Annotated in this window: 58 protein-coding genes (2 of these 58 only partly in view); 10 read left to right on the top strand and 48 right to left on the bottom strand. The window is 61.2% G+C overall.

All coding sequences use genetic code 11. The annotated features are described in order from the left end of the window. From BM70_RS0100550 to BM70_RS0100540, 3 genes are all read left to right on the top strand, one after another. Positions 1–117, top strand: partial view of a crotonase/enoyl-CoA hydratase family protein gene (locus BM70_RS0100550; RefSeq protein ID WP_025854191.1) — the 3' end only. 576 nt of this gene lie to the left of the window's left edge; 117 of the gene's 693 nt are visible here — the last part of the coding sequence; its start codon lies beyond the left edge, outside the window; the stop codon is at positions 115–117. Between the two features lie 212 nt (positions 118–329). Next, on the top strand, positions 330–1,070 hold the full coding sequence (locus BM70_RS0100545; RefSeq protein ID WP_025854190.1) for a 1-acyl-sn-glycerol-3-phosphate acyltransferase: 741 nt from the start codon (positions 330–332) through the stop codon (positions 1,068–1,070). A 137-nt stretch (positions 1,071–1,207) separates the two neighbouring features. Next, positions 1,208–2,179 (top strand): magnesium and cobalt transport protein CorA, encoded by a 972-nt coding sequence (locus BM70_RS0100540; protein ID WP_025854189.1) that lies wholly within the window; start codon positions 1,208–1,210, stop codon positions 2,177–2,179. Between the two features lie 25 nt (positions 2,180–2,204). Here the strand turns inward: BM70_RS0100540 and BM70_RS0100535 are convergent, their stop codons facing one another. From BM70_RS0100535 to BM70_RS0100525, 3 genes are all read right to left on the bottom strand, one after another. Then, the gene (locus BM70_RS0100535) at positions 2,205–2,927 is read right to left on the bottom strand and encodes an amidotransferase (protein WP_025854188.1); all 723 of its coding nucleotides are present in this window, start codon (positions 2,925–2,927) and stop codon (positions 2,205–2,207) included. 115 nt (positions 2,928–3,042) lie between these two features. After that, a complete protein-coding gene (locus BM70_RS0100530) occupies positions 3,043–5,190 on the bottom strand; it encodes a 3-hydroxyacyl-CoA dehydrogenase NAD-binding domain-containing protein (protein ID WP_025854187.1) in 2,148 nt (715 codons plus the stop codon). A gap of 16 nt (positions 5,191–5,206) precedes the next feature. Further along, positions 5,207–6,412 carry an acetyl-CoA C-acetyltransferase gene (locus BM70_RS0100525; RefSeq protein WP_025854186.1) on the bottom strand — a complete coding sequence of 402 codons (1,206 nt, stop codon included), beginning with the start codon at positions 6,410–6,412 and terminating at the stop codon, positions 5,207–5,209. Positions 6,413–7,060: 648 nt separating this feature from the next. On the opposite strand from BM70_RS0100525, the gene BM70_RS0100515 reads away from it, so the two are divergent. Continuing rightward, entirely contained in the window at positions 7,061–7,867 is an 807-nt protein-coding gene (locus BM70_RS0100515) for a cytochrome c (protein ID WP_025854185.1), read from the top strand. A gap of 119 nt (positions 7,868–7,986) precedes the next feature. Here BM70_RS0100515 and BM70_RS0100510 read toward each other — a convergent pair whose 3' ends face one another. The 14 genes from BM70_RS0100510 to BM70_RS0100445 all read right to left on the bottom strand — a co-directional run bounded on the left by BM70_RS0100510 (position 7,987) and on the right by BM70_RS0100445 (position 19,531). Then, a complete protein-coding gene (locus BM70_RS0100510; RefSeq protein ID WP_025854184.1) occupies positions 7,987–8,790 on the bottom strand; it encodes a transglutaminase family protein in 804 nt (267 codons plus the stop codon). Beyond that, entirely contained in the window at positions 8,787–9,737 is a 951-nt protein-coding gene (locus BM70_RS0100505; protein ID WP_025854183.1) for an alpha-E domain-containing protein, read from the bottom strand. The genes BM70_RS0100510 and BM70_RS0100505 overlap by 4 nt, the downstream gene beginning before the upstream one ends. 4 nt (positions 9,738–9,741) lie before the next feature. Beyond that, positions 9,742–11,151: a circularly permuted type 2 ATP-grasp protein gene (locus tag BM70_RS0100500; RefSeq protein WP_025854182.1), complete on the bottom strand. Its 1,410-nt coding sequence runs from the start codon at positions 11,149–11,151 to the stop codon at positions 9,742–9,744. Between the two features lie 407 nt (positions 11,152–11,558). Beyond that, a complete protein-coding gene (locus BM70_RS0100495; protein WP_025854181.1) occupies positions 11,559–11,900 on the bottom strand; it encodes a ribonuclease E inhibitor RraB in 342 nt (113 codons plus the stop codon). A gap of 213 nt (positions 11,901–12,113) precedes the next feature. Beyond that, a complete protein-coding gene (locus BM70_RS0100490; RefSeq protein WP_025854180.1) occupies positions 12,114–12,350 on the bottom strand; it encodes a hypothetical protein in 237 nt (78 codons plus the stop codon). Between the two features lie 103 nt (positions 12,351–12,453). Next, the gene (locus tag BM70_RS0100485) at positions 12,454–13,059 is read right to left on the bottom strand and encodes an START domain-containing protein (RefSeq protein ID WP_025854179.1); all 606 of its coding nucleotides are present in this window, start codon (positions 13,057–13,059) and stop codon (positions 12,454–12,456) included. Between the two features lie 41 nt (positions 13,060–13,100). After that, entirely contained in the window at positions 13,101–13,355 is a 255-nt protein-coding gene (locus BM70_RS0100480; RefSeq protein ID WP_025854178.1) for a YkgJ family cysteine cluster protein, read from the bottom strand. A 161-nt stretch (positions 13,356–13,516) separates the two neighbouring features. After that, positions 13,517–13,987, bottom strand: a complete 471-nt coding sequence (locus tag BM70_RS0100475) for a hypothetical protein (protein ID WP_025854177.1) — start codon at positions 13,985–13,987, stop codon at positions 13,517–13,519. A gap of 104 nt (positions 13,988–14,091) precedes the next feature. Further along, entirely contained in the window at positions 14,092–15,534 is a 1,443-nt protein-coding gene (locus tag BM70_RS0100470) for a PLP-dependent aminotransferase family protein (RefSeq protein WP_025854176.1), read from the bottom strand. Positions 15,535–15,785: 251 nt separating this feature from the next. Next, positions 15,786–16,601: an OmpA family protein gene (locus BM70_RS0100465; protein ID WP_025854175.1), complete on the bottom strand. Its 816-nt coding sequence runs from the start codon at positions 16,599–16,601 to the stop codon at positions 15,786–15,788. Beyond that, entirely contained in the window at positions 16,598–16,960 is a 363-nt protein-coding gene (locus BM70_RS0100460; RefSeq protein WP_025854174.1) for a DUF4398 domain-containing protein, read from the bottom strand. The genes BM70_RS0100465 and BM70_RS0100460 overlap by 4 nt, the downstream gene beginning before the upstream one ends. A 9-nt stretch (positions 16,961–16,969) precedes the next feature. After that, entirely contained in the window at positions 16,970–17,785 is an 816-nt protein-coding gene (locus BM70_RS0100455) for an ABC transporter substrate-binding protein (protein WP_025854173.1), read from the bottom strand. A gap of 70 nt (positions 17,786–17,855) precedes the next feature. After that, on the bottom strand, positions 17,856–18,779 hold the full coding sequence (locus BM70_RS0100450; protein ID WP_025854172.1) for an electron transfer flavoprotein subunit alpha/FixB family protein: 924 nt from the start codon (positions 18,777–18,779) through the stop codon (positions 17,856–17,858). Between the two features lie 2 nt (positions 18,780–18,781). Continuing rightward, complete coding sequence (locus tag BM70_RS0100445) at positions 18,782–19,531, bottom strand: electron transfer flavoprotein subunit beta/FixA family protein (RefSeq protein WP_025854171.1); 750 nt, start codon at positions 19,529–19,531, stop codon at positions 18,782–18,784. 523 nt (positions 19,532–20,054) lie between these two features. Here BM70_RS0100445 and BM70_RS0100440 point away from each other — a divergent pair. Further along, the gene (locus tag BM70_RS0100440) at positions 20,055–21,719 is read left to right on the top strand and encodes an electron transfer flavoprotein-ubiquinone oxidoreductase (RefSeq protein ID WP_025854170.1); all 1,665 of its coding nucleotides are present in this window, start codon (positions 20,055–20,057) and stop codon (positions 21,717–21,719) included. Positions 21,720–21,882: 163 nt separating this feature from the next. Here the strand turns inward: BM70_RS0100440 and BM70_RS0100435 are convergent, their stop codons facing one another. Next, the gene (locus BM70_RS0100435) at positions 21,883–22,776 is read right to left on the bottom strand and encodes an AraC family transcriptional regulator (RefSeq protein ID WP_025854169.1); all 894 of its coding nucleotides are present in this window, start codon (positions 22,774–22,776) and stop codon (positions 21,883–21,885) included. A 182-nt stretch (positions 22,777–22,958) separates the two neighbouring features. Here BM70_RS0100435 and BM70_RS0100430 point away from each other — a divergent pair, with 182 nt between their 5' ends. Continuing rightward, complete coding sequence (locus tag BM70_RS0100430) at positions 22,959–24,011, top strand: NAD(P)-dependent alcohol dehydrogenase (protein WP_025854168.1); 1,053 nt, start codon at positions 22,959–22,961, stop codon at positions 24,009–24,011. Here BM70_RS0100430 and BM70_RS0100425 read toward each other — a convergent pair whose 3' ends face one another. The 6 genes from BM70_RS0100425 to BM70_RS0100400 all read right to left on the bottom strand — a co-directional run bounded on the left by BM70_RS0100425 (position 24,012) and on the right by BM70_RS0100400 (position 29,942). Continuing rightward, positions 24,012–24,815, bottom strand: a complete 804-nt coding sequence (locus tag BM70_RS0100425; protein WP_025854167.1) for an IclR family transcriptional regulator — start codon at positions 24,813–24,815, stop codon at positions 24,012–24,014. A 155-nt stretch (positions 24,816–24,970) separates the two neighbouring features. Further along, complete coding sequence (gene araH / locus BM70_RS0100420) at positions 24,971–25,936, bottom strand: L-arabinose ABC transporter permease AraH (RefSeq protein WP_025854166.1); 966 nt, start codon at positions 25,934–25,936, stop codon at positions 24,971–24,973. Between the two features lie 19 nt (positions 25,937–25,955). Further along, positions 25,956–27,455 (bottom strand): L-arabinose ABC transporter ATP-binding protein AraG, encoded by a 1,500-nt coding sequence (araG, locus tag BM70_RS0100415; protein WP_025854165.1) that lies wholly within the window; start codon positions 27,453–27,455, stop codon positions 25,956–25,958. After that, positions 27,452–28,432: a substrate-binding domain-containing protein gene (locus BM70_RS0100410; RefSeq protein WP_025854164.1), complete on the bottom strand. Its 981-nt coding sequence runs from the start codon at positions 28,430–28,432 to the stop codon at positions 27,452–27,454. The genes araG and BM70_RS0100410 overlap by 4 nt, the downstream gene beginning before the upstream one ends. A gap of 32 nt (positions 28,433–28,464) precedes the next feature. Beyond that, a complete protein-coding gene (locus BM70_RS0100405) occupies positions 28,465–29,286 on the bottom strand; it encodes an SDR family oxidoreductase (RefSeq protein ID WP_025854163.1) in 822 nt (273 codons plus the stop codon). Positions 29,287–29,462: 176 nt separating this feature from the next. Next, positions 29,463–29,942 (bottom strand): GNAT family N-acetyltransferase, encoded by a 480-nt coding sequence (locus BM70_RS0100400; RefSeq protein ID WP_010208407.1) that lies wholly within the window; start codon positions 29,940–29,942, stop codon positions 29,463–29,465. Positions 29,943–30,132: 190 nt separating this feature from the next. On the opposite strand from BM70_RS0100400, the gene BM70_RS0100395 reads away from it, so the two are divergent. Together BM70_RS0100395 and BM70_RS0100390 are read left to right on the top strand one after the other, a co-directional pair. Further along, entirely contained in the window at positions 30,133–30,465 is a 333-nt protein-coding gene (locus BM70_RS0100395) for a hypothetical protein (RefSeq protein ID WP_015885416.1), read from the top strand. 51 nt (positions 30,466–30,516) lie between these two features. Further along, entirely contained in the window at positions 30,517–30,780 is a 264-nt protein-coding gene (locus BM70_RS0100390; protein ID WP_025854162.1) for a hypothetical protein, read from the top strand. A 125-nt stretch (positions 30,781–30,905) separates the two neighbouring features. Here the strand turns inward: BM70_RS0100390 and BM70_RS0100385 are convergent, their stop codons facing one another. The 20 genes from BM70_RS0100385 to BM70_RS0100290 all read right to left on the bottom strand — a co-directional run bounded on the left by BM70_RS0100385 (position 30,906) and on the right by BM70_RS0100290 (position 48,563). Continuing rightward, on the bottom strand, positions 30,906–31,823 hold the full coding sequence (locus BM70_RS0100385) for a PfkB family carbohydrate kinase (protein ID WP_025854161.1): 918 nt from the start codon (positions 31,821–31,823) through the stop codon (positions 30,906–30,908). Further along, a complete protein-coding gene (locus BM70_RS0100380) occupies positions 31,816–33,282 on the bottom strand; it encodes a cytosine permease (RefSeq protein ID WP_025854160.1) in 1,467 nt (488 codons plus the stop codon). Before BM70_RS0100380 ends, BM70_RS0100385 begins: the two co-directional genes overlap by 8 nt. Before the next feature lie 177 nt (positions 33,283–33,459). Further along, a complete protein-coding gene (locus BM70_RS0100375) occupies positions 33,460–34,461 on the bottom strand; it encodes an ADP-ribosylglycohydrolase family protein (protein WP_025854159.1) in 1,002 nt (333 codons plus the stop codon). Then, a complete protein-coding gene (locus tag BM70_RS0100370; protein WP_025854158.1) occupies positions 34,458–35,171 on the bottom strand; it encodes a GntR family transcriptional regulator in 714 nt (237 codons plus the stop codon). The genes BM70_RS0100375 and BM70_RS0100370 overlap by 4 nt, the downstream gene beginning before the upstream one ends. A 70-nt stretch (positions 35,172–35,241) precedes the next feature. Next, complete coding sequence (locus BM70_RS0100365; RefSeq protein WP_025854157.1) at positions 35,242–35,802, bottom strand: DUF1285 domain-containing protein; 561 nt, start codon at positions 35,800–35,802, stop codon at positions 35,242–35,244. A 16-nt stretch (positions 35,803–35,818) separates the two neighbouring features. Then, positions 35,819–36,424 carry a DUF4823 domain-containing protein gene (locus tag BM70_RS0100360; protein ID WP_025854156.1) on the bottom strand — a complete coding sequence of 202 codons (606 nt, stop codon included), beginning with the start codon at positions 36,422–36,424 and terminating at the stop codon, positions 35,819–35,821. A gap of 119 nt (positions 36,425–36,543) precedes the next feature. Beyond that, positions 36,544–37,512 carry a GTP 3',8-cyclase MoaA gene (locus BM70_RS0100355; protein ID WP_025854155.1) on the bottom strand — a complete coding sequence of 323 codons (969 nt, stop codon included), beginning with the start codon at positions 37,510–37,512 and terminating at the stop codon, positions 36,544–36,546. Positions 37,513–37,627: 115 nt separating this feature from the next. Next, positions 37,628–38,296 carry a TetR/AcrR family transcriptional regulator gene (locus BM70_RS0100350; RefSeq protein ID WP_025854154.1) on the bottom strand — a complete coding sequence of 223 codons (669 nt, stop codon included), beginning with the start codon at positions 38,294–38,296 and terminating at the stop codon, positions 37,628–37,630. 446 nt (positions 38,297–38,742) lie between these two features. After that, positions 38,743–39,528, bottom strand: a complete 786-nt coding sequence (locus BM70_RS0100345; RefSeq protein ID WP_025854153.1) for a TatD family hydrolase — start codon at positions 39,526–39,528, stop codon at positions 38,743–38,745. A gap of 63 nt (positions 39,529–39,591) precedes the next feature. Then, positions 39,592–40,581 carry a DNA polymerase III subunit delta' gene (locus tag BM70_RS0100340; RefSeq protein WP_025854152.1) on the bottom strand — a complete coding sequence of 330 codons (990 nt, stop codon included), beginning with the start codon at positions 40,579–40,581 and terminating at the stop codon, positions 39,592–39,594. Next, positions 40,574–41,206 carry a dTMP kinase gene (tmk, locus tag BM70_RS0100335; RefSeq protein ID WP_025854151.1) on the bottom strand — a complete coding sequence of 211 codons (633 nt, stop codon included), beginning with the start codon at positions 41,204–41,206 and terminating at the stop codon, positions 40,574–40,576. Before tmk ends, BM70_RS0100340 begins: the two co-directional genes overlap by 8 nt. A 19-nt stretch (positions 41,207–41,225) precedes the next feature. Continuing rightward, a complete protein-coding gene (mltG, locus tag BM70_RS0100330; protein ID WP_025854150.1) occupies positions 41,226–42,371 on the bottom strand; it encodes an endolytic transglycosylase MltG in 1,146 nt (381 codons plus the stop codon). Between the two features lies 1 nt (position 42,372). Further along, complete coding sequence (pabC, locus tag BM70_RS0100325; RefSeq protein ID WP_025854149.1) at positions 42,373–43,188, bottom strand: aminodeoxychorismate lyase; 816 nt, start codon at positions 43,186–43,188, stop codon at positions 42,373–42,375. Then, positions 43,188–44,432: a beta-ketoacyl-ACP synthase II gene (gene fabF, locus BM70_RS0100320; protein ID WP_025854148.1), complete on the bottom strand. Its 1,245-nt coding sequence runs from the start codon at positions 44,430–44,432 to the stop codon at positions 43,188–43,190. Before fabF ends, pabC begins: the two co-directional genes overlap by 1 nt. Positions 44,433–44,560: 128 nt before the next feature. Continuing rightward, positions 44,561–44,797 (bottom strand): acyl carrier protein, encoded by a 237-nt coding sequence (acpP, locus tag BM70_RS0100315; RefSeq protein ID WP_003175607.1) that lies wholly within the window; start codon positions 44,795–44,797, stop codon positions 44,561–44,563. 191 nt (positions 44,798–44,988) lie between these two features. After that, positions 44,989–45,732, bottom strand: coding sequence for a 3-oxoacyl-ACP reductase FabG (gene fabG, locus BM70_RS0100310; RefSeq protein WP_005790544.1), 744 nt, complete (start codon positions 45,730–45,732; stop codon positions 44,989–44,991). A gap of 24 nt (positions 45,733–45,756) precedes the next feature. Beyond that, on the bottom strand, positions 45,757–46,695 hold the full coding sequence (fabD, locus tag BM70_RS0100305; protein ID WP_025854147.1) for an ACP S-malonyltransferase: 939 nt from the start codon (positions 46,693–46,695) through the stop codon (positions 45,757–45,759). Positions 46,696–46,821: 126 nt separating this feature from the next. After that, entirely contained in the window at positions 46,822–47,832 is a 1,011-nt protein-coding gene (plsX, locus tag BM70_RS0100300; protein ID WP_081782018.1) for a phosphate acyltransferase PlsX, read from the bottom strand. A 4-nt stretch (positions 47,833–47,836) separates the two neighbouring features. Continuing rightward, a complete protein-coding gene (rpmF, locus tag BM70_RS0100295) occupies positions 47,837–48,019 on the bottom strand; it encodes a 50S ribosomal protein L32 (RefSeq protein ID WP_003179396.1) in 183 nt (60 codons plus the stop codon). Between the two features lie 13 nt (positions 48,020–48,032). Beyond that, complete coding sequence (locus BM70_RS0100290; RefSeq protein WP_010566563.1) at positions 48,033–48,563, bottom strand: YceD family protein; 531 nt, start codon at positions 48,561–48,563, stop codon at positions 48,033–48,035. A 105-nt stretch (positions 48,564–48,668) separates the two neighbouring features. On the opposite strand from BM70_RS0100290, the gene BM70_RS0100285 reads away from it, so the two are divergent. Next, the gene (locus BM70_RS0100285; protein WP_025854145.1) at positions 48,669–49,247 is read left to right on the top strand and encodes a nucleoside triphosphate pyrophosphatase; all 579 of its coding nucleotides are present in this window, start codon (positions 48,669–48,671) and stop codon (positions 49,245–49,247) included. A 125-nt stretch (positions 49,248–49,372) separates the two neighbouring features. On the opposite strand, the gene BM70_RS0100280 is transcribed toward BM70_RS0100285, so the two are convergent. From BM70_RS0100280 to rluC, 3 genes are read right to left on the bottom strand one after another with little or no spacing between them, the layout of a single operon-like run. Further along, a complete protein-coding gene (locus BM70_RS0100280) occupies positions 49,373–50,356 on the bottom strand; it encodes a S49 family peptidase (RefSeq protein WP_025854144.1) in 984 nt (327 codons plus the stop codon). A gap of 21 nt (positions 50,357–50,377) precedes the next feature. Further along, positions 50,378–51,040, bottom strand: a complete 663-nt coding sequence (locus BM70_RS0100275; protein WP_025854143.1) for an HAD-IA family hydrolase — start codon at positions 51,038–51,040, stop codon at positions 50,378–50,380. After that, complete coding sequence (rluC, locus tag BM70_RS0100270; RefSeq protein WP_025854142.1) at positions 51,027–51,986, bottom strand: 23S rRNA pseudouridine(955/2504/2580) synthase RluC; 960 nt, start codon at positions 51,984–51,986, stop codon at positions 51,027–51,029. Before rluC ends, BM70_RS0100275 begins: the two co-directional genes overlap by 14 nt. A 759-nt stretch (positions 51,987–52,745) precedes the next feature. Here rluC and rne point away from each other — a divergent pair. Beyond that, positions 52,746–55,910 (top strand): ribonuclease E, encoded by a 3,165-nt coding sequence (gene rne / locus BM70_RS0100265; RefSeq protein ID WP_218187285.1) that lies wholly within the window; start codon positions 52,746–52,748, stop codon positions 55,908–55,910. Between the two features lie 164 nt (positions 55,911–56,074). Here the strand turns inward: rne and BM70_RS0100260 are convergent, their stop codons facing one another. Further along, positions 56,075–56,581, bottom strand: the 3' portion of a protein-coding gene (locus tag BM70_RS0100260; RefSeq protein WP_025854140.1) for an NTP transferase domain-containing protein. It continues 84 nt past the right edge of the window; 507 of the gene's 591 nt are visible here — the last part of the coding sequence; its start codon lies off the right edge, out of view; it ends in the stop codon at positions 56,075–56,077.

The following is a 56,581-nucleotide window of genomic DNA, read 5'->3' as shown; positions in this document are numbered from 1 at the left end:
CAGTTGAAGAAGCTCAATATGAACGCTCACAAACACACCAAGTTGAAGGTGCGCAAGGAGCTGTTGGAGGCCTTGGATGAGGCCATCATTCAGGACCAAGGGCATATCCTGAGTTAAGTCCTGCTTCTGATACGCCAGAGCCCGACCTTGAGTCGGGCTTTTTCTTACACAGGATTCCGAATCTTCTTCAGCCGCTCTAGCTTGCCGGTGCCGGCAGATGTTGAAACATGCTCTTAAACATCGCCTATCTCCTACCTCTACCGGGGTAATTGCCGAATACAGTGCACAACCGTACACTGCGCCACCTTTTGTCCCGGTGGGCCGTGTCGATGCTTTTTCTGTTGCGTATGTTGTTGATGGGCCTGCACTTTATGCTCGCCGGTGTGCTGGGCGTGCTGGTCGGTCTCTGCCGGCCGTTCAACCCGGACAACAGCCGCCTGTGTGCTCGGCTCTACGCGCTGCCGGCCATGTGGATGCTGCGGCTGAACGTAAAGGCCGACGTGGACTCGCTGCGCAACAAGCCCGGCACCTGCGTGATCATCGCCAACCACCAGTCCAACTATGACCTGTTTGTGTTCGGCACCGTGGTGCCACATCGCACGGTGTGCATCGCCAAGAAAAGCCTGAAATGGGTGCCGCTGTTCGGCCAGTTGTTCTGGCTGGCGGGGAATGTGCTGATTGACCGTGGCAATGCGCACAAGGCACGCCGCGCGATGCTGACCACCACCCACACGTTGCAGCATGAGGACACGTCGATCTGGGTGTTCCCGGAAGGCACGCGCAACCTGGGCAAAGGATTGCTGCCGTTCAAGAAAGGCGCGTTCCATATGGCGATTGCGGCCGGTGTGCCCATTGTGCAGGTGTGTGTCAGCAATTACGTCACGCACATGCAGCTCAATCGCTGGAACAGTGGGGATGTGCTGATACGGTCGTTGCCGCCGATTCCTACGGTTGGCCTGACTTCGGATGACATCCCGGCGTTGATGCAGGCTTGCCATGCGCAGATGGAGGCGTGCATCGAAGAGATGGATCGCGCGTTGCAAACTGCGTGGGCGCCGGCCTCTCTCTGACAGTTTGGGGGCGCTTCGCACCCAGCGCGAGCAAGCTCGCTCACTACAAAAAGCCTGGCGCAACGACGGCTACAAGGGAACGCCATTCAGGCTAAGCTGCCCAACACCTGTCCTCCCAATAAGAAGCGATCAGCACCATGGGTAGAGTTGTTGCGGCCGCCGTCTACAGCGCCGGTAAGAAAGTCACTGATATCACCCTTGATGAAGGCGCGGCCTGGGCCGCCAAACCCGACCACTTTGTATGGATCGGCCTGGAAGAACCCAACGCCCAGGAGCTGGCCAACTTGCAGCGCCAGTTCAACCTGCATGAGTTGGCCATCGAAGACGCGCTGGAAAAACACAGCCGCCCCAAGCTGGAAACCTTCGGCGACGCACTGTTTATCGTCACCTACTCACCGGTGCGCGAGAACGGCAAGCTGGAGTTTATCGAGACCCATATCTTTGCCGGCAATGGCTACATCATCACCGCTCGTAACGGTCACTCAGCGTCCTACGGCTTTGTGCGCCAGCGTTGTGAGGCGCGGCCGTTGTTGCTGGAGCATGGGGAAGATTTCGTACTCTATGCGCTGCTGGATTTCGTCACCGAGAACTACCAGCCGGTGAGCGAAGCGATCCACGCCGAGATCGATGAGCTGGAGCGCAACGTGCTCTGCAGCTCGCTGAGCGAGCGCGATATCCAGAACCTTCACGGCCTGCGTCGCGATGTGCTGCGGCTCAAGCGATATGTGGCGCCGATGGTGGAGATCAGCCAGGAGCTGCAGAAGCTCAGCTTCCCGTTTATCGACAAGAACATGCGCCCGTATTTCCGTGATGTGCAGATCCACGTGACACGGCAGATGGAAGACCTCACCACCCTGCGCGATATCGCCAGCCAGACCATCGAGATCGGTGTGTTACTGGAGGCTTCGCGCCAGAGCGTGGTGCAGCGCAAGTTCGCCGCGTGGGCGGCGATCCTCGCGTTCCCCACCGCGGTGGCGGGGATTTATGGGATGAACTTCCAGAACATGCCCGAGCTGCAATGGCACTACGGCTATTTTGCAGTGCTCGGGTTTATTGCGGTGGGTTGCACGGGTTTGTGGGCGAGCTTCAAGCGTTCGGGTTGGTTATAGACCGCTTTCGCCGGCACGCCGGCTCCTACGCGGCCTCGGGCTTGTGCGCCACAAAGCGCATCATCCATTCCGCCACGGTGACGCCGTGGTGGTCGCGCTCCAGGCTGGCCACGCCGTTGGTGTAGACCTTTTCACCCAGGGTCGTCTGAAGAATCTCCAGCAACTCGCGGGAATAATCGTGGATAAATTCCGGGTGCCCCTGGAAGCACAGCACCTGGTCACCAATGTGGTACGCCGCGAACGGGCAAAACGCGCTGGAGGCGATGACCGTGGCATTTTCCGGCAGTGTGGTCACCTGGTCCTGGTGGCTGATCAACAGCGTCAGTTCTTCCACTTCCGGGCTCATCCACGGCGCCTTGGCATCGAGCTTGTAGTCATGGATGCCCATGCCCCAGCCCTGTCCGGCGCGTTCGGTCTTGCCGCCCAGCAGCAGCGCCAGCAACTGATGGCCAAAGCAGATGCCAAGCAGCTTGTCGCCGCGCTCGTAACGGTCGAGCAGATAAGTCTTGAGGGTCTGGATCCACGGGTCGCTGCCGAAGGAGTCGGCCTTGCTGCCGGTCACCAGGTACGCGTCGAACACTTCGTCGTCGGACGGGTATTCACCGTTCACCACGTTGTAGACGACGAACTCGGCAGGAATCGGCTGCTTGGAGAACAGGCGCTTGAACATCTGCCCGTACCCTTGGTATTGATCGATCAAGCCTGGACGCAGGATATCGGTTTCCAGGATACAGACGCGTAGCGACATAAAAAATACCTGACACGGTGATGGGAATATTGCACACCCCAGAGCCTGCCTTGAAATACCCCTTCAAGGCAAGCCCCCTCCCCTTGATCACCGGGACATCGTCACCGGAACCTGGTCACCGGAACACGTCACCCTGCGCCGCCTTCTGCAGCAACAAGGCCGGCGGTGTGAAGCGCTCGCCATATTGCTCGGCCAGGTAACGGGCGCGGGCGACGAAGTCGTTCAAACCGTACTGGTTGATGAACTGCAACGCACCGCCGCTCCACGCCGCGAAGCCAATGCCAAAGATTGAGCCCACGTTGGCGTCCGCCGTGGACATCAACACCCCCTCCTCCACACAGCGCACGGTCTCGATGGCCTGGATGAACAGCAGGCGGTCGCGCACATCCTGTGGCGAGATACGTTGATCGGGCCGTTCAAAGCGACTTTTCAGCTCCGGCCACAGATACTTCTGCCCGCCGCTGGGGTATTCGTAGAAACCGCCCCCCGCCGCCTTGCCCACGCGCTTGTATTCGTTGACCAACAGATCGATCACCGCCGTCGCCGGGTGTGTCGGCACGCCCTTGCCTTCCGCCTGCAGATCCTTGGCCGTCTGCTGTCGGATATGGCTCATCAGGCTGAGGGAAACTTCATCCGACACCGCCAACGGCCCCACCGGCATGCCGGCCTTGCGCGCTTCGGTCTCGATCATCGGCGCAGCCACACCTTCGCCGAGCATGGCGATGCCTTCATTGGTGAAGGTGCCGAACACCCGCGAGGTGAAGAAACCACGACTGTCGTTGACCACAATCGGGGTTTTCTTGATTTGCAGGACGAAATCGAAACCGCGAGCCAGGGTTTCGTCGCTGGTGCGCGCGCCCTTGATGATTTCCACCAGGGGCATCTTGTCCACCGGGCTGAAGAAGTGCAGGCCGATGAACTTGGCTTGGTCCGGCACCGCCGTGGCCAGGCCGCTGATCGGTAAAGTGGAGGTGTTGGAGGCGATCACGGCATCGGCGCCGACCACGCTCTGCGCAGCGGCCGAGACCTTGGCCTTGAGTTCACGGTCTTCGAACACCGCCTCGATGATCAGGTCGCAACCCGTCAGATCGGCGTCGGAGGCCGTAGGATAGATGCGCGCCAAGATGGTTTCACGCTGCTCGGCAGTCATTTGCCCACGGCTGACCTTTTTGTCCAGCAGCGCCGCCGAATGCGCCTTGCCCTTCTCGGCGGCCGCCAGGTTGATGTCCTTGAGCACCACGTCGATGCCCGCGCTGGCGCTGACATAGGCGATGCCCGCCCCCATCATCCCCGCGCCCAGTACGCCGACTTTGCGCGTGACGTAGGGTGCAACCCCTTGCGGCCGCGAGCTGCCGGCGTTGATCTCGTTGAGTTGGAACCAGAAGGTGCCGATCATGTTTTTCGCCACCTGCCCCGTCACCAGCTCAGTGAAGTAACGGGTCTCGATCAGGTGCGCGATGTCGAAGTCCACCTGGGCGCCTTCGACGGCCGCGCAAAGGATCTTCTCGGGGGCCGGGAAACAGCCGTTGGTTTTACTGCGCAAAATCGACGGCGCGATCGCGAGCATCTGCGCAACTTTCGGGCTCGCCGGTGTACCGCCGGGGATCTGGTACGCCTTGTTGTCCCATGGCTGCTTGGCGTCCGGGTTGGCCAGGATCCAGGCGCGGGACTTGGCCAGCAATTCATCGCGATCCGCCGCCAGCTCGTGGATCAAGCCAGCTTGCAGCGCCTGCTGCGGCCGAACTTTCTTGCCTTCCAGCAAATACGGCAAGGCCTTTTCCAGCCCCAGCATGCGCACCATGCGCACCACTCCGCCGCCGCCCGGCAGCAGGCCCAAGGTGACTTCCGGCAGGCCAAGTTGCACCGACTTGTCGTCCAGCGCGACACGGTAATGACAGGCCAGGCAAATCTCCCAGCCGCCACCCAAGGCCGCGCCATTGATGGCGGCTACCACGGGCTTGCCGAGGGTTTCCAGACGACGCAGCTGTGCTTTCAACACCCGCACGTTGTCGTAAAACGCCTTGGCGTGGGCCTTGTCGACCTTGATCAGTTCATTGAGGTCGCCACCGGCAAAAAACGTTTTCTTCGCCGAGGTAATCACCACCCCGGCAAGGCTGTCTTTTTCCGCCTCCAGGCGCTCGACCGTGGCCGCCATAGCCTCGCGGTACACGCCGTTCATGGTGTTGGCGCTCTGGCCGGGCATGTCGAGGGTCAGCACGACGATGCCGTCCTGGCCTTTTTCGTAACGAATGGCTTGGGTCATGACAGATTCCTTGGGCTCAGAGGCGTTCGATAATGGTCGCGATGCCCATGCCACCGCCGACACACAAGGTGGCCAGGCCATAGCGTTGCTGGCGCACTTCCAGCTCGTCGAGCAGGGTGCCGAGGATCGCGCAGCCGGTGGCGCCCAGCGGATGCCCCATGGCGATGGAGCCGCCGTTCACATTGACCCGCGCCGCGTCGATGCCCATGTCCTTGATAAACTTGAGCACCACCGAGGCAAACGCTTCGTTGACCTCGAACAGATCGATGTCTTCGACACGCAGGCCGGCCTTGGCCAGGGCCTTGCGCGTGGCGGGCGCGGGGCCGGTGAGCATGATGGTCGGGTCGGTACTGGTGACCGCCGTGGCGACAATACGCGCCCGGGGCTGCAGGCCCAGTTCGCGGCCCTTGGCCTCGGAGCCGATCAACATCAACGCGGCCCCATCGACGATGCCGGAGCTGTTGCCCGGTGTGTGTACGTGATTGATGCGCTCCACATGGCTGTAGACCCGCAACGCGGTGGCATCGAAGCCCATCTGCCCCATCATTTCGAAGCTGGGCTTGAGCTTGCCAAGGCCTTCTAGGGTGGAGTCGCCACGGATGAATTCGTCATGGTCCAGCAGCACGATGCCGTTCTGGTCCTGCACCGCGATCAGCGACTTGTTGAAGGAGCCGTCAGCTCGGGCCCTCGCCGCTTTCTGCTGCGAATGCAGGGCAAAGGCGTCGACGTCCTCGCGGGTGAAACCTTCCAGCGTGGCGATCAGGTCTGCGCCAATGCCCTGTGGGGTGAAGTGGCTGTGCATGTTGGTCTGCGGGTCGAGCACCCAGGCGCCACCGTCGCTGCCCATGGGCACGCGGGACATGGACTCGACGCCACCGACCACCACCAGGTCTTCGAAGCCGGAGCGCACTTTCATCGCGCCTAGGTTGACCGCCTCCAGGCCCGAAGCACAGAAGCGGTTGACCTGTACGCCGGCGACGCTGATGTCCCAGTCCGCTACCAGTGCGGCCGTCTTGGCAATGTCGGCGCCCTGGTCACCCACCGGGGTCACGCAGCCGAGCACGATGTCGTCGACTTGATGGGTGTCGAGGTCGCTGCGTCGGGCCAGGGCGGTGAGCAACCCCGCCACCAGGTTCACCGGCTTGACGCTGTGCAAGGCACCGTCGGCCTTGCCTTTGCCACGGGGCGTGCGTATCGCATCAAAGATCAAAGCTTGGGTCATGACGTCCTCGAACCGCTGTGCATGTGTGCCTCTACCTTAGGCCCGATTGACACGGTTTCAATGACGGATGCGCTCATTGCTTTTGACCCTCACGCTCGGACGAACGGTAGCCTCCTAAGGTAATTGCCTGATTAATCGTTTTAGCTGTCTAGCCGAGGCATTGGCGCCAAGATGGCTATATGCCTCATGCCTTTTTAAGCTCAAAAATTGATTAGCTGATATGAAATGAGTCTAAGCCACGAAGAACGAGGGCTCTAAGGTTGAATCAGTAGGAAGTTGCTGCCGGGTTTTGCTGGAGCAGCTGTAAGAAAAGCGACACGTCATCTCGCCATACTGAAATAAAAACCGGCACGCATTTGACGCTCAGGAATAACAACAAAAGGCAGTCAGCCATGTTCAAGCATTCGAAAGTACGTCAGGCGGGACTCATTCTGTTCGCCACCACACTGATTCTGATCTTGCCCAACTTGACCAAGGTCATTGGGTGACCACCCCACGCCCACATTCCGTGCATTCACAGCACCGGGTTTGCAGCTTTTGGCAGCACCTGCCGGGACATTGCGCATAGCGGTCCTGCAGGGGCTGTCTTTTTGCGCGCCAATTTCCGGTATCGTGAGCCCAATCGCCACTTTGAGTCGGGCCTGCGTCTTGAAATCCATCCTCGTCCTCTTCGCCTTGCTGATCGGCCTTCCCGCTTCGGCGGCGCAATTGACCGTCGAACTCGACCACAGCACCAAGACCTGGCAGACCGCTGACTTGCTCAAGCACCCGCAGGCGCAAACTGTGCAGATCACCGAAGACGTGTCCTACAAGCGCACCATGACCTATCGCGCAGTCCCGCTGGCCGCGCTCCTATCGGGCTTGAAACCGGAGAGCCACGTGCAGGCCGTTGCCCTCGATGGTTTCGCCGCCGAACTCACGGCTGCGCCACTGCTGGAAAACCACGGTGCCCGCGCCTGGCTGGCGGTGGAAGACCCCACGCAGCCATGGCCTGCGCTGGCCGACGGTAAACCGAGTGCCGGGCCGTTCTACCTGGTGTGGACCGACCCGCAAGCCGGGCACATCAGCCCGGAACAGTGGCCGTTCCAGATTTCCGCGATCAAGCAATTGAAGACCGTAGCGGAACGCTTTCCGGCGCTGCTGCCCGACCCGAAACTGGCGGCCAATAACCCGATCAACCAAGGCTTTGCGCTGTTCCAGAAAAACTGCCTGGCGTGTCACCGTCTCAATGGCGCCGGTGATGCCCAGGTGGGGCCGGACCTGAATATTCCCTACAACCCCACCGAATATTTTGGCGGTGATTTCCTCAAGCGCTATATCCGTGACCCGCAGAGTTTGCGGCATTGGCCACAGGCGAAGATGCCTGCGTTTGCGGCCAGTGTGTTGCCGGACAGTGAGCTGGATTTATTGGTGGGGTATTTGAAGCATATGGCCGGGCGCAAGCAACACCCCTGATCTTGACGTTGCCCCTGTAGGAGCCGGCTTGCCGGCAATAGAGGCAGGTCAGTCACCCATGTAGTCACTGAACGACGCTATCGCCGGCAAGCCGGCTCCTACAGTTGATCAGTGGTGAATTATTGCTGCTGGACGGAAATCACTGGTGTCGGTGCCACGAACACCTTGGCATGCATCTGCTCATGCCCGCCACCACGGCGCATGCCGCGTACCGGGCAGGCATCGAGATAGTCCAGCCCCACCGCCAGTTTCAAATGCCGCTCCGGGCGGGCGAGCTGGTTGGTCACGTCAAAGCTGTACCAGGCATCATCCAGCCAGGCTTCGGCCCAGGCGTGGCTGGCCAGGTGCGTGCTGTCTTCTGTGTACAAATACCCCGACACATACCGCGCAGGAATGCCCAGGCTGCGCGCGCAGGCCAGGAACGCATGAGTATGGTCCTGGCACACGCCCGCACGGCCGGCAAAAGCCTGGGCGGCGCAGGTGTCGACTTCGGTCGCGCCAGGCGTGTAGACCATCGCCTGGTTCAGTGCGTGCATCAGGTCGATCAACGCCGTGCGGTCGCGACGTTGATGGCAATGCTGGTCGGCAAAGCCGCGCAAGGCTTCATCGGGCTCGGTCAGGCGGGTGCAGCGCAGGAACGGGAACGCCGATTGGCTCTCGTGTTCGGCCTCGCGCAATTCGTCGATGTCCACTTGGCCACGGGCGCCGATGATGATGGCATCGTGGGGTTCATCCAGGGTCAGCACATGCAGGATGTTGCCGAACGGATCCACCTGGGCACGCACCGGACGCGGCAGGTCGAGTTGCCAACTGAGCACATGCTGGCGCTCGCTGTCGTGGGGCGTGAGGCGCAGGTACTGGATGCTGGCGCGCACCTGGTCTTCGTAGTGGTAGGTGGTTTCGTGGCTGATGGAGAGTCTCATGCGGCCTCCAGGTAGGAACTGTAGATGGCGTCGCCCAACTGGCGGACCAAGGGGATAAAGTCGGTCAGCCAGGCGTGCAGGCCTTCCTCGAGAATTTCATCGATCGCGGTAAAGCGCAGGCGCGCATCCATCTCGGCGGCCAGGCGCTGGGCCGGGCGGCCGTTGATGCCAGGCAGGCTGGCCAGGATCTGGTCGATCTCTTCGCTGCAGGCACGCAGTGAGCGCGGCACATCGGCGCGCAACAGCAACAACTCGGCGACTTGCCGCGCGCCGGGCGCATCGCGATAGATCTCGGTGTAGGCCTCGAACGACGACAATGCGCGCAACAAGGCGCTCCATTGATAGTAGGCGTGGGCCGTGCCGTCGGTGACCGCTTCGGCACGATCACCAGCCATTTCATAGCGAGCGTCCAGCAGGCGCAACGTGTTGTCGGCACGTTCAATAAAGGTGCCCAGGCGAATGAACCGGAAGGCATCGTTGCGCATGATGGTGCCGTAGGTGGCGCCGCGAAACAGGTGGGAGCGCTCCTTGACCCATTCACAGAACCGGCTCATGCCATAGCGGCTCAGGCCCTGCTGGGCGATGTCGCGAATATCCAGCCAGGTCGCGTTGATGTTTTCCCACATGTCGGCGGTAATCCGCCCACGCACCGCATGGGCACTGGCCCGCGCCGCGCCGAGACAGCTGTAGATGCTGGCCGGGTTGGCCGCATCCAGGGCAAAGAAGTGCAACAGGCGTTCGGCGTGCAATTCGCCGTGACGTTCGCGGTAATCGTCCAGGGTGCCGGTGATCAACAGCGGCATGGCCAGTTCATGCAGGCCATCACCGCGTCCGTCCTGCGGCATCAGCGACAGCGAATAGCTGACATCGAGCATGCGCGCGAGGTTTTCCGCGCGTTCCAGGTAGCGCGACATCCAGTACAGATCCGAGGCAGTTCTACTCAGCATGGCATCAGTCCTCCACCACCCAAGTGTCTTTGGTACCGCCACCCTGGGACGAGTTGACCACCAGCGAACCTTCGCGCAATGCCACGCGGGTCAAGCCACCGGGGACCACACGGGTTTCCTTGCCGGACAGCACGAACGGGCGCAGGTCGATATGGCGGGGCGCAATGCCGTTTTCGACAAAGGTCGGGCAGGTGGATAAACACAGGGTCGGCTGAGCGATATAGGCGTGGGGCTTGGCCTTGATACGGGCGCGGAAGGCTTCGATTTCCGCCGCGGTGGACGCCGGGCCGACCAGCATGCCGTAGCCGCCGGAGCCTTGGGTTTCCTTGACGACCAGGTCCGGCAGGTTCGCCAATACGTGGGACAGTTCGTCGGGCTTGCGGCACTGAAACGTCGGGACATTCTGCAAGATGGGTTCTTCGTCCAGGTAAAAACGGATCATCTCGGTGACGAAGGGGTACACCGACTTGTCATCCGCTACCCCGGTGCCGATGGCATTGGCCAGTACCACATTGCCCGAGCGATAGGCCGCAAGCAGGCCGGGCACGCCAAGCATCGAATCAGGATTGAAGGCCAATGGGTCGAGGAACGCGTCGTCCAGGCGGCGGTAGATAACGTCCACGGCCTTGGGGCCATCGGTGGTGCGCATGAAGACGCGGTCATCGCGCACGAACAGGTCCGCGCCTTCCACCAGTTCCACGCCCATTTCGCGGGCCAGGAAGGCATGCTCGAAGAACGCGCTGTTGAAGCGGCCCGGGGTCAGTACGACCACGCTGGGGTTGTCCAGGGGGCTCGCGCTTTTCAGGGTGTCCAGCAGCAGGTTGGGGTAGTGATCGATGGGCGCGATGCGTTGGGCGGCGAACAGTTCGGGGAACAGGCGCATCATCATCTTGCGGTCTTCGAGCATGTAGCTGACGCCGCTGGGCGTGCGCAGGTTGTCTTCCAGCACGTAGTACGTGCCGTCGCCATCGCGTACGAGGTCGACCCCGGAGATGTGGGAATACAGGTCGCGGTGCAGGTCAAGGCCCTGCATCGCCAACTGGTATTGCTCGTTGGCCAGCACCTGTTCGGCGGGAATGATGCCGGCCTTGATGATGCGTTGTTCGTGGTACAGGTCGGCGAGAAACATGTTCAGCGCCTTGACCCGCTGGATACAGCCGCGCTCGACAATCCGCCATTCGCTGGCAGGGATGCTGCGTGGGATGGTGTCGAAGGGAATCAGACGCTCGGTGCCTTGCTCGTCACCATAGAGCGTGAAGGTGATCCCGGCGCGGTGAAACAGCAAATCGGCTTCGCGCCGGCGTTGAGCCAGCAGTTCAGCAGGGGTTTCAGCCAACCAGCGGGCGAACTCGCGGTAATGAGGCCGGACCTGCCCTGCCCCATCGTACATTTCATCGTAATAAGTGCGGATCATGCCGAACTCCTTGTCACCCGGGCGCAAGAACCATCGCAAGGCCCGTGCCAGCGGCATAAACACTTAGAAATCAGTGAGTTGAATTACCACGGCAAACTGGCCGCACCGTCCTGGTGCGCAGAATGCACGGCGCATGGCCGCACGCTTCATCGCAATGCGGGCTTTGCCTATCAACAGCATAGTCAGAGTTGATTTCACTGCCCGGCCAAGCATGCGGATAATTGGCCCCATCTGCTGAACAGGATGCGTCCTGACGCTTCAGCGAACCGCTCTTCCCTTTAAGCCACCCTCTTGGGTGGTTTTTTTTTGCGCGGTGCATTGGGTGGTGGCGATGTCGGGGCGCGGCACAAACAAAATCGGCCGACCCAAAAGGTCAGCCGATACGCTGTGTTGCTCATAAATTGCCGCTACATGGGTAACCCACGCACCTCCTGCTTGACGCCCCATCCTTCGATGATCCCGCCCAGCGGCTCGACCACCGCCCCGAAGTCTTGCTCGAAGTCTCCTATGCCGTCGTAGGTGGCGAACATGATTTTGCTCAGTTCCAGGTACCAGGCGCCATCGTCGCGCGCACTGACCTGGGCATTCAGGGATTCCCCACGAAACTCACCCGCTGCCCTGCGCGCCCGTTCCTCATCCGGGAATATGGCGTAGAACTCGATGGGGTGAAAACGCGAGAAGTCGAAGCCGCCTTCTTTCATGCGGCGCAGAACGTTGGTGCTGATGTCTTCTTGATAGGCTGTGCTCATGAAAAGTGCTCCTCGAATTGATGGATAGACTTTCCGTGCTTCCCGAAGCCCACGCCGTACTGGCGTGGGGGCTACGGCAATGACATCACCGCTGGAAAACAAGCATGTAGCTGACAAGACCAGACCTTAGCGATTCATTCGCTGATCTCACTTGCAGAGTAGCGCGAAGCTATCACCTCCACCAGAGGTGCTTGGAAGGTGTACAGGGAATGTTCAGGCGGCGGGAGAGATGTCGAGGATCTGGATACTGTTCTGGTCTTTGAGGATCTTGACCGTAGGCTCGGGTTTGCGGCCCTCCAGGTCATTGAGGTCCAGTTCGGCGGCGACGGGCACCAGCTTGTTGCGAATCATGTGTGCCGCATCTTCGAGGCTGGGCTTCTGGTCGCAGGTGAACTGCTCGACGGACTTCACGCCGTGATCATCAACGAAGGTAATCTGCCACTTTTGCATCGGTGCCTCCTCGATAAAACCCGTGTGTGGGCTTACCACTATCTGGACCTTGAGGGGTCGCCAAACGTTCCACTCGAGTCAGGAGGCACCGGATCAACTGCGCTTATTTTTCAGCGTGTTCTTTCAAGGCTTTCAAGGTGTTGAACGGCGCGTCCACCACGAACTTGTTGGCCAGCCACGAAGGCACGCTGCCACCTGGCTCGGTGTGCACCTGATAGGTCACTTCGGTCTGGTTGTCGCCTTTTGGCACGAGTTTCCAGAAGCCGTTGACCTGGGCAACCCGGACGTAGCCTTTTTCTTCAGGCTTGTAGGTCGGTACACCTTCGAGCTTGCGGGTCAGCGTGCCGTCGGCCGCCTTGGTCGTGGTGATATGCAGGTAGGAATCGCGGTCCGTCACGGGGAACGGGGCTTTGAATTGGGTGTAGGTCCAGCTCTCATCACCTTTCTTGTCCACCAGCTTCTGGGACTTGCACTCGTGGATCCAGGCACAGGCACCGGCCACGTCTTCCTGCAGGGCGACGATTTTTGACACAGGCGCGTTGATCACGGTCACACCGCGATACGCCTTGTACTTGGAACCGGCAATTTCGCTCAGGGACACCTTGATACCGCCTTCGTCCTTGGCGACTTGCCAATCCTCAGCCTGGGCAGTGGCAGCAAACAACACCGTAAAACCGCACAACACAGCCATTCGTTTCAGCGAACCCATTGTTGTATTCCTTATTGTTGAAGTTCCGATAGTAAAGCCCATCAAGCCGCCGTCATGTGCTCCCACCAGCCGATCAAGCGGATCGCATCGGCCTGGTCGGTGCCGCAGACCTCGATATCCGCCTTGAAATCACTGCACACCGCCGGGCGCTCCGGTTGCCCGAACAGCAGGCATAGCTGTTCGACCGACAGGTGCAGGCAGCGTTCGCCGGCCGGTTTGCCCTGTGGCATTCCCGGTAATGGCGAACTGATGGAGGGGGCAATGCAGCAGGCGCCACAGCCTTCACGGCAATTCATGACCAGCAGGTCCTCGACGACTCAATGTGGATGGCCGGGCTAGAGTACGCCCTAAAACAGCTGTTTTAAAATGGCCTAACAGGGGTTTTTCGCAGAAAACAAAAGTGGCTGACCAGTCTGCGACAGATGGTCGGAGGGCAACGTCACGTTTGTGGAAAAGTTTACTGCTTGAATTCGAAATCCAGCGCGGCGCCTTCTACATCGCGCCGTTCTTCGTTGCGCAACTGCAGCCTCATCTCATTGCTGAGCAGGCGGCCGTTGATCTGGAACGCACTGTTGTCAGTGGGTTTTTCACCAAACATCGGCGGCAGCAGCGGCACGCTCTTGGGCTTGGGCATGGTGCCAATCGGCTGCAAGTGCCTGACCATGTCAGAAGGCAGCGACAGGTCCAACTGTGCTGGTGGCAATTGTGTCTGCGCGACTTCACGGGATGACTTGGACTTGCTCGCCGCACGTTTCTTGACCGGGGCGGCTTTTTTCTTGACCACGGGCGCCGTTTTTTTCGCGGGGGTCTTTTGCTCGGCGCTGGCAGCAGGCTTGGTTTCACTCACAGGGGCTGCCGCCAGCACTGTGCTGACGTTACACAGGCTTAACAGGCCAATCACCAAAACAGCGCGAACAATAGAGGTCATATTGCCTACAGCATTAACGGCAGAGGGCCATATGCTCGCTTGTTGTGCACGGCATGACAAGCGCGGTGATTAGCCCGCTATCGGATTTCCCCCTGAGACACGTCTCAAAAGCCAGCCGCCGCGGTCTCCTGGCACAACTGGCTGGCCAGCATCCCCAGCGTCATCAGCGCCCGCTCTGCCTCGCGGTTCCACGGCGTACCGCAGTTGAGGCGAATGCAGTGGTTGAACTGTTCGGTGTTGCTGAAGATCAGCCCCGGCGCAATGCTGATGCCCTGTTGCAGGGCACGCACGTGCAGTTCCTGCGTATTGACCCGCCCCGGCAAACTGACCCACAGGATGAAGCCGCCGGTCGGGCGGGTCATCTGCGTGCCCTCCGGGAAATACTGCTGCACTGCCAGCTGGAAGGCGCTGAGGTTCTTGCGGTATTCCTGGCGGATGTAGCGCAGGTGCCGGTCATATCCGCCGTTCTCCAGGTATGCCGCGACGCCCATCTGCGTGACACTGCACGCGGAGTGGGTGCTGAACATCTGCAGGCGCTGGATTTCCTGCTGGTACTTGCCAGCGATCATCCAGCCGATGCGCACGCCGGGGGACAGCGTCTTGGAAAAACTCGAGCAATAGATCACTCGGTCAAGGCGGTCGTAGGCTTTCAAGGCCTTGCTGCGGCCCAGTTCGAACATCAGTTCGCCGTAGATATCGTCTTCGACAATCTGGATATCGAAATCCGACGCCAGGCGCAGCAACTGTTTCTGCCGCTCCTCAGGCATGGTGCCGCCCAGGGGATTGCTCAGGCGTGTGGTCAGCACCAGTGCCTTGATCGACCATTGGTTGGCCGCCAGCTGCAGGGCTTCCAGGCTCATCCCGGTAGATGGGTCGCTGGGGATCTCGATGACCTTGAGACCCAGCAGGTCGGCCAGTTGCAGCAAACCATAATAGGTCGGTGATTCAGCGGCAATCAGGTCGCCAGGCCGCGTCAGCACCCGCAGCGACATCTGCAATGCGTCCACGCAACCGTGGGTGATCACCACTTCGGAAGGGTCCACCACCACGCCCGCATCACGCATGCGGATCGCCACCTGGCGGCGCAGCGGTTCGAAACCGGGGCTGAACATGTAGCTGAAGGCCCGTGGGCTCTGGAAGCGCGTGACCTTGGCCAGTTGCTGGTGCAGCGCGCGCACCGGCAAGTAATCCACGCTCGGCACGGCGGCGCCCAGCGGGAACACACCTTCGCGGCGCGACTCGCCCAACACTTGCTGGATGATGCTGCTGCGGGTGACCAGCCCCGGGCGCTCCACCCGGGCGATGTCCGGCGTTGGCGCCGTGAGCGCGGGCGTCTGGTGCACGTAATAGCCGGACTGCGGCCGCGCCCGGATCAGCCCCTGGTCTTCCAGGTTGGCGTAGGCCTGCAACACCGTCGCGTGGCTTACGTTCAACTGCGAGCTCATCTTGCGCACCGAAGGCACGCGCTCGCCCGGTTGATAGACACCGCGCCGGATATCCTCAGCCAGTTGCTGGGCGATACGTTGGTAAAGCAACAGATTGGTCATGACGCAGCACTCGATTTCACGGGTATTTTATTTTTGTGTGAAACATACCGGCACAGTTTAGAAGTGTACGGGGACAGTTGCCACAATAGTCGAGCACGGGCGGGAGTGACAGTAAAAACTGTAAGGGTCTACACCAAACAATTGTGGGAGCGGGCTTGCTCGCGAAGGCGGTGTGCCAGCCCATGAAGTACTGACTGGTACACCGCCTTCGCGAGCAAGCCCGCTCCCACAGTTTGATCTGTGTCAGGCGCTTAGCGCGCGGCGCCGAGTTGGCCTTTCTCGTCAGAGAACACGATTTCCACCCGACGGTTCTGCGCCCTGCCCCGCTCGGAGGCGTTGGCTTCGACGGGATACTGGTCGCCGTAGCCTTCGACCTGGATGCGTTTTTCGTCGATCCCCAGGTCCACCAGCACGTCCGCCACCGACTGCGCACGGTCGCGGGACAGTCTGAGGTTTTCCTGCTCGCCGCCCGTGCTGTCGGTGTAGCCCTCGATACGCACCACGCGCTTGGGGTTCAGTTGCAGGAACTGCACGATTTTCAGCACCGTGCGATTGGCCGAGTTTTTCAACTCCGCTTCACCGGTGTCGAACAGCACGTCGCCCAAGGTCATCACCAGGCCGCGATCGGTCTGGGTGGTGGCCAGGCTGGCGATCTGTTCTTCGAGCCATTTGCCCTGCTGCTGCACGCTGATCAGCTTGCTTTCACGCAGGGCCAATTGCAGGCGCTGGCGTTCCAGTTCGAGCTTGGCGCCGCGCTCTTGGTTGAGCGCCTGCTCGGTGTGTTCGCGGGCGATGGCGCTGTAGCGCTGGCTCAGGTAAGCGTAATGCACCACGTCGGCGCCGCTGCCCCAGTAGCTGGACAAACGGTCGGCGCGCGCCAGGGATTCACCGGCGCGGATCACGTCCTTGGGCGCAAAGCGCAGCACGTTGGCGTCTTCCTTGACCTGCTGGAAGTCGTTACCCGCCTGCTGCAAGGCCTGTTCACTGTCGGGATGGCTGGCGCAACCGCCCAACACGGCGGTGCCCAACAGTACCGCACAGCTCAAACCGCGGATCATCGGACTCATTGGGCTTCTCCCAACTGCAGTTGCTTGCGCAGGCGGGTGATGCGGGTGTTGAGCACGTTCAACTGCTCCTGGCTCTTGCGGGTCAGTACCTGGGCTTCAGCCAGGCGCGCATCCAGTTCGGCTTGCTCGAAACGCATACGTGCGTTTTTGTAGGATTGGTCGGCCATGCTCGACTTGGCCCGGGCGAACTTGGCTTCGGCCAGTTTCAATTCAGGCGATTCATCCGCGTTGGCCCCCACGGCACTGGCTTGCTCCAAGGCTTGCTGGGTGAGGCGCATTTGTTCATTCGGCGCAGGATCGGCTGCACATCCCGCCAGAGCGACAACGGCGAGGGCCGCGAAAAGAGGTCGAAGAGTCACTGAAAATCCCTACTTTGTTGGGGTGCCGACGGGTTGCTGCAATTGCGCCTTCCAGCGCTCCAGATTGCTCTGCAACGCAGCTTGCGCCACACCGGACGCGGGCAATTCTGTCATCTTTTTGGCGAGCTGTCCGCGCAACCACGGATCATTGCAGGCCGAGTTATGGGAAATCGCCAGGTACAGGCCGGGCTGGTCGATGGGCACGTCGCGGGCGACCAGGTCATTGCTCATGCCCAGGGTCTGCGCCATGGCCATACCGGAATAACGCCCGGCGAGCACGTAGTCCACTTCACCCAGCAGCAGTTTCTGGAACGCCGGCGTCAGCGACGGCAGGCGTTGCAGGCTCAGTTGCTCACCGGCAAAGGTTTCGAAAGCAGCACTCAAACGCGCACGTTCCGACACTGCGCCTTTGTGCCCGTGCAGGTCGGCGGCCGTGGCATAGGCCAGCGTCGAGTCCTTGCGCGTCCACACCAGGTAGTCGAGCTGCACCAGCGCCGGATGGATGTAGTCGAGGGTTTCCAGCTCACCCAGGTTCAGCGGCGCGTCGGCGAGGATATCCATGCGCCCGCTGCGCACTTCTTCCAGGGCCAGGGAGCGTTTGCCGCCGTAGAGCAGGTCGATTTTCAACCCGAGGTCCTTGCCCACTTGCTGCAACACATCGGCGGTCGCGCCGATCAGGTGCGTGGGGTCTTGCGGGTCGCGCCAGAGCAACGGCGGTGCGTCCGGGCTGCCGGTGATCACCAGGCGATCGCATTTGCCGGCGGCCAGCGACAGCGTCGGCAGCAATGTGAGGCCCAGCAGTACCGCCCAAGGGCGCAATTCCATGGCGTGTGTCTCCAAGTCAAAAAAAAGCCCGGTCACAAGGACCGGGCTCTTTATAAGTGAAGCGACTGGATTAGACCAGCTTCTCCAACTCAGGGACGGCTTCGAACAAGTCCGCCACCAGGCCGTAATCAGCCACCTGGAAGATCGGGGCTTCTTCGTCCTTGTTGATCGCGACGATCACTTTGGAGTCTTTCATACCGGCCAAGTGCTGGATCGCGCCGGAGATACCGACGGCGATGTACAGCTGTGGCGCAACGATCTTGCCGGTCTGGCCGACCTGCATGTCGTTGGGTACAAAACCTGCGTCAACGGCCGCGCGGGAGGCGCCGACCGCAGCGCCCAGCTTGTCGGCCAGGGCGTACAGGTGCTTGAAGTTGTCACCGTTCTGCATGCCACGCCCGCCGGAAACGACGATCTTGGCAGCGGTCAGCTCAGGACGATCCGACTTGGCCAGCTCTTCGCCTACGAAGCTGGAAGTGCCCGCGTCGTGGGCAGCCGCAACGGCTTCAACGGCAGCCGAACCACCTTCGGCGGCAACCGGGTCGAAACCGGTAGCACGCACGGTGATGACTTTGACCGAAGCGTTGGACTGTACGGTAGCGATGGCGTTACCGGCGTAGATCGGGCGCTTGAAGGTGTCGGCGCTTTCAACCGAGATGATCTCGGAGATCTGGTCAACGTCCAGCTGCGCGGCAACGCGTGGCAGGATGTTTTTGCCGTTGGAGGTGGCGGCAGCCAGGATGTGGCTGTAGCCAGCGCCCAGCTCTGCGACCAGCGGAGCGACGTTTTCCGGCAGCTGATGCGCGTAGGCGGCATTGTCAGCGTTCAGGACTTTGCTCACGCCCGCAATTTTCGCAGCGGCTTCAGCCACGGCGCCCTGGCCGGCAACCAGTACGTGAATGTCGCCACCGATTTTAGCAGCGGCAGCCACGGTGTTCAGGGTGGCCGGGGCCAGCACCTTGTTATCGTGTTCGGCGATTACGAGGATAGTCATGATCAGATCACCTTCGCTTCGTTTTTCAGTTTCTCGACCAGTTCAGCCACCGACTTGACCTTGATGCCCGCGCTGCGTGCAGCCGGTGCTTCAACCTTGACGGTCTTGTTGGTGGAGGCGGTGGAAACGCCCAAAGCTTCAGGAGTGACCGACTCAAGCGGCTTCTTCTTGGCTTTCATGATGTTTGGCAGGGACGCGTAGCGCGGCTCGTTCAAACGCAGGTCGGTGGTGACGATGGCCGGCAGTTTCAGGGAAACGGTCTGCGCGCCGCCGTCGATTTCACGGGTCACCGCTACGTTGTCGCCGCTCACTTCGACTTTGGAAGCGAAGGTGCCCTGGCCGTAACCGGTCAGCGCAGCCAGCATCTGGCCAGTCTGGTTGTTGTCGCTGTCGATCGCCTGTTTGCCGAGGATCACCAGCTGAGGCTGTTCCTTGTCGACAACGGCTTTGAGCAGCTTGGCAACGGCCAGGGAGGTCAGCTCTTCAGCGGACTCGACCAGGATAGCGCGGTCGGCGCCCAGTGCCAGGGCAGTACGCAGCTGCTCTTGAGCAGTGGCAGGGCCGATGGAAACCACGACGATTTCAGTCGCCACGCCTTTCTCTTTCAGGCGTACGGCTTCTTCCACGGCGATTTCGCAGAAAGGGTTCATCGACATCTTGACGTTAGCGAGGTCGACGCCGGAATTGTCCGCCTTGACGCGAACTTTCACGTTGTAATCGACAACGCGTTTGACAGCTACAAGAACCTTCATGGATTCCTCGTTACTCTCCGGTGAAAAGAAAGTCGCCTAGGCGAACCTGGCGGTTGATGCTCATCGGCACACAAGGGCACCTCCAAAAACGTCGGCGGATGACCTTGCTCACGGGAAATGATGACCGTTCGTCAGTGGTGACTGAGAGGTCATTCTTTATCGCAGCGTGTAAACTGCGCGCCATCGTTCGGGCTCGCGTCACCTGTCTTGCTTTTGGACGTGCTCTTGAAACCTGCTGTCTGCCTACGGTAAGCGCAAAACCGACCGTATATTGACCGGAACACCTATTCTGGTCAATACGGCAAAATAGCCAGTCATAAGCCGCGCCTCTTTGATTTACCTAGCCTGCGGGCAATTCAAACAAACGTTTGTATTGGACGCTGACAGTGGTGTAGATATAATGCGCCACCTAGAGAGAAAGGTGGGTCATCCCCTGCCATTTGGCACCGTGATGATGGTTACGACACCGAACCTCCACCCATTAGAAAAAAAAGCCTGTTGAGCCTTGAGTAGGAGATAGCCTGTGGAACGCGAATACATGGAATTCGACGTGGTCATCGTCGGCGCTGGCCCGGCGGGACTGTCTGCCGCCTGCCGACTGAAGCAGAAGGCCGCCGAAGCCGGTAAGGAAATCAGCGTCTGCGTGGTCGAGAAAGGCTCCGAAGTCGGCGCGCATATTCTCTCCGGTGCCGTGTTCGAACCACGCGCCCTGAACGAACTGTTCCCGGACTGGAAAGAACTCGGCGCCCCGCTCAACACTCCCGTGGTGCGCGATGACATCTATGTACTGCGCAGCCCCGAAGCCTCCACCAAGGTGCCTGACTTCTTTGTGCCCAAGACCATGCACAACGAAGGCAACTACATCATCTCCCTGGGCAACCTGTGCCGCTGGCTGGCCCAGCAGGCCGAGAACCTCGGCGTGGAAGTCTACCCAGGCTTCGCCGCCCAGGAAGCGCTGTTCGACGAAAACGGCGTGGTGCGCGGGATCATCACCGGCGACCTCGGCGTCGACCGCGAAGGCCACCCAAAAGAAGGCGTCTACACCCCCGGCATGGAACTGCGTGGCAAGTACACGCTGTTCGCCGAAGGTTGCCGTGGCCATATCGGCAAGCAACTGATCCAGCGTTTCAACCTGGACAGCGACGCCGACGCCCAGCACTACGGCATCGGCCTGAAGGAAATCTGGGAAATCGACCCGGCCAAGCACCAGCCAGGCCTGGTCGTCCACACTGCTGGTTGGCCTCTGGACATCATGAGCGCCGAGAACACCGGTGGCTCGTTCCTGTATCACTTGGAAAACAACCAGGTAGTGGTCGGCCTGATCGTCGACCTGTCCTACAGCAACACCTTCCTGTCGCCCTTCGATGAGTTCCAGCGCCTCAAGCACCACCCGGTGCTGGCCCAGTACCTCGAAGGCGGCAAGCGCATCAGTTACGGCGCCCGTGCCATCTGCAAAGGCGGCCTGAACTCGTTGCCGAAGATGGTCTTCAAAGGTGGCGCGCTGATCGGTTGCGACCTTGGCACCCTGAACTTCGCCAAGATCAAAGGCAGCCACACCGCGATGAAGTCCGGCATGCTCGCCGCCGACGCCGTGGCCGACCGCTTGTTTGCCGAGTCCGAAGGCGGTGATGAACTGACCGCTTACGTCGACAGCTTCAAGTCCAGCTGGCTCTACGAAGAACTGTTCGCCAGCCGCAACTTCGGCCCGGCGATGCACAAGTTCGGCCCGATCATCGGTGCCGGCTTCAACTGGTTCGACCAGAATATCCTGGGCGGCAAGATGCCGTTCACCCTGCACGACACCAAGCCGGACTACGCCTGCCTCAAGCTGGCCAAGGACAGCAAGAAGATCGACTACCCAAAACCCGACGGCAAGCTGAGCTTCGACAAGCTGAGCTCGGTGTTCATCTCCGGTACCAACCACGAAGAAGAGCAACCGTGCCACTTGAAGCTCAAGGACCCGAGCATCCCGATCGGCACCAACCTGCCGCTCTACGATGAACCGGCGCAGCGCTACTGCCCGGCCGGCGTGTATGAAGTGATCACCCAGGAAGACGGCGAGAAGCGCTTCCAGATCAACGCCCAGAACTGCGTGCACTGCAAGACCTGTGACATCAAGGATCCTTCGCAGAACATCACGTGGGTCACGCCGGAAGGCGCGGGCGGGCCGACTTACCCGAATATGTAAGCCCGCTGCTGGAATAAAAAAGGCTCCCAAATGGGAGCCTTTTTTGTGGCCAACACAACCAAACCTGTAGGAGCCGGCTTGCCGGCGATGAGGCCTTCAAGTCCTGCAATGATCTTGCGGGCGCCATCGCCGGCAAGCCGGCTCCTACAGGGTTTGCGTGTGATCAGGCGGCGCGCTCTTCGCCTGGGTTGCGCTCGAAGTAGCGCTTATATTCCCGGCTGAACTGCGACGTACTCTGATACCCCACATTATGCGCCGCCTGCGCCACGCCCATGCCTTCCACCAGCAGCAATTGCTGGGCCTTGAGCAGCCGCAAACGCTTGAGGTACTGCACCGGCGACAACAAGGTGCAGCGCTTGAAATGCTCATGAAACGTCGACGCACTCATGTGTGCATACCCCGCCAGCGTCTCGATATTCAGCGGCTCGGCATAATGGGCATGCAGGTGATTCAACGAGGTGGCGATCCGCGAAAACTGCCCCTGCTGTTCCACCAATGCGCGCAACACATCGGCCTGTGGCCCACGCAACGCGGTGAAGAGTAATTCCCGCACCCGCGCCGGGCCCATGATCCGGCTTTCCAGCGGATCGTGCAGGCACTGCAGCAGCCGTTCGACACACCCACGCATCGCGTCATCGAGCACCACCGAGCTCATCGACTCCAGCGTCTGCGCCGTCGGCGGCGGCCCGGCCTGAATGCCCATGGCCATCACCAACTCGCCCAGCACGACGCGATCAATGCCCACCGTCACGCCCAGCAGCGGTGCATCCGGCGCCATGGCAAACGTCTCGCACTCGAACGGCACCGGCATCGCCTGGATCAGATAGTGCCCGGCGCCATACTCCAGCGTACGCGGGCCCAGGTAGGCGAGCTTGCTGCCTTGGGCGACGAACATCAGGCTCGGTTCATAGATCTGTGGCCCGCGCGCCACGTCGCAGCTGGCGCGCAGTACTTGCACGCCGGGGAGATGAGTGGGCGAAAAACCGTCGCGGGACGTAAGCCCCTCAATCAAGGCAACCAGCGTGGCGTTGGCATCGAGATGGCGGGTCAACAACATGGCAAAAAACTTCGCGAATAAGGGATGAGAACATCATCGCAGGTCTGGCGGCCAATGGATCCAAACCCGGGGCACTCCCGGACGAATAGGCATGAGACTCGGAGCATTTGCCATGTTCGCTCCCAGGGTCGGCGCGCAGAATGCGCCACCTCACCCGTCCAAGCTTTTGCGAGGTTTCCCCCATGTACACCGCCATCGGTTATGCCGCCCAGTCGGCCACCACTCCCCTCGCCCCCATGTCCTTCCAGCGCCGCAGCCCGCGCGTCGATGACGTGGCCATCGAGATCCTTTACTGCGGCGTGTGCCACTCCGACATTCACCAGGCCCGCAACGAATGGGGCATCGCCGTGTACCCGCTGATGCCGGGCCACGAAATCGTCGGCAAGGTCACTGCCGTCGGCGCCAACGTCACCGCACACAAGGTCGGCGACCTGGTCGGCGTAGGCTGCATGGTCGACTCGTGCCGCCACTGCGAAGCGTGCACATCGGACCTGGAGCAATACTGCCTCGAAGGCCCGACCATGACCTACGCCACCCCGGACCGTGTAGACGGCAGCAACACCATGGGCGGCTATTCCGACAGCATCGTGGTCAGCGAGCACTTCGTGGTGAAGATCCCGGCCACGCTCGACCTGGCCAGCGCCGCGCCGATCCTGTGCGCAGGCATCACCACCTACTCGCCGCTCAAGCACTACGGCGTGAAGGCCGGCGATAAAGTCGGCGTACTCGGCATGGGTGGCCTGGGCCATATGGGCATCAAGTTCGCCAAGGCCATGGGCGCGGAAGTGACCCTGTTTACTCGTTCGGCGAGCAAAGCCGAAGAAGGCCGTCGCCAGGGTGCCGACCACGTGATCGTGTCCACCGATGCCGAGCAGATGAAAGCCGCGGCGGGCAGCTTCGACTTCCTGCTGGACACCATTCCGGTGCAGCACGACCTGAACCCCTACCTCGACGTCCTGCGCTTTGACGGCGTGCACATCCTGGTCGGCCTGATCGAGCCGGTGGACCCACCGGTGAACGCGGCCAAGCTGGTGCTGGGCCGCAAGGTGCTGGCCGGTTCCTTGATCGGCGGCATTGCCGAAACCCAGGAAGTCCTGGATTTCTGCGCCGAGCATGGCATTACCTGCGACATCGAAATGCTCGACATCCGCAACATCAACGAAGCCTACAGCCGCATGATCGCCGGCGATGTGAAATACCGCTTCGTCATCGACATGGCGACCCTGAAGGTCTGATCAGGCCTTCGCGCCCAACTCCGCTGACAGCCGGGCTGCGACCTGTTTGACCACAGGGATCAGCTCGGCCATTTTCTCCAGCGGCATGTAGGGCACGGTACTGGCGATGCTGATGCCGGCGACGATTCGCCGGCTGGCATCGCGCACCGGTGCCGCCACGCAACGGATCGACGGTTCGTTGTCTTCCAGGTCGAACGCATAACCGCCCACCACATATTCACGCATGCGCTGCTCGAACTGTGCCCAGGATTGCTCCGGGTGTTGCGGCCACTGCAGATTCTTCCCACCCGTCGGCAAGCTGACTTCGTACAGGCGCTGCCACTCTTCCACGGTGTCATCCAGCAGCAACGCCTTGCCGATGCCGGTACGCGCCAGCGGCATGCGATGGCCGACCCGCGAGCGCATTTCCGGGCCATTTCGGCCGGGGTTCTTGTGCAGGTAAAGCACGTCGTCGTATTCACGGATGGCCAAGTGGATGGTGTCGCCAGTCAACGCCGACAACTCATCCAGATACGGGATGGCCAAGGTCACCAGCGGCAGTTCTTCGCGCGCCTGGAAACCCAGCTCGATCAACTTCGGCCCCAGCAGGTAGCCGACCTGCGGCACCACGCGCAGGTAACGCTCCTCCACCAGGCAACTGGCCAGGCGATGGGTGGTGCTGCGGGTGGTGCCGATGCGCTTGGCGATCTCTTTCAGATCCCGCGCACCGGCCGCCACCGCTTGCACCACGCCCAAGCCACGCAGCAGGGTCTGGGTGCCGGTGGGGGCGGCGTCTTTGACGGGGGGGTGAGCGTTTTCCTGCATATCGGGCCTATGTGATGGTACGAAAACGAGCGGCATTATAGACGCACGAATCTCACTGTAGGAGCCGGCTTGCCGGCGATGGCGGTGTGTCACTTAGCGCAGGTGTATCTGACATTCCGCTATCGCCGGCAAGCCGGCTCCTACAGGGGGTGTATTCAGCGCTGTTTCATGCGATCGATGATGACCGCAAGGAGCAGGATCGACCCCCTGATCACATATTGGTAAAAGGTATCGATGTTCTTCAGGTTCATCGCATTCTCGATGATCGCCAGGATCAACACCCCGGCAATCACATGGCGGATCATGCCGATGCCGCCGCTCAGCGACACCCCGCCCAGCACGCACGCCGAGATCACGGTCAGCTCGAAGCCCTGGCCAATCATCGGCTGGCCCGAGGTCATGCGCGACGCGAGGATCACCCCGGCCAACGCGCCGATCAAGCCGTGCACGGCAAAGATGATGATCTTGGTGCGATCGACGTTCACCCCGGCCAGCAACGCTGCTTCCTGGTTGCCACCGATGGCCATGGTGTTGCGCCCGTAGGTGGTGTAGTTGAGCAGCCAGCCGAAGAACACAAAGCACAGTACAGTGATGATGATCGGCACCGGCACGCCCATCAGTTGGCCGTTGCCGAACACGAAGAAACCTTCGTCCATCACGCCAACGGCCTTGCCGTTGGAAAAGATGTACGCCAGGCCGCGCACGATCTGCATGGTCGCCAACGTCGCGATCAAGGCGTTGATGCGCAGCTTGGCGATGACAATACCGTTGATCAGCCCCACCACCAGCCCCATGGCCAGCGCCGCCGAGACGCCGAGTACCACGCTGTCGGTGTCGCGGATCACGATCCCCGCAACCACACCGGCACAGGCGATCACCGAGCCTACCGACAAGTCGAAATGCCCCGACGCCAGGCAGAACAACATGGTGCACGCGGCAATACCCACGGTGGAAATCGCCAGGCCCAACCCGCGCATGTTCAGCGGCGAGAGGAAGTTATCGATAAACAGCGCGCTGAGCACAAAGATGCTCAACGCGGCGAGCAGCATCACCCAATCGTCAAGGAACTTGCGCTGGTTGAAACCCGGCCAGAAGCCCTTTGCAGTTTTTACCTGAGACATGCCTACACCCTCGAATTCTTCAAGCCCGCGACCGCGGGAGAGCCAGTTGCAACAGCCGTGCTTCATCCGCCTGGTCGCGGGTGAGTTCGCCGGTCAGGGCGCCTTCGCTCATCACCAGGATGCGGTCGCAGATGCCCATCACTTCCATCAGGTCGCTGGACACCACAATTACCGCAATGCCACTGGCCGCCAGGTTGTGGATGATCTGGTAGATCTCCGACTTGGCGCCGATATCGATGCCACGGGTCGGCTCGTCCAACAGCAGCACTTTCATCGGCATCGACAGCCAGCGGCCGAGAATGGCCTTCTGCTGGTTGCCGCCGGACAGGTACATGATTTTCTGCTCGGCGTTCGGCGTCTTGACCTTCATGGCCTTGATTTGCTGGTCGGCGTTGGTCTTTTCCCAGCCGTCGCGCAGCAGCCAGCCGAATGTGGAATGGGCACCACGGGCACTGATATTGATGTTCTCGGCCACGCTGGACAGCGGGATGATGCCTTCTTTCTTGCGGTCTTCCGGGCACAGCAGCACACCGGCGGCGATGGCATCGCGGGGTGAATGCAGCGGCAGTGTCTGCCCGCAGAGCTCAAGGCTTCCGGCGGTGCTGCGGGTCAAACCGCTCAGCAGCCGGAACAGCTCCGTGCGCCCTGCCCCGACCAATCCGAACAGGCCAAGAATCTCGCCCTTGTGAACGTTCAGGCTGACCGGTTCACGCAGGCCAGGGCCGAGCAAGCCCTCGACCTTCAGCGCCACTTCGCCCTGTTCACGCGGCCGGTAGTCGTAGATGTCCTGGATATCGCGACCGACCATGCACGTCACCAACTGGTCGTGAGTGAGCGCGCTCATGTCGTCGAAGGTGCGCACGTAGCGGCCGTCCTTGAACACCGTGACGGCATTGCAGATACGGAACACTTCCTCCATGCGGTGAGACACGTAGAGCACCACTTTGCCCTCATCGCGCAGGCGCGTGATGATCGCCATCAAGCGGTCGATCTCCCGCGCCGACAAGCTGCTGGTGGGCTCGTCGAACGCAATCACGTGCGCACCACGGGACAACGCCTTGGCAATTTCCACCAATTGGCGCTGGCCCAGGGACAGGCGGCCGAGCTTTTCCTCCGGATCGATTTCGTCCGCCAATCCCTTGAGGCAGGCCAACGCCTGCTTGCGCAACTGGCGGCGGTTGACCACCCCGAAGCGCGTCGGCAAATGCCCAAGGAAAAGGTTTTCGGCCACGGTCATCTCCGGCACCAGATGCAGCTCCTGGTGGATCACCGCCACGCCACTGGCGATGCTGTCGGCGGCAGACTTGAAGTCCATGGTCTGCTCGCCGATCTGCAGGGTGCCACTGCTGGGCAGGTAGGCGCCGCCGAGGATCTTCAGCAGCGTCGACTTGCCCGCGCCGTTCTCGCCCATCAACGCATGCACCTCGCGCGGCCGCGCTTCAAAGCTGATCTGCGCCAGGGCTTTCACACCGGGAAATTCCTTGCCGATGCCATTGAAGCGCAAGGCCGCGCCGGTCATTTCCACAGCCCGATCTTGCTCAACTCTTCCTTGAAGTTGGCGCGGGTAATCAGCGTGACGTTGTCCAGGGCAGTGAACTTGGCGGGCTCGGTGCCTTTGGTGACCCACTCGAACATGGCGCTGGCGGTTTTGTAGCCCGATGCGTCAGGGCTCAACAGCATGGAACCGTAGAAACCGGTGTCGGATTTTTTCAGTTCTTCGATGGCGTCAGTGCCATTGATGCCGACACCGATCACATTCGCCGCCTTGAAACCGGCGCTTTCGGTGGCGCGTACGCCGCCGAGCACAGTGCTGTCGTTCATGCCGCCGATGATCAGGTTTTTCGCGCCGCCGGGCAGTTTCACCAGGGCCGAGTTGGTGGAGTCCATGCTGCCCGGCACGTCGAGGGTTTTCTGCGCGCTGAACAGGATGTGGTCAGCAGGCAGGCCGGCGGCCTTGAGGCCTTCTACCGAACCGTCGGTGCGTTTCTTGCCGGTCTCCAGCTCGTCGAAGGTGTTGATGACGGCGTAGGTTTCTTTCCAGTCCCAGTTGCGATGCCTGGCTTCGGCAGCCATGGCTTCGCCTTGTTTCTGACCGATCTTGTAGGCGTCGAGGCCAACGTAGGGCACATCTTCCATAGGCTTGCCTTTGGCGTCGACAAATCGGTCGTCCACCGCCAGCACTTTGAGGTTATTGAGCTTGGCCTTGGCCATGATCGCCGGGCCGAGGGACACGTCCGGAGGGCAGATCACAAAGCCCTTGGCGCCGTTTGCGGCCAGGGTGTCGATGGCGGACAAGGTTTTTTCACCATCGGGCACGGCGATCTTGATCACGGTGAAGCCCTGGTCCTTGCCAGCTTTTTCGGCAAAGGCCCATTCGGTCTGGAACCAGGGTTCTTCGGCCTGTTTGACCAGGAAACCGATCTTCACTTCTTCGGCCGATACGAAGCCGCTGAAAGCGACCGCGAGCGCCAGGGTGCCGAGTGTCTTCTTAAGCATGAACCACCTCGTTCTTGTTATTGGAAAACGTCTTAGTCGTGGTACATCACAGACCGCCCGCCATCGATCATCAGGCAGGTGGCATTGATAAAGGGCGCCTCGTCGGTCGCCAGGAACAACGCGCTCATCGCCACCTCGATCGGCTGGCCGATGCGCTTGGGCGGGTGCAGGTCGAACGCGCGTTGGCGTTCGGCGTGGGGGTCGGGGAAACCGTTCCAGTAGTCGACGTTGAGCTGGGTTTCGATGTAGCCCGGCGCGATGGCATTCACGCGGATGCCCTTGGGTGCGTACTCGATGCCGAGGGCACGGGTAAGGCCGAGCAGGCCGTGCTTGGCCACGGGATAGGGGAAGCAGCCGGGGATGATGTGGCTGGAATGGGTGGAGGCAATATTGATGATGTTGCCGATGCCCTGCTCGATCATGTGGGGCAGCACCGTGCGGCAGCCGAACCAGGCACCGTCGAGGTCGATGGCGAAGCAGCGGCGCCAATCCTCGTCGGTCATCTCCAGCGGGTCGCGGAACACGTTGACGCCGGCGCAATTGACCAGCACATCCACACGGCCGAAGTGCTCGATGGCCACATTGACCAGCGCCTGCCATTGTTCCTTGGACGTGATATCGACGGGTTGCGCGTAGATCTCGGCGCCGCGTTCGCGCCAATGGGCGGCGACCTGCTCGACCTTTTCGCCCTGGATATCGGCGATGACCAGCCGTGCCTGCTGAGCCTGGAAGCACGCGACGATCGCCTCGCCGATGCCCTGGGCGGCGCCGGTGATGATCACCACTTTGCCTTTGAGCCGCTCGCCATAGGTTGGCTCGGGTACGGCGGGTAACGACAACGGTTGTGCCTGCATCGCTTTCACCTGTTTTATTTTTGGTAGTGAGTGCTGATGCAGACGACTATAAACCCATCATTTGAAATATCTCAATATATAAATTTGCATCCCACATTATGAGAAAAACACAAAAAAATGTGGGAGGGGGCTTACCCCCTCCCACACTTGATCTTCAGTGTTTACAGACTGGCGGGCTAGCCCAGGGCAAAGTCGCGCAGCGCATCACCTTCCATGCGATAGCGCACCCACTCTTCCTGCGGCTGGGCGCCGATGGACTTATAGAAGGCAATCGCCGGTTCGTTCCAGTCCAGCACGCTCCATTCGAAACGCCCGCAGCCATTATCGAAAGCGATCTTCGCCAAGTGGCGCAACAGCTTCTTGCCTGCCCCGCCACCGCGTTGTTCGGGGTTGATATAGAGGTCTTCCAGATACAGGCAGTTGCTGCCCAGCCACGTGGAATAGCTGAAGAAGAACACCGCAAAACCAATCGGCAACCCATCGCGCAAGCAGATCAGGCCGTGGGCCGTGGCGCCCTCGCTGAACAGGCTGCGCTCGATGTCCACCACGCTGGCGATCACTTCATGACGGGCCTTCTCGTACTCGGCCAACTCGGTGATGAACGTCAGGATCTGCGCAGCATCGCTGGGCACGGCGGGGCGAATCTCGATGGTCATGGGCGAGCCTTGGCAATTTCAAAGCACACATACTAAGGCGCTTTCATGACGAGTTGCAGCGCAATTTCATCGTCACTGGCACACAAAATCTTACAGGTGGCACAAGACCGTTCGTCGCCATCAAGGCACGAACACGAAACGAGGGCTGACCAATAGTAGGTAAGGACATTAATCATATGGAGACACCCTCATGAAAAATTCCAAGTTTGCTGCCCTCGCCCTCACCGGCCTGTTGTCCGCTGCGTCGCTGAGCGCCTTTGCCGCCAGCTCGACCACCGGGCCAACCGACCCAACGCCTGACGCCACCACCGAATCGCAGAAATCCATGGGCACTGGCCTGGACACCAATGGCGGCGCGATTATCCAACCGGGCGCCGACCCTCGCACCCAGGGTAATGACACCCAGCGCCAGGCACCGGCTGCCGTCGGCAACGGCAAGATGGGCCCGGCGATCAATCAGCCCAACATCAACAAGGGCGATGACTCCAACGTCCCAGGTGCGCCAAAACAACCTGCGCCTTGATCCATCGCACGCAAGACGAACACCCGATCATTTCCCAGTGAAGAGGTACGCATGAACGTCGATAGAAACCTTGAAAAAGAAGTCCTCACCCGCCTGCTGCACGCTCACCCGCAAGGGCTGGGCAAAGAGGTGCTGGATAACTACCGCGGCGAAAAAGAGGTGGCCAGTGTCTTGGCGTTCCTGCAGGACCGTGGGCTGATCAAGGATGGGCATGTGACCACCGACGCTGCCGGTGAGTATGCGTTGAATCTGCCGATCAAGCTGACGGCGTCGGGCGTGGATGAGGCGCGTAAGTTGGAATCTGAGACTAACTAGCAGCCTTAATGCAAAACCCAATAACGTGGGAGCGGGCTTGCTCGCGAAGGCGGAGTATCAGTGCCAGATTTTTACCTGACACTCCGCTTTCGCGAGCAAGCCCGCTTCCACAGTTTTGTCCGCGTTCAGCCAGCTAATAGAGCGTCCACTTCGGCGGTGGTTGGGGAGGTCGCCGGGCCCCAGCGCGTTACGGCGAGCGCAGCTGCTGCATTTGCCCGACGTGCCGCTTGAGACGGCGTCAGGCCGTGCGCCAACCCAGCCATAAACACCCCCGCATGGGCATCCCCCGCTCCATTGCTGTCCACCGCTTTTACCTTGAAACCCGGCACATGCTCCGCCTGGCCATTGCGGCTGACCCAGCAACCATTCGGTCCATCCCGCACCACTAGCAAAGCATCAACGGGCAGGTGACGATTGAGATCGATCAGCGCATCCGCCAACGTACCCGCTCCGGTAAATGCCAGGGCTTCCGGGCCGTTACTGGTCCAGATATTGATGCGCGGCAACAACGCCATCATCAGCGCCGAATCCGGCGCCTTGACCAACGGGCCCGGATCGAACACCACGGTGATCGCTCGCGGCAGCGCCAGCACCCAATCGAGCAATGCCTGCGCCTTGCCTTCCAATAAAAGGCTGTAGCCGCTGACATACACGTAATCGTCCGCTTGCGGAACCATTCGCGCCAAGTCATCGGCACTCAAGTCACCTTCAGCGCCGATATGGGAAATGAAGGTGCGCTCAGTGGTAGCCTCGGTCAGCGATACACACAAACCGGTGTCTTTATCGGTGCTGGCCGTCTGGGCCATTTCCACCCCTTCGGCTTGCATCGCCGCGCGCGCCAGGTCGCCAAAACGCCCGTTACCGTGACGCCCCAGGTAGACCACTGGCAGCCCGTTGCGCCGAGCGGCGGCCATCACGTTGAAGCCGCCGCCGGCTTCAAAGCTGGCCGATTGCGCCAGCACGTCGCTGCCGGTGGAGGGCAAGGTATCGAGGGCCATGACCAGGTCGACGATGACCTGGCCGGTGTGCAGCAATCTAGACATTAGGGCTCTCGACTAAAGCCGGACGACGATCAGCTGCGCCGCCCAGTACCGCGTAAATCCCGCCGGCCACCAGGAAGGTGACGATCCAGCCCAGGCCGTTGTGGCCCAGCCAGGAGTCGGACAAAGGCCCGGCGAACCAGATGTTTTCGGCGGTGGTGCCGATGGTGGTGAAGCTGAAGCCCAGCACGATCGCCACGGCCCAGGCACCGAACGCACGCCACTCCACACCGCCGCGATACCAGTAGGCGCTGCTTGGGCTCACGTCCAGCAGGTCCTTGGGGCTGTAGTAGTGACGGTGGATCAGGTCGACCACGAAGATGCCGACCCACGCGGTGATCGGCACCGCCAGCAGCGAAATGAAGGTGATGAACGGGCCGTAGAAGCTATCGGCGATCAGCATGAAGTAAATCGAACCGGCGAAAATCGCCACGATGTCGACGATCACCGCATGCACGCGCTTGACCTTCAAGCCGAGCGTCAGGGTGGTGAGGCCCGCCGAGTACACCGACAGGTTGTTGGACAGCAGCAGCCCGCCGAATGCGGTGATCAGGTACGGCACCGCCATCCAGGTCGGCAACATGTCGCGGATCGCGACGATCGGGTCCGTGGCCGAGGCCAGGTCGTTGTTGCCAACCGACAGCAGGCCGCCGAGGGTGATCAGCAACACCAGCGGGATCCCCGCGCCAAACGCGGCGGAGGCCACCAGGCGCACAGCCTTGACGCTGCGGTGCTGGTAGCGCGACATGTCGGCGCCGGCGTTGGCCCAACCGATACCGGTACCGGCGGCCATGGTGCCGATGCCGATGATCATCGCGCTGAGCGGTGCCGGCGTGGCATTGAACACTGCGCTCCAGTCGATGGTGGCACAGAGGAAGCCGCCGACCAGGATGTTCAAGGCGCCGAACACATAGGTGGCCCACTTCTGGATCACCAGCAAAGTGGCGTGGCCCAGGCCGGATACCGACAAGGTCAGCAGCACGAAAATGGCGATGAAGATCAGGGTGAGCACCGGTGCGCTTTTTGCCTCGACCGGCGACCCGAACAGGATCGAACACAGCGACAACAGCACAAAGGCCGCGGTGGTGGTGTTGACGGTTTCCCAGCCCAGGCGCGACATCAGCGACACCAGCGTCGGCCCGATATTGCCGCGCACGCCGAAGATGGCGCGGGAGAGGGTCAGGCTCGGCGCACGGCCACGACGGCCGGCGATGGAGATGATGCCCACTACGGCGAAGGAACCGGCGGCGCCGAGGATCGCGACGATGATCGCCTGCCAGATCGCCAGGCCGCGAAACGCGACCAATGTTGCGCCGAGCGGCAAGCCGAGGATGCTGATATTGGCCGCGAACCACACCCAGAACAGTTGCAGCGGGTGGCCATTGCACTCGCCTTCAGGAACCGGTTCGATGCCGCGTGTTTCCAATTGCCCGGCGCTTTGGCCGGAAGAAGTCGTGCTCATGAGGGGTGCTCCAAGTGCCTGTATTGTTGTGGTTGTGGCAGAGAATCAAAGCGTTGACCGGTCATCCTGACTCGACGCGACCTTTGTAGGAGCCGACTTGCCGGCGATGGCGGTGTCCCAGCCACTGCGGCGCCAACTCTCCGATCGCTATCGCCGGCAAGCCGGCTCCTACGGGTTTCAGCGCAATATCAGCAGCCCTTCGACCAGCGGCTGCAGATCCAGGCCGTTGACCTGCTTGACCTGCTCGATCAGCGCTTCTGGCCAGCACTGCATGCCCAGGCACGCACCGAGCATGGCGCCAAGAATCGCCGCGATGGTGTCGGTGTCACCGCCAAGGCTGGCCGCCAGGCACAGCGCCTCGAAGGCATTCATCTCGCCCACCGCCACTTGCTGGGCCAGGGCAAACGACACCACCACCGACTCCTGGGAAGCGACGGAGGTGCCGATCAATTCGTACAGCAGGTCGGCGAACAGGGCTTTATCGCCGCTGCCGACGCTCAAGGTCCGCGCCCAACTGATGCGGGTGGAAATACGCCCGCCCGCAATCCAGTGACCGTGGCCTTCCGCCTGCTGGGCAACCTGGGTGCCGATGTTCAGCGCTTCGCCCAGGTCCGCGCCGTTGATGCCGGCCGACACCACCGCCGCCACCGCCGCTGCACTGGAGATCCCCAGGGTGGTGTTATGGGTGACCTGGCAGGCCTGGATCACCGCCTGGATAAACTGCGAGGGATCACTGACATCGGCGGCAATCCCCACCGGGGTGATGCGCATTGCCGCGCCGTTGGTGGTGCCGTAGCGGCCGGACTCTTCAGGCGTGTGCCCGGCGAGGATCATGTCGATCGCACGCTTGGTGGACGGTCCCAGCAGGTCCTGCGAGCCCTTGGCACGCATCACCGCTTCCCAGTCGATCAGGCGCTGGGCGAGCACGGTGGGTTCGATTTTGCCTTGGCCTTCCACCAGCAACTCGCCGACCAGAATGGCCTGCTCGGTGTCATCGGTGATGGAGCCAGCAGGCATGTTCGGCGCGATCGGCTGGTCGGCGCCGGCATCTTCCAGGCCGGTGATGGCACCGAAACGCGCGCGGACTTGCTCGCGGCTCAGGGACTGGGTCGGCATGCCCAGGGCATCGCCCAACGCCAGGCCGTAAAAGGCGCCGAGGGCGCGAGGGTGCGGGGTCATTTCGAGTGTCCAAACTGGAGGTGCAGGCGAAAATGCAGTGGGTCGAGCAAGCTTTCGACGTGCTCCATGAAACGCTCGCGACGGTCGTAGGTGGTACGCGACGCCTTGAGGAACACCGTGCCTGCTGGGCGACCGAGCAGCTCGGCATCTTCGTCGCTGAGGGGCTCGGCGCCGATCCATTGGTCACCTTCGGCGCCGACATAACCGTAGGCGGCCAGGGTGATGGTCAGGGAGTTATCGATCAGGCCCACGCTCGGCAGGCTCTCCAGGCCTCCGGAGGCGGGCATCAACGAGCGCTCCAGGGAAACGGCGGTGCCATCGGTGGTGCGACGACGGCGGTCGAGGGCGATGAATTGGTCGCTGCCGAAACGGCTCAACAGGTCCGGGCGGGTGACGGCTTCCAGGCACAGGATATCGGTGTTCACCCGCGCACCGGTGTCGGCCAGGGCCTGGGCCCAGCCGCTGCGCTGGTCGAGCACCATGCCGTCAAAGGTGACGATAGAGCCGACGCCGCTCTGGGTTGCGATGTAATTGCGCCGCTTGAGTTCAGCGAGGGCTTCGCGCAGGGTGCCGCGGCTGACCGCAAACTCTTCGGCCAGTTGGTGCTCGCCCGGCAGCAGGAAACCGTCAGCCATCACCCCACCCTCGATACGGCGGATGAGCTCGTCGACGACGCGTTTTTTCTTATCAAATCGAACATGTCTAATCATGTACAAATTGATAACCGAAAGCGCCCATTTGCAGCAAGCGAATTATTTCAGGGAGATGAAAAAACCAGCCTCAAGGCTCCAGGCCAATGGGGAAAAACTCCCCGCCGCTCCAGACGCCCAGCCAGTTCTGACCGTTGATCGGACGGCTCACGGCGAGCTCGACCAATTGGTAGAAGGCGTTGCGATGCACCAGGGCTTCCAGGTTGGTGCGCACCCGCAGATACGGCGCGGGTTCCTGTGTGGCGGGGTCGATCACCACCCGCAACGGGTGTTCCAGGCCGGCTTCGACTTGGTCGTCAACATTGGTGGTAAAACGCAGCACTTGGTCTTCACCCTGCCCTTCGACTTCCAGGGTTACCGCGACAAACGGCGCATCATCGACGGTGATGCCGACCTTTTCCACGGGAGTGACCAGAAAGTAATCATCGCCATCGCGGCGGATGATGTTGGAGAACAGCTTGACCATTGGCTTACGCCCGATCGGCGTGCCCTGGTAGAACCAGGTGCCGTCGCGGGCGATGCGCATGTCGATGTGGCCGCAGAAGTCCGGGTTCCACAGGTGCACCGGTGCCGGTCCCTTGCCTTTGGGCAGTTGGGCCAACAGGTCGTTGGCCTTGGCGGAATCGGTCATGAGGTTCTCCTGGTCCTTACTGATCACTCATCCCCAACAGACCGCGAGCATACTGCGCCAGCGGGCGGGCAATCAGGTCTTGTGGCTTGTTATCGTGAAACGTCAGTAAACCGCCACGACTGCGAATACGGGCAGTATCAATCAAATACTGGGTGCTGGTCTCGATCAACATGATCTGGATGACGCCGCTGTCCAGCCCGACGCGGTCCAGGGCTTCCTGATCGGCCCACTCGTCGGCGTTGCCGATACGGTCATCAGCCTTGGCGAAGCGGCAGTACAGCAGGTAGTGAGCCCCCGCCGCACGGGCTTCGGCCATTGCCTGCTCCAGGCCTTCCGGCTGACGAGCACGGCGCACCATGGGGAAATATTCGACAAAACCATTGAAGGCTTCCTCGGCCACCACGTTCGGTCGCGGATAGGCGCTGCCCGGTGGCACGAAGGCGCCCTGGGCGATAAAGATAAAGGAGTCCGGCTGCACGCGAATCGAGGCAGTACGACGGGTATCGCTGTGGTCCAGCAAGCCGGCATCACTCATCTGATAACGGGTGCCTTCGGCCATATCGCTGACGGTCATGCAACCACTCAGCGTCAACGACGCCAGCAACAACACCAGACTACGCATCCTAATCCTCCAGAAGCCGGTGACGGAAAACCGGCGAATGGGCGTGAGATGCAGAATCCAGGCCATTCAGAGACGACGCAAAACCAAATGTGGGGATTATGTTGAGTTCGGAAATCGCGTCAGCCGCCAATGATCTTCATGATAGTGGCACCGCCAGAGAAGGCCACTTCCTGCTTATCGCCCAACGCCTTCATCAACAGGCCTTGCAGCGCCGGCAGTGCTTGATGCCGCGGTTTGTCGAGCAGGTCGCCGACGTAGTGACGGTTGCTCGACGACAGGCAGCCATGCAGCCAGCCCGTGGACGACAACCGCAACCGCGAACAGGTACGGCAGAACGGCACGCTTTCGTTGGCGATCACGCCAAAGAAGCCCTTGCCCGGCACTTCGTAGCGCACGGCGGTGGCGTCCACGGGGGCATTGGCTTGCAGGTATTCATACTGCTCGCCGATCAGGCCGAGCAACTGCTGAAGGCTGACAAACTGCTGCAGGAACGCATTGGAATCCTTGGCCAGGTGCCCCATGCGCATCAACTCGATGAAGCGCAACTCGTAGCCACGCGCCAGGCAATAGTCGAGCAACGGCATGACCTGGTCGAGGTTCTGGCCACGCAACGGCACCATATTGACCTTGATCTTGATCCCGGCAGCGCGGGCCTGGTCCATGCCGTCGAGCACAGTGGCCAGGTCGCCGCCACGGGCGATGCTGCGGAACGCGTCTGCATCCAGCGTGTCGAGGGAAACGTTGATGCGCTTGATCCCCGCATCCACCAGCAATGGCAGCTTGCGCGCCAGCAGTTGGCCATTGGTGGTCAGGCTGATGTCACTGAGACCCATCCCCCCCACGGCGCCCATGAAGGCTTCCAGTTTGGGACTGACCAGCGGCTCACCGCCGGTGATACGCAGGCGCTCGATGCCCGCCGCCTCAATCAGGTAAGCCACGCCACGGGCCATGGCCTCGGCCGAGAGTTCGTCCTGGGCAGCCACCAGCCGCTTGCCGTTCGGCACGCAGTAGGTACACGCGTAATTGCAGGCTGAGGTCAGGCTGATCCGCAAATTGCGAAAACGCCTGCCTTGACGATCAACGATCATGGATCACTCCGGCAGAGGATGGTTCGGGCGCGCTAAAAGCTGACTTAAAAATCAGCTTTTAGCAAGAGTCCATGCCTGAGTATATTCCTGGGGTACTACGGGTGGCAGCAAATCATTACGTGGCAGGGTTTTGCGCAGGCGCTGCTTCGATAGCTGCTGGCTCGCCGCTGTGCTTGCGCTTGTTGCCCATGCGCACGCCGATGTCCATCAGGAACTGGAAGAAACCTTCCTGATCCTCCAGCACATTGCTCCAGAACGGCGAGTGGTACAGCGCCACGGCGCCGTGCACCAGAGCCCAGGCAGCGCAGTAGTGGAAATACGGCGGCACATCTTCCAGCTTGCCTTCACTGATGCGGCCCTTGATCAGCAGGGTCAGGCGTTCGAAGTTGGAAGCACGGATCTTGTGCAGTTCCTCGACCATCTCCGGCACCTGATGGCCCTTGACCACCTTCTCTTCCAGGCGGTCGAACAGGCGGTAGCGCTGCGGATCACGCATGCGGAACTCGAAGTAGGCGCGGGACAGGGCTTCCTTGTCCTTGTCCACATCAGCCGAATGCAGCAACTCGTTCAAGTCGCGCTCGTAGTCGAGCATCAGGCGCAGGTAAATCTCGGCCTTGGACTTGAAGTGCTTGTAGATCGTGCCTTTGCCGATACCCACGGCATCCGCAATCATCTCGACGGTGACGCTGTCTTCACCTTGTTCGAGGAACAGCTTGAGCGCGGTGTCGAGAATTTCCTGCTCACGGCGGCGAAACTCACGGACCTTACGGGGTTCTTTGTGCATGAGGAAGAAGTCTGCAGAGGTCGATATAGGGGAGGGTTACGCACGGCAACGGATACGTGCCGATACGATTTACCCGATGCGAGGGATTATCCCGACTGAACGGTCGTTGGGCAATGTCTATGTGACCCCGTCACGCACTTTACTTTCAATACGCCAACGTTTTTATGGGTATCAGTCAGAAATAATACGCAACAACGACACCCGTGCACCTGCCTGATGAGAACTCAAGCGAAGCGCGCGTATTCCAAATCTGTTTAAAAAACGACCAGCCGCGACTGGACTGAATCGGATACTGATCAATACTTGAACTGTCGGCGTGACATCTCCCCCAAGTGAAGCGCCGACCTGGGTACCAACGGACCGTGTGCCCTTGTTTTACTCCTAATGGTCTTAGCCCGGATTCACCCCCCAGAACCCGGGTTTTTTTTGCCTGCGATTTGCCCGCTTCAGCCGGCTACGTGAGCCAGTGGGAACAGGCGCTTGAAGTTCTCGGTCGTCTGCTCGGCAAAGCGTTCGTAGGACTCGCCGCGCAGCATCGCCAGGTAATCCGCCACATCACGCACATACTCGGGCAGGTTCGGCTTGCCGCGATGGGGGATCGGCGCCAGGTACGGCGAATCGGTTTCCACCAGCAGGCGGTCTGCCGGCACCTGGCGTGCAACATCGCGCAGGGCGTCGGCGTTGCGGAAGGTGACGATGCCCGACAGGGAAATGTAGAAGCCCAGGTCCAGGGCGGCCTTGGCCATGTCCCAGTCCTCGGTAAAGCAGTGCAACACACCGGCCTGCGGCAACGCGGCTTCGCGCAGCAGGGTCAGGGTGTCGGCGCGGGCGCCACGGGTATGGACGATCACCGGTTTGCCGGTCTGCCGGGCGGCTTGCAGGTGCAGGCGGAACGAGGCCTGCTGCAACTCGGCGGCTTCAGGCTCGTAGTGGTAATCCAGACCGGTTTCACCGATGGCCACGACGCGCGGGTGATTGAGTTCACCCAGCAGCCAGTCGAGGGCTGGGGCTTCACCGGGCTTGAGGTCCAGCGGATGGATACCCACCGAGCAATCCACATCGGCGTAACGTTCGGCCAGGGCTTTGACGTCGGACGCATTTTCCGCGCTGACGCCAATGCACAGGAAGTGCCCTACGCCACGCTGGCGTGCGGCTTCGAGCGCGGCGTCAAGGGAGCCGCCGTGCTGGGCAAGGTCGAGGCGATCAAGGTGGCAATGGGAATCTACAAGCATAGGTATCTACAACTTCAGTCACGAAAAGTGTCTGGCCGACCATACACCCGCCGGCCACGGAAATTAACGGCGGCCGAGCAGCCCAACCCACTGCACCAGCAACGCTTCAAGCAGCAGCACGCGGTTGAGGTTGGCCTTGCCGAGCACCTTCTGGCGCTGGGCGAGGATCCAGTCCTGGATTGTCAGCACCTTGTCCTGGGCGCTTTTCTGCGCCAGGTATTGCACCACCTTGCGCATATCCGCCAGGCCCAGGCCGTTTTCGTCCTGGGTCAATTGGTAGCGCAGGATCAGGCTCGACCAGTCGCAGAACCAGTCGAACAGCAACAGCAGGGGAATGTCCTTCCAGGCAGTTTCTGCCAACTGAGTGGCGGACACTTCCTGCTTGATCAATTTCTTCACGCCGTCCACCACCAGCGCGCGTTGCTCACGCACACCCTGGGCTTGCAGCTTTACTGCGGCCAATGGCGAGCCGGCCGCCAGGGTCAGCAACTCGACGCGTTCGCCCTCGGTGCACTCCGGCAACGCCCACCCCAGCCATTCGAGGCTCATGGCCTCGCTCGGCAGCGGGCACGCCTGCTGCACGCAGCGACTGCGGATGGTCGGCAACAGGCGGCTGGACTGGTGGCTCACCAGCAACAACACAGTATCGCCGGACGGCTCCTCCAGACTCTTGAGCAAGGCGTTGGCGGCGTTGATGTTCATCGCCTCCACCGGCTCGATCAGTACGACCTTGCGCCCGCCCATCTGCGCGGTCTGCACCACGAAGCTGACAAGGTCGCGCACCTGGTCCACCTTGATCGCCTTGTCGGCCTCCTCGGGCTCCAGCAGGTAGTTATCCGGGTGGCTGCCGGCCTTGAGCAACAGGCAGGACTTGCACTCGCCGCAGGCTTCCAGGTTGACCGGGCGCTGGCACAGCAGGCTGGCCATGAGGCGTTCGGCCAGGTCACGCTTGCCGATACCCACCGGCCCATGCAGCAGGTAGGCATGGGCGTGCTGGGCACGGCCGGCCAGTTGTTGCCACAGGCTGTCCTGCCACGGGTAGGCTTCAGCCACGGGCGCGCTCCAGCAGAGTTGGCAGCAGGCTATCGATGGCGTGCTGCACGTGGGCCAGCGGTTGGGCGGCGTCCAGCAGGTAATAACGCGCAGGCTCGGCTGCAGCACGTGCAAGGAAGGCAGTACGTACAGCGTCGAAGAAGGCCTGGCCTTCCAGCTCGAAACGGTCCAGGCGACCACGGGCACTGGCGCGGGCCAGGCCTACTTCCACCGGCAGGTCGAACACCAGGGTCAGGTCAGGGCGCAAGTCACCTTGAACGAAGGTTTCCAGGGTAGCGATGCGCGCCAGGGACAGGCCCCGACCACCGCCCTGGTAGGCATAGGTGGAGTCGGTGAACCGGTCGCAGATCACCACGGCACCGCGCATCAGGGCCGGGCGAATCACTTCGGCCAGGTGCTGGGCACGCGCGGCGAACACCAGCAGCAACTCGGTGTCCGGATTCATCTGCTCTTCACCCGGTGCCAGCAACACCTCGCGGATACGCTCGGCCAGCGGCGTGCCGCCGGGCTCGCGGGTCAGTACCACCTCGATGCCTTCGCTGCGCAAGCGCTCGGCCAGGTAATCGCGGTTGGTACTTTTGCCGGCGCCTTCGGGGCCTTCCAGGGTAATAAACAAGCCAGTCACAGGCAGTCCTTAGTCAGAATTATTGCGGGCTTTGCGGCGCGGTGTTGTCCGGCGCGGGCTCGGCCGGCTTTTCAGCCGGCGCTTGCGCAGGCACATCGGCCGGTGGCGCGGCGTCTTCCGCTGGCTTCACCACCGGTGCCGGGCTGGAGCGGTAATCGGCGCGACGCTTGAGCTGAAACTCACGCACCGCGGCATTATGCGCATCCAGGTCATCGGAGAAAATATGGCTGCCGTCGCCCCGGGCGACAAAATACAGGCTGCTGCCCGGCACCGGGTTCAACGCGGCATGGATCGCCTCGCGGCCGACCATGGCGATGGGCGTTGGCGGCAGGCCGGCGACCATGTAGGTGTTGTAGGGGTTGGCTTCCTTGAGGTGAGCGCGGGTCAACTTGCCGTTATAGCGCTCGCCCAGGCCATAGATAACGGTCGGGTCGGTCTGCAACAACATGCCGACCTTCAGGCGCCGCACGAATACCCCGGCGATCTGCCCACGTTCTTCGGGTACGCCGGTCTCTTTCTCGACCAGGGAGGCCATGATCAGCGCTTGATAAGGGTCGGTGTACGGCGCATCGGCGACACGCTTGCTCCACTCCTGGGCAAGTACATCGTCCAGGCGGTTATAGGCTTTCTTCAGGAATTCGACGTCGGTCATGCCACGCACGAAGCGGTAGGTATCCGGGAAGAACCGCCCTTCGGGAAACACGCCGGGATGACCGAGCTTGTCCATGACTTCACTGTCACTGAGGCCCGAAAGGCTCTGCACGATCTTTTCATGCTTGGCCAGGGCCGAGCGCACCTGGCGGAAGTTCCAGCCTTCGACCAGGGTGAGGCTGTATTGCACCACTTCGCCGCGCTGCCACAGCCCGATCAGGCCCTGCGCCGTCATGCCGGGCGTCATGCGGTATTCGCCACTGTGCAACGGCTGGCCATCGAGGTTGAAGCGCCAGTAAAGGCGCAACCAGAAGGCGCCTTCGAGCACGCCGTCGGCTTCCAGGCGATTGAAGGTGCCGGTGGGGGTCGCCCCTGCCGGCACGTCGAGCAATTGCTCCTGGGTCAGGTTCAAGGACTGCTTCAAGGCAGCGTCGAACTTCCAGGCCGAATAGCCCAACAGCAAAGCCGCCGAGAACAGACCGATCAGCAGCAGTACAACCAGTTTTCGTATCAACTCAAATTTCCAATAGCGCGCGAACAATGCCCTGCAGTTTACGGGTGAGCGGCCCAACCGACCAGCTCATCGCAGCGTACCCGCGCACCGGCCAAATGCCATAAACGCTGTTGCACACAAAGACTTCGTCGGCTTGCTGCAACTGCTCAAGATCGATGTCGGCCACGGCCACCGGGATGCCCAGGGTGTGTGCCTGGGCCAGGATCTCGGCGCGCATCACCCCGGCCACCCCGCAACGCGTCAGATCAGCGGTTAGTAACAAGCCGTTGCGCACCAGGAATACATTGCTGAATACCCCCTCGATGACGCGTCCAGACAGATCCAGCATCAAGCCTTCGGCATGTTCGGTGTCCTGCCATTCGGCGCGGGCGATCACCTGTTCCAGGCGATTGAGGTGCTTGAGACCGGCCAGCAATGGCTGCTCGGCCAAGCGAGTGGCACATGGAAACAGGCGGATGCCGTCGTCTCCATGGGCGTGGGGATAGGTGGCGGGCGGACTGCCCTGCAAGATGCGGCGCACCGGTGCGCCAAGGTTGATGCCGTAACCGCGCAGGCTGTCGCCACGGGTCAGGATCAATTTGAGGACACCGTCGCCGAGGGCGGCGGCATAGGCCAGCACTTCGCTGCGGATCAATGCATGATCCGCAACCAAGGCGAGGCGCCTGCACCCCTCATCGAGGCGGTGCAGGTGGCGGTCGAGCAACACGGGCTGCCCGCCCCTGACGGCGATGGTTTCGAACAGCCCATCGCCATACGCCAGGCCGCGATCTTTCAGGGGCACGCTGTCCGCTGGCTGACCGTCGACCCAGCTGCGCATCACTCGGCGAACCGGCGGAACACCAGGGAGCCGTTGGTGCCGCCAAAACCGAACGAGTTGGAGATCACCACGTCGATCGGCATCTGCTGCGCTTCGTGAGGCACGAAGTTCAAGTCGCAGCCTTCATCCGGCTCATCCAGGTTGATGGTCGGCGGAGCGACCTGGTCCTTGATGGCCATGACGCTGAAGATCGCTTCGACCGCGCCCGCCGCACCCAGCAAGTGGCCGGTCATGGACTTGGTGGAGCTGACCGCCAGCTTGTAGGCATGCTCGCCGAACACCGACTTGATGGCTTCGGCCTCCGCCAGATCACCCGTCGGGGTCGACGTGCCATGGGCGTTGATGTACTGCACCTGATCCGGATTGACCTTGGCATCGCGCAAGGCGTTGGTGATGCAACGTGCAGCACCGGCACCGTCGGACGGAGGCGAGGTCATGTGGTAGGCGTCGCCGCTCATGCCAAAACCGATCAGCTCGGCGTAGATAGTCGCGCCACGCGCCTTGGCGTGCTCCAACTCTTCCAGCACCAGGGCTCCGGCACCGTCGGACAGTACGAAGCCGTCACGGCCTTTGTCCCACGGACGACTGGCACGGGTGGGTTCGTCGTTGCGGGTCGATAGTGCACGGGACGCGCCGAAACCGCCCATGCCCAGTCCGCAGGCGGCCATTTCGGCGCCGCCGGCGATCATCACGTCGGCTTCGTCATAGGCGATGTTGCGTGCCGCCATGCCAATGCAATGCGTGCCGGTGGTGCACGCGGTGGCGATGGCGTAGTTAGGTCCCTGTGCGCCCAGGTGGATGGACAGGAAACCGGAAATCATATTGATGATCGAGCCCGGGACGAAGAACGGTGAAATTCGACGAGGGCCGGAATCGTGCAACGTGCGGCTGGTTTCTTCGATATTGGTCAAACCGCCAATACCCGAACCCATGGCCACGCCGATGCGGTCACGGTTGGCGTCGGTGACTTCCAGGCCGGCGTTACGCACTGCCTGAAAACCGGCTGCCAGGCCGTATTGAATGAACAGGTCGAGTTTGCGGGACTCTTTTACCGAGAGATATTCCTCGACATTGAAACCCTTTACCGAGCCGCCAAAACGGGTGGAATAGGCAGAAAGGTCCGTGTGTTCGATCAGACCGATACCACTGTGGCCAGCCAGAATGCCCTGCCAACTGCTTGGCACATCCGTGCCCAGTGGCGACAACATACCCATACCGGTGACTACGACGCGTCTACGCGACACAGCACTCTCCTTTTTCTAATGACGACACTTTTGCTTCAACGCTCACTTTTCATCAGGGCTAAAGAAAAAACCGCACGCCGTTACAGCAGTGCGGTTTTTCCCTGACAGCAAGCGACGACTACAAACTATTACGCCTGGTGGCTAGTAACGTAGTCGATAGCAGCTTGAACAGTAGTGATTTTTTCAGCTTCTTCGTCCGGGATTTCGGTCTCGAATTCCTCTTCCAGAGCCATCACCAGCTCAACGGTGTCAAGGGAATCGGCACCCAGGTCTTCTACGAAGGAAGCAGTGTTGACCACTTCTTCTTCTTTAACGCCCAGTTGCTCGGCGACGATTTTCTTGACGCGCTCTTCGATGGTGCTCATACCTTGTTTAACTCCTAATGGACAAATTCAGGCAGCTGGCCAGTGGGTAAGTGTATAGAAAGCCTTTTCAGCTTTTCAACTGAAAGCTTCACCCAGTACCCGGTCGGCCACCTGCCTATAAATTAAGTTGCAGCTTTATAACGGATTTTAGACAGCTCGTATGACATTTTTTTGAAGCGATCCGTCACAATTTAACTCATGTACATCCCGCCGTTCACCGGGATTGTAGCCCCAGTCACGTATGCCGCACCGTCGGATGCCAGGAAAGTGACCACATTCGCGATCTCTTGAGCCTGGCCCAGACGGCCCAGCGGAATCTGCGTCAGCAAGGCTTCACGCTGTGCTTCCGGCAGTTCGCGGGTCATATCGGTGTCGATGAACCCTGGGGCCACCGAGTTGACCGTAATCGACCGCGAGCCGACTTCACGCGCCAGTGCACGGCTGAAACCTTCCAGACCGGCCTTGGCGGAGGCGTAGTTTACTTGGCCTGCGTTGCCCATGGCACCCACTACGGAGCCAATATTGATAATTCGGCCCCAGCGCGCCTTGGTCATGCCACGCAAAACGCCCTTGGACAGGCGAAACAGACTGTTCAAGTTGGTGTCGACCACGTCGTACCACTCGTCGTCTTTCATGCGCATCATCAGGTTATCGCGAGTGATGCCGGCGTTATTTACCAGAATCGCCGGCGCGCCGAACTGTGCGGTGATCTCGGCCAGTACGGCAGCTACAGACTCATCGCTGGTCACGTTCAGCTCAAGGCCGGTGCCTTGAACGCCGTTTTCCTTCAGGGTCGCAGCGATACGCTCGGCGCCCGAAGCGGAAGTGGCGGTGCCGATCACAACGGCGCCCTGACGGCCCAGTTCCAGGGCGATGGCCTGGCCAATGCCACGGCTTGCGCCGGTGACCAGTGCAACTTTACCTTGCAGACTCATGCAGGCTTCTCCTAAGTGCGGAAATCAGGCCAGTGCCGCGCGAGCGGCAGCGAAGGCATCCGGGGTATTCAGGTTGGCGGTCGACACACCGTCGGCGCAACGCTTGTTGAGGCCGGCCAGGACTTTGCCCGGGCCGCACTCGACCAACTCGGTGGCGCCATTGGCAGCCAGGGTCTGGACCGATTCAACCCAGCGTACGGGCTTGTAGAGCTGTTCCAGCAGGTCGCGCTTGAGGGTGTCGAGGTCGGCCGCCACGGCGGCGCTGACGTTCTGCACCAACGGGATCTGCGGCGCCTGCCAATTGATGGCGGCGATGGACTCGGCAAAGCGCTCGGCCGCCGGACGCATCAGCTCGCAGTGCGACGGCACGCTCACCGGCAACGGCAAGGCGCGCTTGGCACCACGGGCCTTGCAGCCTTCGATGGCCCGCTCGACCGCAGCCTTGGCACCGGCGATCACTACTTGACCAGGGGAGTTGAAGTTTACCGCACTGACCACTTCGCCCTGGGCCGCTTCGGCACACGCCTCAATCACAACAGCATCGTCCAGGCCCAGGATCGCGGCCATGCCGCCCTGCCCGGCCGGAACGGCCTCTTGCATCAACTGGCCACGACGCTCGACCAGCTTGACCGCTTCACCGAGGGTCAGGCTGCCCGCCGCCACCAGCGCGCTGTATTCGCCCAGGCTGTGACCGGCCACGAATGCCGGGCGCGCGCCGCCTTCCGCCAGCCACAAGCGCCACAGGGCGATCGAAGCGGTCAAGATGGCCGGCTGGGTTTTATCGGTTTGATTGAGTTGCTCTTCCGGCCCCTGCTGGGTCAGTGCCCACAGGTCATAACCCAGGGCGTCGGAAGCTTCCTTGAAGGTGTCCAGGATCAGCGGATGCTGCGCGCCCAGTTCGGCCAACATGCCGAGGGACTGCGAACCCTGCCCTGGAAAGACGAATGCGAGGGATGTAGACATGTAACAAGCCCCTAATGATCTGGTCGTCAAAAATGCGCACTCCTACGGTGGGAGCGCACGAAACTGACAGATTGGATGGTCAATTGAACTGGCCGGTCACATTTAAGCACTCCCGGGCCGATTCGCCTAAGGCAACAGGTCCTCGAGACGGCCGTGCAAGCGTTGCGGCAGGTTTTCCTGGATCTCGATCAGGGCCCGCGCAATCGCGCTTTGAAAGCCCTCGACGCCGGCCGAACCATGGCTTTTTACCACGATGCCCTGCAACCCCAGAAAACTCGCGCCATTATGCCGCGCCGGGGCCAGGTCAGCCTGCAGACGGCGCATCAATGGCAGCGCCAGGGCCCCGACCAGGCGCGACGCCAGGTTCTGCTTGAACAACGCCTCGATACGCGTGGCGATCATGGTCGCCAGGCCTTCGCTGGATTTGAGCAGGATATTGCCGACAAATCCGTCGCACACCACCACGTCCGCTTCGCCACGATAAAGGCCATCACCCTCGACAAAACCGATGTAGTTCAAGCCGCGCGCACCTTGCAGCAAGGTGGCGGCGAGCTTGACCTGCTGGTTGCCCTTGATGTCTTCAGTGCCGATATTCAGCAACGCAACGCGCGGCCGTGCCACGCCAAGCGCTTCGGCGGCCACCGAGCCCATCACGGCGAACTGGAGCAGGTGCTCGGCGCTGCAATCGACGTTCGCGCCCAGGTCCAGCAACTGGCAATAGCCTTTCTGCGTCGGAATCGCCGCCACCATCGCGGGTCGGTCAATGCCGGGCAACGTCTTGAGCACAAACCGCGACAACGCCATCAGGGCCCCGGTATTGCCGGCACTGACACAGGCCTGAACCTTGCCATCACGCAGCAGTTCCAGGGCCACCCGCATCGAAGAGTCAGGTTTGCCCCGCAGGGCTGCCGCCGGCTTGTCATCCATGCTGATGGTTTCGCTGGCCGGCGTAATCGTCAGGCGCGCGCGATCCACCGCCGGATGGCTGGCAATCAGTTCTTCAAGTAAGGAGGGTTGACCGACAAGGGTCAGGTGCAGCGAGGGTGTTGCAGACAGGCTGGCAATGCAGGCCTGAACAATGCTGCGGGGACCGAAGTCCCCGCCCATTGCGTCTATCGCGATGACTAGAGCAGACAAGTGATTACTCGTCAGCGCCCTTGTCGATCACTTTACGGCCACGGTATACGCCTTCTGGCGATACGTGGTGACGCAGGTGAACTTCACCGGTGGTCTTTTCTACGGACAGGGTGCTAGCCTCGAGAGCGTCGTGCGAACGGCGCATGTCACGGGCGGAGCGGGATTTTTTGTTCTGCTGAACAGCCATAATTGATTAACTCCTAAACGTTTGGGTCACGCTTTAACTGCGCCAATACACTGAACGGGTTGGACCGCGTTACCTCGTCCTCGCTCGGTTCGGGCTCGTCATCGAGGCCCGCCGGCTGCTGGCATTCTTCCGGATGATGAGCAGGCACAATGGGCAAGGCGAGCAGAAGCTCCTCCTCGATCAGTGCATGCAGATCCAAAGGATCTTCGCCCAGTTCCAGCACGTCATAACCTTTCGGCAACGACTGGGTATTCGCACCCTCCTTCACCACAGCATAACTGCACTCGCTGTGGATCGGCAGGGTGACCAGCTCAAGACAACGCTGGCAAACCATTTTGACTTCGGTGTCGATAAAGCTGTGAATGACCACAGATTTACGTTCATCTCGTTCAAAAACGAATTTGGCCTGCACCGTACCGACAGTGTCGGAAAGCGGGTCGCAGAGTCTCTCCAAATCGGCCAGCAGCAACTCACCTTGAAGGGAAGTGCCACGATCAGCCAATTTGCGCGGGTCAACGTGAGGTGGAATCGGGTCATTCAACATAGGCGCAGCATTATAGGGATGCACCCGGCCATGTCAAAGGAAATTCGGCCCTGTGCGTCAGCCGGTCGCCCCGCTAGAATCCCCCGCTGCCTTGAGGAGACGCCCATGCTGCCTTTATTACTCGCATCCAGCTCGGTTTATCGCCGGGAATTGCTGAGCCGCCTGCACCTGCCGTTCATCTGCAGCTCGCCGGATATCGACGAAAGCCACCGTGCAAATGAACCCGCCATCGAGCTGGTCAAGCGCCTGGCCGAACAGAAAGCCCGCGCCCTGGCCACCAGCCATCCAGGGCATTTGATTATCGGTTCCGACCAGGTGGCCGCGCTCGAAGGCCGGATCATCGGCAAGCCCCACACCTCCGAGAATGCCCGTGAACAGCTGTTGGCCGCCAGCGGCAAGCGTGTCAGCTTCCTCACCGGATTGGCGCTGCTCAACACCGAGACCGGACACTGCCAGGTCGACTGCGTACCGTTTACCGTGCACATGCGCGAACTGGACGCTGAACGCATCGAGCGCTACCTGCGGATCGAGCAGCCGTATGATTGCGCGGGCAGTTTCAAGGCCGAAGGGCTGGGTGTGAGCCTGTTCCAGAGTACCGAAGGACCGGATGCGACCAGCCTGATAGGTTTGCCGCTGATTCGGCTGGTCGACATGCTGCTGGCCGAAGGCGTGCAAATCCCCTGAGAACAACGCATAACCAAATGCGGGCTTGCTCGCGAAGGCGGCGCATCAGTCAATACATCTGTGCCTGACCCACCGCCTTCGCGAGCAAGCCCGCACACATTTTGAGCTATATCAGCCTCAGGATGTCAGCGCAGGGATGGGCCTTGGAAGCCCATGTAAAACGCCAGCTTCTCCGCCACGCTGGCACCGAGTCGCTTGGAGAAGCGATCGAACGGCGATTCCTCAACCGTGAAATCCACCAATTCCTTCTCGCCAATCACGTCCCGCGCCACCGAACTGGCACTGCCCAGGCCATCGATCAAGCCCAGCGGCAATGCCTGCTCGCCCGACCACACCAGGCCGGAGAACAGCTCCGGGTGGTCCTTATCCTTCAGGCGATCACCGCGCCCTTGCTTCACGCTGGCGATGAACTGGCGATGGGTGGTGTCGAGCACGCCCTGCCAGAACTGGGTTTCATCCGCTTTTTGCGGCTGGAATGGATCAAGAAACGCCTTGTGCTCACCCGAGGTGTAGGTGCGGCGCTCCACGCCCAGTTTCTCCATGGTGCCGACAAACCCATAGCCCGCCGCCGTTACACCAATAGAGCCCACCAGGCTGGCCTTGTCGGCGTAGATCTGGTCAGCAGCACTGGCGATGTAATAGGCGCCGGAAGCGCCCAGGTCGGAAATCACCGCATACAGCTTGGTATCCGGGTGCAGGCCTCGCAGACGGCGAATCTCGTCATACACATAACCCGACTGCACCGGACTGCCGCCCGGGCTATTGATGCGCAGGATCACACCCTTGACCTTGGGATCCTCGAATGCAGCGCGCAGGCTGCTGACGATATTGTCGGCGCTGGCGGATTCCTTGTCGGCAATCACCCCGCGCACTTCGATCAGGGCGGTGTAGTTGGCGCCACGGGTGGCACTTTTTTCCATGTCCATCAGCGGACTGAACAGCACCAGCATGGCGATGAGCCAGGTAAAGGTCAGCAGCTTGAAGAAAATCCCCCAACGCCGCGCACGGCGCTGTTCCTGGACGCTGGCCAGGAGGGTTTTCTCCAGCAGCTTCCAGCTTTTGTCATCACTGCTTTCAGCCTTTTCGGGCGCTTTCCACTCGTCACTCATGCCATCAACCCCAGCAAAGACTTATTGGGCCCGGCCGAGCCAGGCCTGCAATTCGGAAAAATGATCAATCGTCAGCCTGGGCTCATATTGCTGCAAGGCCTCGGCCGCCTGGGCGCCGTAGCTGACCGCAACGCTGTCCATGCCTGCATTGCGCGCCATCATCAGGTCGAAGGAAGCATCGCCCACCATCAACGCCTGGCGTGGCGACACACCGCAGTGGGCCAGGATCTGCTCCAGCATCAGAGGGTGAGGCTTGCTGGCAGTTTCATCGGCGGCACGGGTGATATCGAAATAATCTTCCCAGCCATGGGCCTTGAGCACCCGGTCCAGCCCGCGACGGGCCTTGCCGGTGGCGACCGCCAGCTGATAACCGCCGGCCCGCAAGGCGTCCAGGGACTGCACCACACCATCGAACAGCGGCGAAGGCGTAGCCTCCAGGGCAATGTAGTGATCGGCGTAGTGATCTCGGAATGCAGCCAGCTCGGCGTCGCTGATCTCGGGGTACAAGGTGCGAATGGCCTCAGGCAAGCCGAGGCCGATGATGCCCTTGACCGCATGATCCGTGCACAGCGCGTATCCCGAGCGGGTCGACGCCGCGTGCATCGATTCGACAATCCGGCCAATGGAGTTGGCCAGGGTACCGTCCCAATCGAAAATCAGCAGTTTGTAATCAAGGTGCGACACTCAAACGCTCCACGGTCTTGGCCCACATCTCATCGACCGGCGCCTGCAGCTTCAATTCGCCGCCATCGGGCAGCGGCACAGTGAGCATGTAGGCGTGCAGGAACAGGCGCTTGCCGCCCAGGTCACGGATTTCCCTGGAGAAATCCTCGTCGCCGTATTTGGTATCGCCAGCGATGCAGTGGCCTGCATGCAGGGTGTGCACGCGAATCTGGTGGGTACGGCCGGTCACCGGCTTGGCCTCGACCATGGTGGCAAAGTCACCGAAACGGCGCAGGACCTTGAACAGGGTCAGGGCTTCTTTGCCCTCCTCGTCCACCTCCACCATGCGCTCGCCGGAACGCAGGTTGCTCTTCTGCAATGGCGCGCGGACGCTCTTGACGGAACTGGCCCAGTTACCGCGTACCAGTGCCATGTAGCGCTTGTCCACGCCATCGCCACGCAGGGCGGTGTGCAGGTGGCGCAGCATGCTGCGCTTCTTGGCGATCATCAGCAGGCCGGAAGTGTCGCGGTCCAGGCGGTGGACCAACTCCAACTCCTTGGCGTCCGGGCGCAACTGACGAAAGGCTTCGATCACACCGAAATTCAGGCCGCTGCCGCCGTGAACCGCAATGCCACAGGGCTTGTTGATCACGATCAGCTTGTTGTCTTCGAAGACAATCGAGGCTTCAAGGCGCTGCAACAAGCCCTGCGCCAATGGCACAGGCTCATCACGCTCAGGCACGCGCACCGGCGGCACGCGAACGATATCGCCCGCCTGCAACTTGTACTCGGGCTTGATCCGGCCCTTGTTCACCCGCACTTCACCTTTACGCAAGATGCGGTAAATCAAGGTCTTGGGCACGCCTTTGAGCCTGGCCAGGAGAAAATTGTCGATGCGTTGGCCGGCATATTCCGGCGAGACCTCGAGCAGCTGGACGCTGGGGGTCTGGGGGGCGGTAGTCGTCATGGCGGCGATGATAACAATTTTTTATGGAATTGAAGCACTTAATCATTGCTGCTATAGTCGCGAACGCCGCCAAAAGCGGCCTGGACAGAGGACATGCGGCAAACTGCCGGCCCTGACCATCGCAATTCATCAGGACGCGAGGCCGTCCTACGGGGCTTTCGCCACCCTGGAAGGCTCAAGATTGTAACAAGCGCAGGTGACATGAGGCCTGAAGCGAGTGCAGAAAGCAGAGTGAATACTCGCGTTCTGCGCCGATATTTACGGCCAGTTCACAAAGTGCAGTCAGTCTTGAACCAGACCACGGCGAATACTTCGGAAACAACGCCTGTTAAGAGCTGAGTGAGAGCGCAATCGCCCACACCTAGTCTTGTTTAGCCATGAGCGTGGACTCCCCATTGGAGAACACGGTAAATGCCAACCCGCTGCGGATTCTGCGCGCGGCAGCACCCGAATTATCAGGGATACGTGTAGGGTGGAGATGCACAACCGTCGGACCGTGTAGCACTAGGCTTATATTTAGACGCTTCATCTCGTCCACTGTCGCCGGTTGATTCCTCCTCCTGACCTTAGCTTTTGTTGAAGTGGTGCCTTTGTCACCACCGCTAACAAGCAGGACGCGTCCGTCGCGATACCGGCCCAATTGGCTGGTGTTTGCTGGACACTGGAGTGGCCAACCACTCTTGACGCACCTGACACCGACCGTGAGAAGTCGTGTGTGCCGAACGCCGTTTCCGGCAGCCCGGAAACCGACGGTACAACATGAAAAGAATGCTGATTAACGCAACTCAACCCGAAGAGTTGCGTGTTGCACTGGTAGATGGCCAGCGCCTCTATGACCTGGACATCGAATCCGGTGCACGCGAGCAAAAGAAGGCCAACATCTATAAAGGCCGTATTACTCGCATCGAACCAAGCCTTGAGGCTGCCTTTGTCGATTTCGGCTCCGAGCGCCACGGCTTCCTGCCCCTCAAAGAAATCTCCCGCGAATACTTCAAGAAAGCCCCCGAAGGCCGCGTGAACATCAAGGACGTCCTGAGCGAAGGCCAGGAAGTCATCGTCCAGGTCGAAAAAGAAGAACGTGGCAACAAGGGCGCCGCCCTGACCACCTTCATCAGCCTGGCTGGCCGCTACCTGGTCCTGATGCCGAACAACCCACGTGCCGGCGGCATTTCCCGCCGCATCGAAGGCGAAGAGCGCAACGAACTGCGTGAAGCGCTGAACGGCCTGATCGCACCGGCCGACATGGGCCTGATCGTTCGCACTGCCGGCCTGGGCCGCAGCAGCGAAGAAATGCAGTGGGACCTCGACTACCTGCTGCAACTGTGGACCGCCATCAAAGAAGCGTCCCTGGATCGTTCCGCGCCGTTCCTGATCTACCAGGAAAGCAACGTGATCATCCGCGCCATCCGCGATTACCTGCGCCAGGACATCGGCGAAGTGCTGATCGACAGCGTTGAAGCCCAAGACGAAGCCCTGACCTTCATCCGCCAGGTGATGCCGCAGTACGCCAGCAAGATCAAGCTGTACGAAGACAGCGTCCCGCTGTTCAACCGTTTCCAGATCGAAAGCCAGATCGAGACCGCCTTCCAGCGCGTGGTCGAACTGCCTTCCGGTGGCTCCATTGTGATCGACCCGACCGAAGCCCTGGTGTCCATCGACATCAACTCGGCGCGTGCGACCAAAGGCAGCGACATCGAAGAAACCGCACTGCAGACCAACCTGGAAGCGGCTGAAGAAATCGCCCGCCAGCTGCGCCTGCGTGACATCGGCGGCCTGATCGTGATCGACTTCATCGACATGACTCCGGCCAAGAACCAGCGCGCCGTGGAAGAGAAAGTCCGCGAATGCCTGGAAGCGGATCGTGCCCGCGTGCAAGTCGGCCGTATCTCGCGTTTCGGCCTGCTGGAAATGTCCCGCCAGCGCCTGCGCCCATCCCTGGGTGAAAGCAGCGGCATCGTCTGCCCGCGTTGCAACGGCACCGGCATCATCCGTGACGTTGAATCGCTGTCCCTGGCGATCCTGCGCCTGATCGAAGAAGAAGCCCTGAAAGACCGCACTGCCGAAGTCCGCGCACAAGTGCCGATCCCGGTCGCAGCGTTCCTGCTCAACGAAAAACGCAACTCGATCACCAAGATCGAACTGCGCACCCGTGCCCGTATCGTCATCCTGCCGAACGATCACCTCGAAACACCGCACTTCGAAGTGCAGCGCCTGCGTGATGACAGTCCGGAAGCCCACAGCGGCCAGTCCAGCTACGAAATCGCCGCTGCCGCCGCCGAAGTGGAAGAAGTCCAGCCAGCCGCCGCGACCCGCACCCTGGTTCGCCAGGAAGCCGCGGTCAAGACCGCGCCAGCCCGCGCCAACGCACCGGTTCCGACCGAAGCGGCAGCTCCGGTTGCCGCGCCGGCCGCCCTGCCTGAGCCAAGCCTGTTCAAAGGCCTGGTGAAGTCGCTGGTCAGCCTGTTCGCCACCAAGGAAGAGCCCGCAGCGCCGGTTGTGGTTGAAAAACCTGCCTCCGAGCGCCCTGCGCGCAACGAAGAGCGTCGCAACGGTCGCCAGCAAAGCCGTAACCGCAACGGTCGTCGTGACGAAGAGCGCAAGCCGCGCGAAGAACGTGCTCCGCGTGAAGAACGCGCACCACGTGAAGAGCGTGCGCCTCGCGAAGCCCGTGAAGAAACCCCGACCGTAGAACGTGCACCGCGTGAAGAGCGCGCTCCACGCACTCCACGCGCCCCGCGTGAAGATCGCAAGCCACGTGGCGAGCGTGAAGAGCGCGTGCGTGAACTGCGCGAGCCGCTGGACGCCGCACCAGCCGTTGCCGGTGCTGCCGTCGCCGCTGAAGAGCGTCCGGCCCGCCAGCCGCGTGAAGAGCGTGCGCCACGTGAAGAACGTCAACCTCGCGCACCGCGTGAAGAGCGTCAACCACGTGCCGAACAGGCCGCGGCTGCCAGCGAAGAAGAAGTGCTGACCGGCGAAGAGCAACTGCAGGAAGACGGTCAGGAAGGCGCCGAAGGCGATCGTCCACGCCGCCGCTCCCGTGGCCAGCGTCGTCGCAGCAACCGTCGCGAGCGTCAACGTGATGCCAACGGCAACGTGATCGAAGGCTCGGAAGAGACCGGCGAAAACGCAGAAGCCGCTGCTACCAGCGAACCGACTGGCGCCGAACTGGCGGCTGGCCTGGCCGTTACCGCTGCCGTTGCCAGCTCGGTCATCAGCGCACCGGCTGAAGCCCAGGCTCACGAGCAGGCTGAACGTGCCACCGCTGCTGTCGAAGAAACCGTCACCGTGGAAACACCTGTTGCCGAGACGCCAGCCGTTGAAGCGCCTGTTGCTGAAGCGCCAGTCGTAGAAGCACCGGTTGTCGAAGCGCCTGTTGTCGAAGCCACCACCCCAATCGAAGCGCCGGTTGTTCCGGAAGTGGAAGTTGCTCCGGCTCAAGAAGCCCAGCCAGAAGTTGAAGTGGCAGCGGTTGAAGCCGCACCGGTGGTTGAGCCTCAGCCTGTGGTTGAAGCGGTAGTTGAAGCACCGGCCGTCGAAGCGGCTCCAGAAGTACGCGAAGTTCGTGAAGAACAAACCGCCTTCCAATGGACTGCCGAGCCTGTCGCTCCGGTTGAAGCGCCAGAACCTGCCCCAGTGGCAGAAGAAGCGCCAGCGCCAGCACCGGTTGCCGAAGTCGTGATTGCCGAGCCAACCCCTGTGGTTGAGCCTGCCCCGGTCGTTGAACCTGCGCCAGTGGTTGAAGCGCCGGTGGTTGCCGAAGTTGCCGCGCCAGTGGTTGAGGCCGCACCGGTCAGCGCCCTGACCGAAAACGGCCGTGCACCGAACGACCCACGAGAAGTGCGTCGTCGTCGCAAGGAAGCTGAAGCCGCCGCCGCTGCTGCCGCAGCACAGGAAGCAGAACACGAGAGCAAGCCTCTCGCCTGATTCCCGCAGCGACTAAAAAGCCCCGCCTGAGTGATCAGGCGGGGCTTTTTATTGATTACGGGTACACATTCAACTGTAAGAGCCGGCTTGCCGGCGATAGCGGTCTATCCGCCACAGGTGTGTTGGCTGGCCTAACGCTATCGCCGGCAAGCCAGCTCCTACAATTAGGACGGGGAGTAATTTAAAGACTGTGGCAGGTCGACATCCCAGAGCACGCCTGGATCATCAACAGACACTTCACATACCGTCGCCTGCGCAAACAACGGCTTGGCCCCACGATCACCGGTCAGCGCCATCAGGCCCGGCCCTGATGCCTGGCTAAACGCCACAGGATGACCATATTGCCCGTCCTGCACCGGCACACTGATGCCGCCCGCCTCCAGCCCGTCGATCACCCGCTCAATGCTAGACGACCGGATAAACGGCATATCCCCCAGCACCACCAGCCAGCCGTTCGCCCCAGCACTGGCCGCGACCGCAGCGGCAATGCTGTCGCCCATGCCGGCTGAGCGCAGCAGCAATACCTTGCAACCGTAGGCCTCTGCCAAGCGAATCACTTCAAGCCGGTCCGGTGAAGTCACCACCCAGCGCTCCACCACAGCACCCGGCAGATTCACCAGGACCTGCTCGATCACCGGCCGCGTCACGCCATCCAGCCCCACACAATCCGC

This window comes from Pseudomonas sp. CHM02 (genome assembly GCF_000612585.1).
Lineage (GTDB): Bacteria > Pseudomonadota > Gammaproteobacteria > Pseudomonadales > Pseudomonadaceae > Aquipseudomonas.
The sequence above is the reverse complement of the archived record's forward strand: the minus strand, read 5'-3'. Positions and strand labels throughout refer to the sequence as shown.

Bases quoted from the DNA above. Each gene is read 5' to 3' on its own strand.
- araH (WP_025854166.1), bottom strand. From the start codon at position 25,936: ATGTCTCAGGTAAAAACTGCAAAGGGCTTCTGGCCGGGTTTCAACCAG.
- BM70_RS0100345 (WP_025854153.1), bottom strand. From the start codon at position 39,528: ATGCTTGTAGATTCCCATTGCCACCTTGATCGCCTCGACCTTGCCCAG.
- BM70_RS0100395 (WP_015885416.1), top strand. From the start codon at position 30,133: ATGAAAAATTCCAAGTTTGCTGCCCTCGCCCTCACCGGCCTGTTGTCC.
- BM70_RS0100390 (WP_025854162.1), top strand. From the start codon at position 30,517: ATGAACGTCGATAGAAACCTTGAAAAAGAAGTCCTCACCCGCCTGCTG.
- BM70_RS0100475 (WP_025854177.1), bottom strand. From the start codon at position 13,987: ATGACCTCTATTGTTCGCGCTGTTTTGGTGATTGGCCTGTTAAGCCTG.
- BM70_RS0100470 (WP_025854176.1), bottom strand. From the start codon at position 15,534: ATGACCAATCTGTTGCTTTACCAACGTATCGCCCAGCAACTGGCTGAG.
- BM70_RS0100385 (WP_025854161.1), bottom strand. From the start codon at position 31,823: ATGTCTAGATTGCTGCACACCGGCCAGGTCATCGTCGACCTGGTCATG.
- BM70_RS0100495 (WP_025854181.1), bottom strand. From the start codon at position 11,900: ATGAGCACAGCCTATCAAGAAGACATCAGCACCAACGTTCTGCGCCGC.
- BM70_RS0100530 (WP_025854187.1), bottom strand. From the start codon at position 5,190: ATGACCCAAGCCATTCGTTACGAAAAAGGCCAGGACGGCATCGTCGTG.
- fabG (WP_005790544.1), bottom strand. From the start codon at position 45,732: ATGAGTCTGCAAGGTAAAGTTGCACTGGTCACCGGCGCAAGCCGTGGC.
- BM70_RS0100525 (WP_025854186.1), bottom strand. From the start codon at position 6,412: ATGACCCAAGCTTTGATCTTTGATGCGATACGCACGCCCCGTGGCAAA.
- BM70_RS0100545 (WP_025854190.1), top strand. From the start codon at position 330: ATGCTTTTTCTGTTGCGTATGTTGTTGATGGGCCTGCACTTTATGCTC.
- BM70_RS0100450 (WP_025854172.1), bottom strand. From the start codon at position 18,779: ATGACTATCCTCGTAATCGCCGAACACGATAACAAGGTGCTGGCCCCG.
- BM70_RS0100540 (WP_025854189.1), top strand. From the start codon at position 1,208: ATGGGTAGAGTTGTTGCGGCCGCCGTCTACAGCGCCGGTAAGAAAGTC.
- BM70_RS0100480 (WP_025854178.1), bottom strand. From the start codon at position 13,355: ATGAATTGCCGTGAAGGCTGTGGCGCCTGCTGCATTGCCCCCTCCATC.
- araG (WP_025854165.1), bottom strand. From the start codon at position 27,455: ATGACCGGCGCGGCCTTGCGCTTCAATGGCATCGGCAAGGAATTTCCC.
- rluC (WP_025854142.1), bottom strand. From the start codon at position 51,986: ATGACGACTACCGCCCCCCAGACCCCCAGCGTCCAGCTGCTCGAGGTC.
- BM70_RS0100400 (WP_010208407.1), bottom strand. From the start codon at position 29,942: ATGACCATCGAGATTCGCCCCGCCGTGCCCAGCGATGCTGCGCAGATC.
- rpmF (WP_003179396.1), bottom strand. From the start codon at position 48,019: ATGGCTGTTCAGCAGAACAAAAAATCCCGCTCCGCCCGTGACATGCGC.
- BM70_RS0100375 (WP_025854159.1), bottom strand. From the start codon at position 34,461: ATGACCCCGCACCCTCGCGCCCTCGGCGCCTTTTACGGCCTGGCGTTG.
- pabC (WP_025854149.1), bottom strand. From the start codon at position 43,188: ATGCGCAGCTGGGTCGACGGTCAGCCAGCGGACAGCGTGCCCCTGAAA.
- BM70_RS0100425 (WP_025854167.1), bottom strand. From the start codon at position 24,815: ATGCAGGAAAACGCTCACCCCCCCGTCAAAGACGCCGCCCCCACCGGC.
- BM70_RS0100410 (WP_025854164.1), bottom strand. From the start codon at position 28,432: ATGCTTAAGAAGACACTCGGCACCCTGGCGCTCGCGGTCGCTTTCAGC.
- BM70_RS0100445 (WP_025854171.1), bottom strand. From the start codon at position 19,531: ATGAAGGTTCTTGTAGCTGTCAAACGCGTTGTCGATTACAACGTGAAA.
- BM70_RS0100455 (WP_025854173.1), bottom strand. From the start codon at position 17,785: ATGGAATTGCGCCCTTGGGCGGTACTGCTGGGCCTCACATTGCTGCCG.
- BM70_RS0100355 (WP_025854155.1), bottom strand. From the start codon at position 37,512: ATGATCGTTGATCGTCAAGGCAGGCGTTTTCGCAATTTGCGGATCAGC.
- BM70_RS0100380 (WP_025854160.1), bottom strand. From the start codon at position 33,282: ATGAGCACGACTTCTTCCGGCCAAAGCGCCGGGCAATTGGAAACACGC.
- BM70_RS0100405 (WP_025854163.1), bottom strand. From the start codon at position 29,286: ATGCAGGCACAACCGTTGTCGTTACCCGCCGTACCCGAGCCAACCTAT.
- BM70_RS0100280 (WP_025854144.1), bottom strand. From the start codon at position 50,356: ATGAGTGACGAGTGGAAAGCGCCCGAAAAGGCTGAAAGCAGTGATGAC.
- BM70_RS0100285 (WP_025854145.1), top strand. From the start codon at position 48,669: ATGCTGCCTTTATTACTCGCATCCAGCTCGGTTTATCGCCGGGAATTG.
- BM70_RS0100290 (WP_010566563.1), bottom strand. From the start codon at position 48,563: ATGTTGAATGACCCGATTCCACCTCACGTTGACCCGCGCAAATTGGCT.
- BM70_RS0100505 (WP_025854183.1), bottom strand. From the start codon at position 9,737: ATGCTGAGTAGAACTGCCTCGGATCTGTACTGGATGTCGCGCTACCTG.
- BM70_RS0100435 (WP_025854169.1), bottom strand. From the start codon at position 22,776: ATGTTGTTGACCCGCCATCTCGATGCCAACGCCACGCTGGTTGCCTTG.
- BM70_RS0100370 (WP_025854158.1), bottom strand. From the start codon at position 35,171: ATGATTAGACATGTTCGATTTGATAAGAAAAAACGCGTCGTCGACGAG.
- BM70_RS0100430 (WP_025854168.1), top strand. From the start codon at position 22,959: ATGTACACCGCCATCGGTTATGCCGCCCAGTCGGCCACCACTCCCCTC.
- BM70_RS0100500 (WP_025854182.1), bottom strand. From the start codon at position 11,151: ATGATCCGCACTTATTACGATGAAATGTACGATGGGGCAGGGCAGGTC.
- rne (WP_218187285.1), top strand. From the start codon at position 52,746: ATGAAAAGAATGCTGATTAACGCAACTCAACCCGAAGAGTTGCGTGTT.
- acpP (WP_003175607.1), bottom strand. From the start codon at position 44,797: ATGAGCACCATCGAAGAGCGCGTCAAGAAAATCGTCGCCGAGCAACTG.
- BM70_RS0100360 (WP_025854156.1), bottom strand. From the start codon at position 36,424: ATGCGTAGTCTGGTGTTGTTGCTGGCGTCGTTGACGCTGAGTGGTTGC.
- BM70_RS0100490 (WP_025854180.1), bottom strand. From the start codon at position 12,350: ATGCAAAAGTGGCAGATTACCTTCGTTGATGATCACGGCGTGAAGTCC.
- BM70_RS0100365 (WP_025854157.1), bottom strand. From the start codon at position 35,802: ATGACCGATTCCGCCAAGGCCAACGACCTGTTGGCCCAACTGCCCAAA.
- BM70_RS0100465 (WP_025854175.1), bottom strand. From the start codon at position 16,601: ATGAGTCCGATGATCCGCGGTTTGAGCTGTGCGGTACTGTTGGGCACC.
- BM70_RS0100485 (WP_025854179.1), bottom strand. From the start codon at position 13,059: ATGGGTTCGCTGAAACGAATGGCTGTGTTGTGCGGTTTTACGGTGTTG.
- BM70_RS0100510 (WP_025854184.1), bottom strand. From the start codon at position 8,790: ATGAGACTCTCCATCAGCCACGAAACCACCTACCACTACGAAGACCAG.
- BM70_RS0100350 (WP_025854154.1), bottom strand. From the start codon at position 38,296: ATGCACAAAGAACCCCGTAAGGTCCGTGAGTTTCGCCGCCGTGAGCAG.
- fabD (WP_025854147.1), bottom strand. From the start codon at position 46,695: ATGTCTACATCCCTCGCATTCGTCTTTCCAGGGCAGGGTTCGCAGTCC.
- BM70_RS0100535 (WP_025854188.1), bottom strand. From the start codon at position 2,927: ATGTCGCTACGCGTCTGTATCCTGGAAACCGATATCCTGCGTCCAGGC.